This window comes from Mesobacillus subterraneus, assembly GCF_003937825.1.
Classification (GTDB): domain Bacteria; phylum Bacillota; class Bacilli; order Bacillales; family Cytobacillaceae; genus Mesobacillus; species Mesobacillus subterraneus.
In genome coordinates this window covers 57,672-115,342 of record NZ_RSFW01000009.1, presented here as the reverse complement: position 1 = coordinate 115,342, position 57,671 = coordinate 57,672, and the positions used below count along the sequence as shown (strand labels likewise).

57 protein-coding genes (2 of these 57 cut by a window edge) are annotated in these 57,671 nt (G+C 44.2%); all 57 read left to right on the top strand.

Features of this window, described 5'->3' with window-relative positions:
• Positions 1-702 carry the 3' end of a hypothetical protein gene (locus EJA10_RS06135; RefSeq protein ID WP_125479134.1) on the top strand. 1,140 nt of this gene lie to the left of the window's left edge, so the window shows 702 of its 1,842 coding nt (coding positions 1,141-1,842); its start codon lies beyond the left edge, outside the window; its stop codon occupies positions 700-702.
• Positions 699-983: an EscU/YscU/HrcU family type III secretion system export apparatus switch protein gene (locus tag EJA10_RS06130; protein ID WP_125479133.1), complete on the top strand. Its 285-nt coding sequence runs from the start codon at positions 699-701 to the stop codon at positions 981-983. Before EJA10_RS06135 ends, EJA10_RS06130 begins: the two co-directional genes overlap by 4 nt.
• Positions 984-1,290: 307 nt before the next feature.
• A complete protein-coding gene (gene sucC / locus EJA10_RS06125) occupies positions 1,291-2,451 on the top strand; it encodes an ADP-forming succinate--CoA ligase subunit beta (protein ID WP_125479132.1) in 1,161 nt (386 codons plus the stop codon).
• A 22-nt stretch (positions 2,452-2,473) separates the two neighbouring features.
• Complete coding sequence (gene sucD, locus EJA10_RS06120; protein WP_125479131.1) at positions 2,474-3,376, top strand: succinate--CoA ligase subunit alpha; 903 nt, start codon at positions 2,474-2,476, stop codon at positions 3,374-3,376.
• 77 nt (positions 3,377-3,453) lie between these two features.
• Positions 3,454-4,287, top strand: a complete 834-nt coding sequence (dprA, locus tag EJA10_RS06115) for a DNA-processing protein DprA (RefSeq protein WP_125479130.1) — start codon at positions 3,454-3,456, stop codon at positions 4,285-4,287.
• Positions 4,288-4,526: 239 nt separating this feature from the next.
• Positions 4,527-6,602 carry a type I DNA topoisomerase gene (topA, locus tag EJA10_RS06110; RefSeq protein ID WP_125479129.1) on the top strand — a complete coding sequence of 692 codons (2,076 nt, stop codon included), beginning with the start codon at positions 4,527-4,529 and terminating at the stop codon, positions 6,600-6,602.
• 636 nt (positions 6,603-7,238) lie between these two features.
• The gene (trmFO, locus tag EJA10_RS06105) at positions 7,239-8,546 is read left to right on the top strand and encodes an FADH(2)-oxidizing methylenetetrahydrofolate--tRNA-(uracil(54)-C(5))-methyltransferase TrmFO (protein ID WP_125479128.1); all 1,308 of its coding nucleotides are present in this window, start codon (positions 7,239-7,241) and stop codon (positions 8,544-8,546) included.
• Between the two features lie 60 nt (positions 8,547-8,606).
• Entirely contained in the window at positions 8,607-9,509 is a 903-nt protein-coding gene (gene xerC / locus EJA10_RS06100) for a tyrosine recombinase XerC (RefSeq protein WP_125479127.1), read from the top strand.
• 20 nt (positions 9,510-9,529) lie between these two features.
• Positions 9,530-10,072, top strand: a complete 543-nt coding sequence (hslV, locus tag EJA10_RS06095; protein WP_125479126.1) for an ATP-dependent protease subunit HslV — start codon at positions 9,530-9,532, stop codon at positions 10,070-10,072.
• Positions 10,073-10,091: 19 nt separating this feature from the next.
• Positions 10,092-11,495: an ATP-dependent protease ATPase subunit HslU gene (gene hslU, locus EJA10_RS06090; RefSeq protein WP_125479125.1), complete on the top strand. Its 1,404-nt coding sequence runs from the start codon at positions 10,092-10,094 to the stop codon at positions 11,493-11,495.
• Positions 11,496-11,626: 131 nt separating this feature from the next.
• Complete coding sequence (gene codY / locus EJA10_RS06085; protein WP_125479124.1) at positions 11,627-12,406, top strand: GTP-sensing pleiotropic transcriptional regulator CodY; 780 nt, start codon at positions 11,627-11,629, stop codon at positions 12,404-12,406.
• A 544-nt stretch (positions 12,407-12,950) separates the two neighbouring features.
• The gene (gene flgB, locus EJA10_RS06080; protein WP_125479123.1) at positions 12,951-13,346 is read left to right on the top strand and encodes a flagellar basal body rod protein FlgB; all 396 of its coding nucleotides are present in this window, start codon (positions 12,951-12,953) and stop codon (positions 13,344-13,346) included.
• 2 nt (positions 13,347-13,348) lie between these two features.
• The gene (gene flgC, locus EJA10_RS06075) at positions 13,349-13,798 is read left to right on the top strand and encodes a flagellar basal body rod protein FlgC (RefSeq protein ID WP_125479122.1); all 450 of its coding nucleotides are present in this window, start codon (positions 13,349-13,351) and stop codon (positions 13,796-13,798) included.
• 47 nt (positions 13,799-13,845) lie between these two features.
• Positions 13,846-14,124 (top strand): flagellar hook-basal body complex protein FliE, encoded by a 279-nt coding sequence (gene fliE / locus EJA10_RS06070; RefSeq protein ID WP_484177330.1) that lies wholly within the window; start codon positions 13,846-13,848, stop codon positions 14,122-14,124.
• Between the two features lie 78 nt (positions 14,125-14,202).
• Positions 14,203-15,795 carry a flagellar basal-body MS-ring/collar protein FliF gene (gene fliF, locus EJA10_RS06065; RefSeq protein ID WP_125479121.1) on the top strand — a complete coding sequence of 531 codons (1,593 nt, stop codon included), beginning with the start codon at positions 14,203-14,205 and terminating at the stop codon, positions 15,793-15,795.
• A gap of 11 nt (positions 15,796-15,806) precedes the next feature.
• Positions 15,807-16,823, top strand: a complete 1,017-nt coding sequence (gene fliG / locus EJA10_RS06060; RefSeq protein WP_125479120.1) for a flagellar motor switch protein FliG — start codon at positions 15,807-15,809, stop codon at positions 16,821-16,823.
• Positions 16,807-17,574: a flagellar assembly protein FliH gene (gene fliH / locus EJA10_RS06055; RefSeq protein ID WP_125479119.1), complete on the top strand. Its 768-nt coding sequence runs from the start codon at positions 16,807-16,809 to the stop codon at positions 17,572-17,574. The genes fliG and fliH overlap by 17 nt, the downstream gene beginning before the upstream one ends.
• A gap of 2 nt (positions 17,575-17,576) precedes the next feature.
• Positions 17,577-18,890 (top strand): flagellar protein export ATPase FliI, encoded by a 1,314-nt coding sequence (gene fliI / locus EJA10_RS06050; RefSeq protein ID WP_125479118.1) that lies wholly within the window; start codon positions 17,577-17,579, stop codon positions 18,888-18,890.
• Positions 18,891-18,898: 8 nt separating this feature from the next.
• Entirely contained in the window at positions 18,899-19,345 is a 447-nt protein-coding gene (fliJ, locus tag EJA10_RS06045; RefSeq protein ID WP_125479117.1) for a flagellar export protein FliJ, read from the top strand.
• Between the two features lie 4 nt (positions 19,346-19,349).
• The gene (locus tag EJA10_RS06040) at positions 19,350-19,949 is read left to right on the top strand and encodes a MotE family protein (RefSeq protein ID WP_125479116.1); all 600 of its coding nucleotides are present in this window, start codon (positions 19,350-19,352) and stop codon (positions 19,947-19,949) included.
• A 31-nt stretch (positions 19,950-19,980) separates the two neighbouring features.
• Positions 19,981-21,207 (top strand): flagellar hook-length control protein FliK, encoded by a 1,227-nt coding sequence (locus EJA10_RS06035; RefSeq protein ID WP_125479115.1) that lies wholly within the window; start codon positions 19,981-19,983, stop codon positions 21,205-21,207.
• A 12-nt stretch (positions 21,208-21,219) separates the two neighbouring features.
• On the top strand, positions 21,220-21,849 hold the full coding sequence (gene flgD, locus EJA10_RS06030) for a flagellar hook assembly protein FlgD (protein ID WP_125479114.1): 630 nt from the start codon (positions 21,220-21,222) through the stop codon (positions 21,847-21,849).
• Positions 21,850-21,867: 18 nt separating this feature from the next.
• On the top strand, positions 21,868-22,257 hold the full coding sequence (locus EJA10_RS06025; protein ID WP_125479113.1) for a TIGR02530 family flagellar biosynthesis protein: 390 nt from the start codon (positions 21,868-21,870) through the stop codon (positions 22,255-22,257).
• Between the two features lie 82 nt (positions 22,258-22,339).
• Positions 22,340-23,527 carry a flagellar hook protein FlgE gene (locus tag EJA10_RS06020; protein WP_125479112.1) on the top strand — a complete coding sequence of 396 codons (1,188 nt, stop codon included), beginning with the start codon at positions 22,340-22,342 and terminating at the stop codon, positions 23,525-23,527.
• A gap of 54 nt (positions 23,528-23,581) precedes the next feature.
• Positions 23,582-23,806: a flagellar FlbD family protein gene (locus tag EJA10_RS06015; RefSeq protein WP_125479111.1), complete on the top strand. Its 225-nt coding sequence runs from the start codon at positions 23,582-23,584 to the stop codon at positions 23,804-23,806.
• Entirely contained in the window at positions 23,793-24,221 is a 429-nt protein-coding gene (gene fliL / locus EJA10_RS06010) for a flagellar basal body-associated protein FliL (protein ID WP_125479110.1), read from the top strand. The genes EJA10_RS06015 and fliL overlap by 14 nt, the downstream gene beginning before the upstream one ends.
• Positions 24,222-24,262: 41 nt before the next feature.
• Positions 24,263-25,264, top strand: coding sequence for a flagellar motor switch protein FliM (fliM, locus tag EJA10_RS06005; RefSeq protein WP_125479109.1), 1,002 nt, complete (start codon positions 24,263-24,265; stop codon positions 25,262-25,264).
• Positions 25,251-26,513 (top strand): flagellar motor switch phosphatase FliY, encoded by a 1,263-nt coding sequence (fliY, locus tag EJA10_RS06000; RefSeq protein WP_125479108.1) that lies wholly within the window; start codon positions 25,251-25,253, stop codon positions 26,511-26,513. Before fliM ends, fliY begins: the two co-directional genes overlap by 14 nt.
• An 18-nt stretch (positions 26,514-26,531) precedes the next feature.
• A complete protein-coding gene (locus tag EJA10_RS05995) occupies positions 26,532-26,894 on the top strand; it encodes a response regulator (RefSeq protein ID WP_125479107.1) in 363 nt (120 codons plus the stop codon).
• A 21-nt stretch (positions 26,895-26,915) separates the two neighbouring features.
• Complete coding sequence (locus EJA10_RS05990) at positions 26,916-27,581, top strand: flagellar biosynthetic protein FliO (RefSeq protein WP_425462072.1); 666 nt, start codon at positions 26,916-26,918, stop codon at positions 27,579-27,581.
• A complete protein-coding gene (gene fliP, locus EJA10_RS05985) occupies positions 27,574-28,239 on the top strand; it encodes a flagellar type III secretion system pore protein FliP (RefSeq protein ID WP_125479106.1) in 666 nt (221 codons plus the stop codon). Before EJA10_RS05990 ends, fliP begins: the two co-directional genes overlap by 8 nt.
• Positions 28,240-28,254: 15 nt before the next feature.
• Positions 28,255-28,524 carry a flagellar biosynthesis protein FliQ gene (gene fliQ / locus EJA10_RS05980; RefSeq protein ID WP_125479105.1) on the top strand — a complete coding sequence of 90 codons (270 nt, stop codon included), beginning with the start codon at positions 28,255-28,257 and terminating at the stop codon, positions 28,522-28,524.
• Positions 28,525-28,528: 4 nt separating this feature from the next.
• Positions 28,529-29,305: a flagellar biosynthetic protein FliR gene (gene fliR, locus EJA10_RS05975; protein WP_125479104.1), complete on the top strand. Its 777-nt coding sequence runs from the start codon at positions 28,529-28,531 to the stop codon at positions 29,303-29,305.
• Position 29,306: 1 nt separating this feature from the next.
• Positions 29,307-30,392 (top strand): flagellar biosynthesis protein FlhB, encoded by a 1,086-nt coding sequence (flhB, locus tag EJA10_RS05970; protein ID WP_125479103.1) that lies wholly within the window; start codon positions 29,307-29,309, stop codon positions 30,390-30,392.
• 35 nt (positions 30,393-30,427) lie between these two features.
• Complete coding sequence (gene flhA / locus EJA10_RS05965) at positions 30,428-32,464, top strand: flagellar biosynthesis protein FlhA (protein ID WP_125479102.1); 2,037 nt, start codon at positions 30,428-30,430, stop codon at positions 32,462-32,464.
• The gene (gene flhF / locus EJA10_RS05960) at positions 32,461-33,639 is read left to right on the top strand and encodes a flagellar biosynthesis GTPase FlhF (RefSeq protein ID WP_125479101.1); all 1,179 of its coding nucleotides are present in this window, start codon (positions 32,461-32,463) and stop codon (positions 33,637-33,639) included. The genes flhA and flhF overlap by 4 nt, the downstream gene beginning before the upstream one ends.
• Positions 33,632-34,498, top strand: coding sequence for a MinD/ParA family protein (locus EJA10_RS05955; protein WP_125479100.1), 867 nt, complete (start codon positions 33,632-33,634; stop codon positions 34,496-34,498). Before flhF ends, EJA10_RS05955 begins: the two co-directional genes overlap by 8 nt.
• A gap of 7 nt (positions 34,499-34,505) precedes the next feature.
• On the top strand, positions 34,506-35,600 hold the full coding sequence (locus EJA10_RS05950) for a protein-glutamate methylesterase/protein-glutamine glutaminase (protein WP_125479099.1): 1,095 nt from the start codon (positions 34,506-34,508) through the stop codon (positions 35,598-35,600).
• Between the two features lie 19 nt (positions 35,601-35,619).
• The gene (locus EJA10_RS05945) at positions 35,620-37,671 is read left to right on the top strand and encodes a chemotaxis protein CheA (RefSeq protein ID WP_125479098.1); all 2,052 of its coding nucleotides are present in this window, start codon (positions 35,620-35,622) and stop codon (positions 37,669-37,671) included.
• Positions 37,672-37,714: 43 nt separating this feature from the next.
• A complete protein-coding gene (locus EJA10_RS05940) occupies positions 37,715-38,170 on the top strand; it encodes a chemotaxis protein CheW (RefSeq protein WP_125479097.1) in 456 nt (151 codons plus the stop codon).
• 17 nt (positions 38,171-38,187) lie between these two features.
• Entirely contained in the window at positions 38,188-38,829 is a 642-nt protein-coding gene (locus tag EJA10_RS05935) for a chemotaxis protein CheC (RefSeq protein ID WP_125479096.1), read from the top strand.
• Positions 38,822-39,319, top strand: coding sequence for a chemotaxis protein CheD (locus EJA10_RS05930; RefSeq protein ID WP_125479095.1), 498 nt, complete (start codon positions 38,822-38,824; stop codon positions 39,317-39,319). The genes EJA10_RS05935 and EJA10_RS05930 overlap by 8 nt, the downstream gene beginning before the upstream one ends.
• A 99-nt stretch (positions 39,320-39,418) precedes the next feature.
• A complete protein-coding gene (locus tag EJA10_RS05925; RefSeq protein ID WP_425462077.1) occupies positions 39,419-40,177 on the top strand; it encodes a FliA/WhiG family RNA polymerase sigma factor in 759 nt (252 codons plus the stop codon).
• Positions 40,178-40,196: 19 nt separating this feature from the next.
• Positions 40,197-41,573, top strand: a complete 1,377-nt coding sequence (locus EJA10_RS05920) for a FapA family protein (protein ID WP_170169083.1) — start codon at positions 40,197-40,199, stop codon at positions 41,571-41,573.
• A gap of 9 nt (positions 41,574-41,582) precedes the next feature.
• Complete coding sequence (locus tag EJA10_RS05915) at positions 41,583-41,897, top strand: hypothetical protein (protein ID WP_246017699.1); 315 nt, start codon at positions 41,583-41,585, stop codon at positions 41,895-41,897.
• Between the two features lie 9 nt (positions 41,898-41,906).
• Entirely contained in the window at positions 41,907-42,488 is a 582-nt protein-coding gene (locus EJA10_RS05910) for a hypothetical protein (RefSeq protein ID WP_125479092.1), read from the top strand.
• Positions 42,489-42,633: 145 nt separating this feature from the next.
• Positions 42,634-43,344, top strand: coding sequence for a 30S ribosomal protein S2 (gene rpsB, locus EJA10_RS05905; RefSeq protein WP_125479091.1), 711 nt, complete (start codon positions 42,634-42,636; stop codon positions 43,342-43,344).
• Positions 43,345-43,517: 173 nt separating this feature from the next.
• On the top strand, positions 43,518-44,402 hold the full coding sequence (gene tsf / locus EJA10_RS05900; RefSeq protein ID WP_125479090.1) for a translation elongation factor Ts: 885 nt from the start codon (positions 43,518-43,520) through the stop codon (positions 44,400-44,402).
• A 142-nt stretch (positions 44,403-44,544) separates the two neighbouring features.
• Positions 44,545-45,270: a UMP kinase gene (gene pyrH / locus EJA10_RS05895; RefSeq protein WP_125479089.1), complete on the top strand. Its 726-nt coding sequence runs from the start codon at positions 44,545-44,547 to the stop codon at positions 45,268-45,270.
• Positions 45,270-45,827 carry a ribosome recycling factor gene (gene frr, locus EJA10_RS05890; protein ID WP_125479088.1) on the top strand — a complete coding sequence of 186 codons (558 nt, stop codon included), beginning with the start codon at positions 45,270-45,272 and terminating at the stop codon, positions 45,825-45,827. Before pyrH ends, frr begins: the two co-directional genes overlap by 1 nt.
• A 474-nt stretch (positions 45,828-46,301) precedes the next feature.
• On the top strand, positions 46,302-47,078 hold the full coding sequence (locus EJA10_RS05885; RefSeq protein ID WP_125479087.1) for an undecaprenyl pyrophosphate synthase: 777 nt from the start codon (positions 46,302-46,304) through the stop codon (positions 47,076-47,078).
• Positions 47,079-47,097: 19 nt separating this feature from the next.
• Positions 47,098-47,886 carry a phosphatidate cytidylyltransferase gene (locus EJA10_RS05880; protein ID WP_125479086.1) on the top strand — a complete coding sequence of 263 codons (789 nt, stop codon included), beginning with the start codon at positions 47,098-47,100 and terminating at the stop codon, positions 47,884-47,886.
• Between the two features lie 84 nt (positions 47,887-47,970).
• A complete protein-coding gene (dxr, locus tag EJA10_RS05875) occupies positions 47,971-49,113 on the top strand; it encodes a 1-deoxy-D-xylulose-5-phosphate reductoisomerase (protein ID WP_125479085.1) in 1,143 nt (380 codons plus the stop codon).
• A 131-nt stretch (positions 49,114-49,244) separates the two neighbouring features.
• The gene (gene rseP, locus EJA10_RS05870) at positions 49,245-50,507 is read left to right on the top strand and encodes an RIP metalloprotease RseP (RefSeq protein WP_125479084.1); all 1,263 of its coding nucleotides are present in this window, start codon (positions 49,245-49,247) and stop codon (positions 50,505-50,507) included.
• 104 nt (positions 50,508-50,611) lie between these two features.
• The gene (locus EJA10_RS05865) at positions 50,612-52,315 is read left to right on the top strand and encodes a proline--tRNA ligase (protein ID WP_125479083.1); all 1,704 of its coding nucleotides are present in this window, start codon (positions 50,612-50,614) and stop codon (positions 52,313-52,315) included.
• Between the two features lie 288 nt (positions 52,316-52,603).
• Positions 52,604-56,929: a PolC-type DNA polymerase III gene (locus EJA10_RS05860; RefSeq protein ID WP_125479082.1), complete on the top strand. Its 4,326-nt coding sequence runs from the start codon at positions 52,604-52,606 to the stop codon at positions 56,927-56,929.
• A gap of 701 nt (positions 56,930-57,630) precedes the next feature.
• A protein-coding gene (gene rimP / locus EJA10_RS05855) for a ribosome maturation factor RimP (protein ID WP_125479081.1) crosses the window boundary here: on the top strand, positions 57,631-57,671 show its beginning. The gene runs 430 nt beyond the window's last position; the window shows 41 of its 471 coding nt (coding positions 1-41); its start codon is at positions 57,631-57,633; its stop codon lies off the right edge, out of view.

The following is a 57,671-nucleotide window of genomic DNA, read 5'->3' as shown; positions in this document are numbered from 1 at the left end:
ACAGAACTCCTGGCAAAGGCGGTACAGCAAGCTGAATTGACCCTGACTCAACCATCAGGAACTGAGATGCTCTCTTCTGCCCGGGTTAAAGGGTTCCTTGCCGCTCTTGGGCTTTCCTACGAATCACAGCTCACGGAAGCATTCAAGGATACAGCTGAAGGAAAGCTGCAGATCCAGGATGCATTGAAACCGCAGGTGCTGAGGTTATTGAATGACAATCCTCCACCTGCAGTCAGAGAGGCTGCTGAACAGCTGCTAAACAAGCTCACCGGCTTTCAGCTTCTTTCACAGGAGGCAGGCCCTATCCAGCAGCTTGTAGTACAAGTCCCTTTTATGATGGGCGGTAAATTGAGTGAGATGACCATGCAATGGAGCGGCAAGAAGACCGAGGACGGGAAGATTGATGCGGACTTTTGCCGGGTACTCTTTTATTTAAAGCTGCAACACCTGGATGATACAGTTGTGGATATGCAGGTGCAGAACAGGATCATGAGCATTCAAATATACAATGAAAACCCTCTCCTGAAGAAGTTTTCAGAACAGTTGATGCCTCTATTCAAAACAAAGCTCTCCGAAATCGATTATCATTTGTCGTCTGTGAACTTCCATCTCCCAGGACAGGCGCAGGAGGGGAAGGAAAAGTCGAGATTGGCAGACATATACGGGCAAAGAGAATACAGTGGAGTGGATATTAAAATATGAAGCCTCCAAAACCTGTACGCAGGACGGCCGTTGCCCTTGGTTATCAGCCTGGAAGCATGGATGCTCCAAAGGTTATGGCCAAAGGGAAAGGCCTGGTTGCAGAAGAAATCATTGAAAAAGCAAGGGAACATGATATCCCCGTCCAGGAGGATCCATCGCTTGTAGAAGTCCTGAGCCAGCTGGAATTGAATGAGCGGATTCCAGAAGAACTGTATCAGGCTGTTGCAGAGGTATTTTCCTTTATCTATCAACTTGATAAACAGGCGGGAAAACGAAATTAATATTTTCACAATGCTAACAAAAAGGAAAGATATAGTTTTTTTTAGACTGAATATCACCATCGAAAAGCCGGGAATGCCTTTATCCCGGCTTTTAAAAATGTGAATGGGATCGTGCAAAACTTTTTTGCAATATTTAAAATGGGGAAATATTTAAATCATAATGGTAGACAATCAATATTTCATTATATAAAATGAAAGCGCAGTCTATTTTTTAAAAATTTAAATGAATTATATTTTCTACTTAGGAAGGCGATATTTTCAGGAATCTGGAGGTATATAGTTTTTCTAATAGATAGGAGGATGGGAAATGAATGTCCATGAGTATCAAGGAAAAGAAATCCTCAGAAAATATGGGGTAAAAGTACCGAGTGGAAAGGTTGCTTTTACAGTTGATGAAGCTGTTGAAGCAGCTCAAGAGCTTGGCTCGTCGGTAGTTGTCGTAAAAGCTCAAATCCATGCTGGCGGAAGGGGTAAAGCTGGCGGTGTCAAGGTAGCGAAAAACCTTGAAGAAGTACGTACATATGCAACTGAGATCCTCGGCAAGACTCTGATCACTCATCAGACTGGCCCTGAAGGCAAGGAAGTAAAACGCCTGCTGATCGAGGAAGGCTGCGACATCAAGAAGGAGTATTACATCGGCCTTGTGCTTGATCGTGCAACTTCACGCGTTGTCTTAATGGCTTCTGAAGAAGGCGGAACAGAAATCGAAGAGGTTGCGGAAGCAACTCCGGAGAAAATCTTCAAAGAAGAAATCGACCCTGTATTAGGCCTTATGCCATACCAGGCTCGCCGCATTGCTTTCAACATCAATATCCCGAAGGAACTGGTCAACCAGGCTGTCAAGTTCATGATGGGCTTGTACACTGCCTATATCGAAAAGGATTGCTCAATCGCTGAAATCAACCCGCTAGTTGTTACTGGTGACGGCCAGGTTATGGCGCTTGATGCTAAATTGAATTTCGATGCAAATGCTCTATATCGCCAAAAGGATATCCTTGAGTACCGTGACCTGGAGGAAGAAGATCCAAAGGAAATCGAAGCATCGAAGTATGACTTGAGCTATATTTCCCTTGATGGAAACATCGGCTGCATGGTTAACGGTGCTGGTCTTGCGATGGCTACGATGGACATCGTTAAGCACTATGGCGGAGACCCTGCGAACTTCCTTGATGTTGGGGGCGGCGCAACTGCTGAGAAAGTTACGGAAGCATTCAAAATCATCCTTTCAGATCCAAATGTTAAGGGTATCTTTGTTAATATCTTCGGAGGCATCATGAAGTGTGACGTCATCGCTACGGGTGTTGTAGAAGCTGCTAAGCAGGTCGGACTTGAAGTTCCGCTTGTAGTACGCCTGGAAGGTACTAACGTTGATCTTGGAAAACAGATTCTTAACGAGTCTGGCTTGAACATCATCGCTGCTGAATCAATGGCAGACGGCGCTGAAAAAATCGTTTCATTAGTTAAGTAGGATCGAAAGGAGAGAATTTGACGTGAGCGTATTCATTAATAAAGATACAAAGGTCATTGTTCAAGGGATTACGGGTTCTACAGCCCTTTTCCATACAAAACAAATGCTTGAATATGGTACAAAAATTGTTGGAGGAACATCTCCAGGCAAGGGCGGTACAGAAGTTGAAGGCGTTCCTGTATTCAACACAGTGAAAGAAGCCGTGGATGCTACAGGTGCAAACGCGTCTGTTATTTATGTTCCAGCTCCATTCGCTGCTGATGCGATTGTCGAAGCTGTCGATGCTGAGCTTGATTTGGCAATCTGTATCACTGAGCATATCCCGGTATTGGATATGGTTAAGGTTAAGCGCTACATGGAAGGCAAGAAAACTCGCCTTGTCGGTCCTAACTGCCCTGGTGTCATCACTCCTGAAGAGTGCAAGATCGGCATCATGCCCGGCTACATTCACACGAAAGGCCATGTAGGCGTAGTTTCCCGCTCAGGTACTCTGACTTACGAGGCTGTTCATCAATTGACACAAGCTGGAATCGGCCAGTCCACCGCAGTGGGAATCGGCGGAGACCCAGTCAATGGCACAAACTTCATCGATGTACTAAAAGCATTCAATGAAGATCCAGAAACATACGCAGTCATCATGATCGGTGAAATCGGCGGAACAGCTGAAGAAGAAGCAGCTGAGTGGGTGAAGGCGAACATGACAAAACCTGTCGTCGGTTTCATCGGCGGCAGAACGGCACCTCCAGGAAAGCGCATGGGCCACGCTGGTGCAATCATTTCTGGCGGAAAGGGTACAGCAGACGAAAAGATCCGCGTCATGAACGAGTGCGGCATCCAGGTTGCTGAGACTCCATCCGTAATGGGCGAAACACTGATCAAAGTCTTGAAAGAACAAGATCTATACGATAAGTGCAAAACTCATTAATATCCTTAAGAAAACAGTCCCTCTCTTTGGAGGGGCTGTTTATTAATCTTATAAATATTACCCTTGGGGGGATTTGGATGGACCATATAAGAAAAAAACTGATCCAGCTAGTCCACAGCAAGCAATCCAGCTGGAAAACAATCTATCATTCGCTTAAAGCAGAAACACTTCCGAACCATTCCTCTTATAACAATCAAGACCACACTACAAGCAGCCAGCCTTTCATATCCGCTGAAAAACTCCTTGCTGAATATGCCTCACAAAAAATTAGCCTGATTACTATATTTGATAATGAATATCCAGATTTGCTTAAGACAATTTACCAGCCACCATGGCTCCTTTTCGCAAAAGGCGATACATCTCTATTGAAATGGCAGCGCAGCTTGGCCGTTGTCGGTTCAAGGGAGGCGACAGAATACGGAAGGAATACCATTGACTACCTATTTCCTGAGCTGATCAAAAACCAGACGCTGATTGTCAGCGGACTGGCAAAGGGGATCGATGCTCATGCCCATAAAACTGCGATTAAGCTTGGCGGCAAAACAATTGGCGTAATTGCAGGTGGATTTGACCGTTTTTATCCGAAGGAAAATGCCTTGCTGGCTGAATACATGATGGAACACCATCTTGTTCTATCAGAGTATCCACCTGCATCTCCCCCGGAGAAATGGCAGTTCCCGATGAGAAACAGGATTATCAGCGGCCTATCCAGGGGTACACTTGTAATTGAAGCAAAGAAAAAAAGCGGATCATTGATCACAGCAGATTTTGCATTGAATGAGGGTCGTGAAGTATTGGCTGTGCCTGGCAGCATCTTGACGCCGTATGCAGATGGAGTCCATCATCTGATCCAGCAGGGAGCAAAGCTGATAAAAAGTCCTGAGGATATTTTGGAGGAACTCCGCTCGTAATGTGGAATTATAATGAGACAACTGTATATAATTCATAAAAAAACACCCTTTTTATCACATGATTTTTATATTTATACGAAAATTTGCTACAAAAAGGTTGAAATAATTTTCATTCTGTTATACATTTTGCATCAGGTATTTTAAATTGCCGAAAACGTTTACTTGAGGAACAATTTGACAATATAAATATTTGTAGATAATAATAATGATAATTTTTCACCTCTAAGGAGGACATTTGGATGTCGGATTTTTTAGTCATCGTTGAGTCGCCTGCAAAGGCTAAGACGATTGAGCGTTACCTGGGAAAAAAATATAAGGTTAAAGCCTCGATGGGCCATTTGCGGGACCTGCCAAAGAGCCAGATGGGCATAGATATAGAAAACAATTTTGACCCCAAGTACATCACAATCAGGGGTAAAGGTCCTGTGCTGAAGGAATTAAAGACAGCAGCCAAGAAAGCAAAAAAAATCTATCTCGCGGCTGACCCCGACAGAGAAGGGGAAGCAATTGCCTGGCATCTCGCCCATAGCCTTGATGTCGATGTTAATTCTGATTGCAGGGTAGTGTTTAATGAAATTACCAAGGATGCCATTAAGGAATCCTTTAAGCATCCTCGTGCAATCAATATGGATCTCGTGGATGCCCAGCAGGCACGCCGGGTTTTAGACAGGCTTGTTGGTTACAATATCAGTCCGCTGCTTTGGAAGAAGGTCAAAAAAGGATTAAGCGCCGGACGGGTTCAGTCTGTTGCTTTAAGGATGATCATTGACAGGGAAAAGGAAATTAATGCGTTTGAGCCAGAGGAATATTGGACAATTGGTGCCGAATTCCTTAAAGGAAAAAGTGCATTTGAAGCTTCTTTTTATGGAATTGGCAGTGAAAAAGGAGAATTGAAGTCTGAAGAGGATGTCAACAGCGTCCTTAAAAAGCTGAAGGGGAATAAATTCACCGTTGCATCCGTGACAAAAAAGGAACGGAAACGCAACCCCGCACCGCCATTCATTACCTCTTCACTCCAACAGGAAGCTGCTCGCAAGCTGAACTTCAGGGCAAAGAAAACGATGATGCTCGCACAGCAGCTCTATGAAGGAATCGACCTTGGCAAAGAAGGTACTGTCGGTTTGATCACATATATGAGAACAGACTCGACAAGGATTTCAGAAACTGCCCAGGGTGAAGCAAAACAGTTCATCACGAGTGAATATGGTGAACAATTCATTCCTTCAGAAGCTAGGAAGGACAAGAAACAGTCAAATGCCCAGGATGCTCACGAAGCGATCAGGCCAACGAGTACCATGAAAGTTCCTGAAAAATTGAAGGAATTTCTTTCAAGGGACCAATATAGGCTCTATAAGCTGATATGGGAACGTTTCATTGCCAGCCAGATGGCACCGGCGATTATGGATACGATGAGCGTTGACCTGAAAAATGGGGACGTTACTTTCCGTGCGACTGGGTCAAAGGTCAAATTCCCTGGGTTCATGAAAGTGTACGTTGAAGGCACTGATGACCAGGTTGATGAGAAAGACAAATTCCTTCCTGATTTGAAGGAAGGCGACGAGGTCACTAAAAAAGAAATCGAACCTAAGCAGCACTTTACACAGCCTCCTCCGAGATATACTGAAGCAAGACTTGTCAGGACGCTTGAGGAGCTGGGTATAGGCCGTCCATCGACATATGCTCCGACTCTGGACACCATCCAGAAGAGGGGGTATGTATCATTAGATAACAAACGTTTTGTACCAACGGAACTCGGAGAAGTCATCCATGAGTTAATGGTAGAATTCTTCCCTGATATCCTCGACCTTGATTTTACCGCCAAGATGGAACATGATCTTGATAGTGTCGAAGAAGGCAAAGTAAACTGGGTAAAAGTTATTGATGATTTTTATCGGAATTTCGAAAAACATCTTACAATTGCGGAAAAGGAAATGCAGGAAATTGAAATCAAGGATGAACCTGCAGGTGAAGATTGTGAACAGTGTGGTGCCCCGATGGTATTCAAGATGGGCAGATATGGCAAGTTCATGGCCTGCAGCAATTTCCCGGATTGCCGCAACACAAAAGCGATTGTCAAGGACATTGGTGTCAAATGCCCTAAATGTGAGGAAGGCAACATTATCGAACGGAAGAGCAAGAAACGCCGCATTTTTTACGGCTGTGACCGCTTCCCTGAGTGCGACTTCCTGTCATGGGACAAACCGCTTGCCCGCAAATGCCCTAAATGCGACAAGATGCTGGTTGAAAAGAAACTCAAAAAAGGCGTTCAGGTCCAATGTACAGAATGCGACTACAAAGAAGAACCGCAAAGCTAGAGTGAGCCATTGGCTCACTCTTTCTGTTTGCTTCATTAGTAATCACAATAAGGCAGCTGCTTAATAGTCATTCTAAAAATGATGATCTTTTGCCGCACTTCTCATCTTTTTTGAAACTTTTTTCTTTCTTTTTCGTAAAGGAAAGTGCAAAATGATACAAGTATCAGGGTAAAGTAAGGTAGAATAGATCTTTGTCCAGAAATGGCTTTAATTACATATATGTAGGCTCTGTTAAAGACAATTTTTGATATTCACCTGTTGATTGTAGTGGAAGGCGCTTAGACTCCTCCGAAAATGCTGACGCCTTTCCATCGTGCGTGGGCAGGTTCGAGGAAGCAAATTTCCTGCGGGATCAGCTGGACAGGTGAGACCCCGCAGACGCCAACGGCGGCGAGGAGGCTCACCGCCAGCCCGCGGAAAGCGAAGCGCCTGGAACGGAAATCAACAGCCAAATTAACAGAGCTTAATTGTTAAAAAGCAATGAAGTTGACCAGAATGGCTTATATAATAGAAGATTTATGTAAATGCAAATGGTATAATAGAGCTTTTGGAATAGGCTGTGGCTTTATATTGAATACTTGAGCGAACACACCTGATCACAATAGACAATCATATTAGTTACTGGAGGAAATAAAAATGACAGAAGCAATTGTAAATGTCGTTGGTGCCGGATTGGCGGGAAGTGAAGCTGCATGGCAGCTTGCTGAGCGAGGCATTAAGGTCAGACTTTATGAAATGAGGCCGGTCAAGCAAACACCTGCTCACCATACAGATAAATTTGCGGAGCTTGTATGCAGCAACTCATTGCGTGCAAACACGTTAACGAATGCGGTAGGAGTATTGAAGGAAGAGATGCGCAAGCTGAACTCTGTCATCATCGGCGCTGCTGATGCTTGCGCAGTGCCGGCAGGCGGTGCGCTGGCAGTAGACCGCCATGAATTCGCTGCACATGTCACTAAATCTGTAAAAGAACATCCCAACGTCACCGTAATTAATGAAGAAATCACTGAAATACCAGAAGGACCTACCATTATTGCGACCGGACCATTGACCAGTCCAGCCTTGTCTCAGCAATTAAAAGAGCTTACGGGCGAGGAATATTTATATTTCTATGACGCTGCAGCACCAATCATCGAAAAAGACAGCATCGACATGAATAAGGTTTACCTTAAGTCCAGATATGATAAAGGGGAAGCGGCATACCTTAACTGTCCGATGACAGAGGAAGAATTCGACCGTTTTTATGAAGCGCTGATTGCAGCTGAAACTGTCCCGCTTAAGGAATTCGAAAAAGAAATTTTCTTTGAAGGATGCATGCCTATTGAAGTCATGGCACAAAGAGGAAGAAAGACGATGCTGTTCGGCCCTATGAAGCCGGTTGGCCTTGAAGATCCGAAGACAGGGAAGCGACCATTTGCAGTCGTGCAGCTGCGCCAGGATGATGCTGCAGGAACTCTTTACAATATTGTTGGCTTCCAGACGCATCTAAAATGGGGACCGCAGAAAGAAGTGCTCCGACTGATCCCCGGTCTGGAAAACGCTGAGATTGTCCGCTATGGTGTCATGCACCGCAATACGTTCATCAATTCTCCGAAAGTATTGAAGGCGACGTATCAGTTCAGGAACAGGGAAGACCTTTTCTTTGCAGGACAGATGACAGGTGTTGAAGGGTATGTGGAATCTGCAGCAAGCGGATTGGTTGCCGGTATCAATGCGGCACGTCTGGTTGCTGGAGAAGAGCCGGTTGACTTCCCTCATGAAACGGCAATGGGAAGCATGGCACGATATATCACGACGACAAGCGCGAAAAACTTCCAGCCGATGAACGCGAACTTTGGACTTTTCCCAGAGCTGCCTGAAAAGATCAAGGGCAAGCAAGAACGCAACGAGAAGCATGCTTCCAGAGCATTGGGAACAATTCAGAAATTTGTGAAAAATTTGTAATTTCTATTGCGAGGGCTATATAAATATGATACTATTTAGTAGCCCTTGTGAGGTGATAAGATGGAACAAAATGTGAACAATTCTTTAAAGTTATTTATAGAATATTTACAAATTGAGAAAAATTACTCACAATATACAATTGAACATTATCAACATGATATTAGGGAATTTTTTTTGTTCATGTCTGAACAAGGATTGGATCATTTAGATGATGTTGAATACTCTGATACAAGGATTTACCTTACAAATTTGTTCGAGCAGCAGTTATCACGGAAATCGGTAGCCCGTAAGATTTCTTGCATGCGCAGTTTCTACAAGTTCCTGCTTCGAGAAAGAATCGTAGAGGATAATCCTTTTTCCCTTGTGTCGATTCCAAAACTGGAAAAGCGGTTGCCTGATTTTTTTTATGAAGAAGAACTCGCACAGCTATTCCAGGCCTGCGAAACGGAAACTGCCTTAGGAAAAAGGAATAAAGCACTTTTGGAGCTGCTTTATGCTACAGGGATTCGTGTTGGTGAATGCTGCAAAATTCACATGAGGGACATAGATTTTTCTTTGTCCACTGTTTTAGTTCATGGTAAAAGGAAAAAAGAAAGGTATGTGCCTTTCGGCAGTTTTGCCCATGACGCACTTGAGGACTACATAAAGAATGGAAGACCTGAATTGCTGAAAGATAAGGACGACCACGGCCAACTGTTCATCAATTTCAGGGGCGGACCGCTGACCGACAGGGGAATCAGGGACGTGCTGAATAAATTGATCGATCAATCTGCGTTGACCGGGAAAATCCATCCCCATAAATTGCGCCACTCATTTGCCACCCATATGATGAGCAATGGAGCAGATATGAGGACGGTCCAGGAGCTGCTCGGCCATGCGTTTTTGTCTTCGACGCAAGTGTACACTCATGTAACGAAAGAGCATTTACGCAATATCTATATGTCACATCACCCGAGGGCATAAGCCAGAAGGAGGACGAAAATATGTCAGAATTCCACGCTACAACGATATTTGCTGTTCAGCATAAAGGCCAATGCGCTATGTCAGGAGATGGTCAGGTAACCTTTGGGAATGCTGTAGTGATGAAACATACAGCCAAAAAGGTCCGCAAGTTGTTTAATGGTAAAGTGATAGCAGGATTCGCAGGTTCCGTAGCGGATGCGTTCACCTTATTCGAAATGTTTGAAGGGAAACTCGAGGAGTTCAACGGTAATCTTCAGAGGGCGGCTGTCGAACTGGCGAAACAGTGGCGAAGTGACAAAGTCCTTAGAAGGCTTGAAGCCATGCTGATTGTCATGAATGACCAGGATATGCTGCTGATTTCTGGTACCGGAGAAGTCATCGAGCCTGATGACGGTATTTTGGCGATCGGTTCAGGCGGGAATTATGCTCTGTCTGCCGGCCGGGCGTTAAAGCAATATGCTGGTGAACATCTAACCGCAAAGGAAATCGCAAAATCATCTTTGGAAATTGCTGCTGACATTTGTGTCTACACAAACCACAATATCATTGTGGAAGAACTGTAACGGAAAAGGAGTGGTGGGTGTGAAACAAACGACAAGTTTAACTCCAAGGCAAATCGTGGAACGGCTGGATCAATATATTGTCGGCCAGAAAGATGCTAAAAAAGCTGTTGCAGTAGCTCTAAGAAACAGATACCGCAGGGGCTTGCTCGCTGAAAACATCAGAGATGAAGTCATTCCAAAAAATATTTTGATGATTGGTCCAACAGGGGTAGGTAAAACTGAAATTGCAAGAAGGATGGCAAAGCTTGTTGGTGCTCCGTTTGTAAAGGTCGAAGCAACCAAGTTCACTGAAGTCGGATATGTAGGCAGGGATGTAGAGTCAATGGTCAGGGATCTGGTTGAAACATCAATCAGACTCGTCAAAGAAGAGAAAATGCAGCGTGTTAAAGAACCTGCAGAAGAAAACGCGAATCGTCGTCTTGTCGAGTTGCTTGTTCCTTCGGCAAAGAAATCGGTGAATTATAAAAATCCATTGGAAATGCTTTTTGGCGGAGGACAGCAGCCTGAACAAGAGAATACACAGGCTGAAGATCTGGGTTTATATGAAAAACGCAAGATTATTAAGCAAAAGCTGGATCTTGGCGAACTTGAAGATGAAATGGTAACGGTAGAAGTCGAAGAGCAGGTTCCGTCCATGTTTGACATGCTCCAGGGCTCAGGGATGGAACAAATGGGTATGAATATGCAGGACGCTTTAGGCGGCCTTATGCCAAAAAAACGGAAGAAACGCAAGCTGCCTGTCCGTGAGGCAAGAAAAGTGCTGATCAATGAAGAGGCTCAAAAGCTGATTGATATGGATGAAGTAACACAGGAGGCTACTGCACGTGCTGAACAGGCAGGCATTATCTTCATCGATGAAATCGATAAGATTGCCAGCAAGAATACCGGCAGTTCCAGTGCGGATGTCTCGCGCGAGGGCGTGCAAAGGGATATCCTTCCCGTAGTTGAAGGTTCAACCGTCAATACAAAATATGGCCCAGTGAAAACCGACCATATTCTATTTATCGCTGCAGGAGCTTTCCATATGGCAAAGCCGTCTGATTTGATACCTGAATTGCAAGGGCGTTTCCCAATCCGCGTAGAGCTGACGAAACTGACTGTCGAAGACTTTTACAGAATCCTTGTTGAGCCTGATAACGCACTTACGAAGCAATATCAAGCTTTATTGGAAACAGAAGGTATACAAATTGAATTTTCTGACGATGCTATTCGTAAGATAGCTGAAGTTGCTTATGAAGTGAACCAGAATACCGACAATATCGGAGCCAGAAGGCTGCAGACAATCCTGGAGAAGCTTCTTGAGGATCTCAGCTACGAAGCGCCGGATATTAACTTGGAGAAGGTTGCGATCACTCCGCAATATGTAGAGGAAAAGCTGGGTGCGATATCAAGAAATAAGGACCTGAGCCAGTTCATATTATAAGGTTTATCGTTTTAACACATACGCAATAGGGTAGACAAATAAAGGCTGCCTATTGTGCTTGAGTAAAGAAACAAGGCCAATTGATTGAAATAAAATGTATGTTTTGTTGAAGCAAATAGGAGGAAGAAATAATGGACTTACTATCAAAAACTAGAAAAATTAATGCCCTGCTCCAAAAAGCTGCCGGCAAACCGGTAAACTTTAAAGAAATGTCAGAAACCCTAAGCGAAGTAATCGAAGCCAACATTTTTGTTGTCAGCCGTCGTGGTAAACTGCTGGGCTTCGCTATCAACCAGCAAATCGAGAATGAGCGCATGGTAAAAATGCTGGAGGACCGCCAGTTCCCTGAAGAGTATACAAAGAATCTCTTCAACATCCAGGAGACGTCTTCAAACCTTGATGTTAACAGTGAGTATACAGCATTCCCTGTAGAAAACAGAGACTTGTTCAAGAATGGCCTCACAACAATCGTGCCGATCATCGGTGGCGGTGAGCGGCTTGGAACATTGATCCTGGCTCGCCTCGAAGAGCAATTCCATGATGATGACCTGATTCTTGCTGAATACGGTGCAACAGTTGTAGGGATGGAAATCCTTCGTGAAAAGGCTGAAGAAATTGAAGACGAAGCACGCAGCAAAGCGGTTGTCCAAATGGCAATCAGTTCTCTGTCATACAGTGAACTGGAAGCAATTGAACATATTTTTGAAGAACTAAACGGCAAGGAAGGCCTGCTTGTAGCGTCAAAAATCGCTGACAGAGTCGGCATCACACGTTCTGTGATCGTAAACGCGCTTCGCAAGCTCGAGAGTGCAGGCGTAATCGAATCCCGTTCCCTTGGTATGAAAGGAACATATATCAAAGTATTGAATGACAAGTTCTTGTTTGAACTTGAAAAGCTGAAAAGCAACTAAATAAATGAAAAACCGCTGGATTTGATTCCAGCGGTTTTTTTATTGTTAAGAATCTTAATGATCTCAACTCCACAAAAATAAGATTGTAAGCATAGAAAAAAGTTATGAAGAAATAACAAAACCCAGTGATTTAACAATTTAGTAATGTTACAAATTCATTTCTCTAATTTTACATGGGTGCTTTGAGATGGACGCTTGAGGAGAAATGAATAATGACAAGACTGGAAATTATTAACTTTAATAATAGGCCATATAACCTTGTTGGAAGTTATTACTACGATAAAAACCATGACCTTTTAACTAGTTTTCTATAAATGGTTTACATTAATATGGCTTTTTTTAATAAAAATATAAAATTTAGTAAAGTTATAGGTCTTTTGAACTGTTTTAAAAAATAGGCACTATGCACGACAAAAATTAACCGAAAGTACATAGACAGATTATTTCAGATTCTTTACAATTAGGACTATAATGACGAAATTCAGCAAGGAATTACAAAATTCAGCAAAATAATCCAGTGTGGCAATTGAGAGAGGTGCAAAGATTGAAGTTGTTTTCTAATACAGTATCAACTCTCGAACATGCGTTGAACTATTCTTCTGCCAAACAAAAGGTCATATCGCAGAATATCGCAAATGTTGATACCCCCAATTACAAAGCAAAGGATGTTTCATTTAAAGCAGTATTCGAGCAGGCGATGGGGCAGTCCTTTCAAGCAAATAGATCCGATGCCCGGCACTATGATTTCAGCAGCAGGATGGGCCGTTCATCTGGAACGATCACAAAGCAAAATGTGAATTACAACGAAAATGGAAACAGTGTCGATTTGGATAAAGAAATGGCCGACCTCGCAGCCAATCAAATTTATTACAATGCACTGACCGAGAGAATTAATGGCAAGTTCAATTCGCTTCAATCAGTCATACGAGGAGGAAAGTAATCGTGACAATCTTTCATAGCATGAATACAACTGCATCTGCTCTGACCGCACAGCGGCTGAGAATGGATGTGATTTCCTCCAATATGGCGAATGTTGATTCTACCCGCGGAGTGAATGGAGAGCCATACCGAAGGAAAATGGTTGTCCTCGAACCAAAGGAAGGAAGCTTTTCTTCATTTTTGAATAAGGCAATGGGGAGAACAGAGAATGCAGGTGCAGGAAACGGAGTAAAAGTCAGCAGAATCATTGAGGATAGGGAAAATCCCCTGAAAATGGTTTATGATCCTGAACATCCGGATGCAAATGCTGAAGGGTATGTGGCTTATCCTAATGTTGATCCATTGAGGGAAATGGTTGATCTAATAAGTGCCACTCGATCCTATGAAGCGAATGTGACGGTATTCAACGCTTCCAAGAGCATGATGATGAAAGCACTTGAAATCGGAAAGTAAGGAGAGCGAACTAAATGAACCCGACTGGGATTAATTCTGTCAGTCAAATGGTCAAGCCATTTGATGCAAAAGTGTCTACTCCCACACCTACACCATACGAAGCGCAAAAGAGTTTTTCGTCCGTACTTAAGAAATCAATTGAAAATTTAAATGAAGCCCAGCTTCAGTCGGATGTTATGACCAATAAATTGGCGCGCGGCGAGAATGTGGATCTCCATCAGGTAATGATCACGAGCCAAAAGGCCAGCATTACACTACAGGCCACGCTCGAGGTTAGGAACAAAGTGATAGAGGCATACCAGGAAATGATGAGGATGCAAGTTTAATAGAAATTGGCTAAAAACTATGATTTTATCGGTTATTAGCTGTATAAAAAGAAGAGACTTAATAACCGGGGGATTGAAATGAAAGAAACCGTTCAAAAGTATATACATACAATGAAGGATTTCTGGCAAGGGCGCACCAGAAAGCAGAAAATTGGTCTTGGTGCGTCTCTTTTCTTTGTATTGGCGGTTGCTGTCCTTACAGCCTTCTTCGCTACCAGGACCTCCCTGGTTCCTCTCTACAGCAATCTTTCTCCAGCTGAGACAGGAAATATTAAAGAAAGCCTTGATGCCAGAGGTGTTAAATCAGAGATTGCAGATGGGGGCAAGGCCATTCTTGTTCCTGAGGAGTCGGTAGACCGCTTGAAAGTGGAACTGGCAGCGGAAGGAATCCCGAAATCAGGAAGCATTGACTATTCGTTTTTCAGCCAGAACGCTGGGATGGGCATGACGGACAATGAATTCAATGTTCTGAAGCTTGAAGCAATGCAATCAGAGCTGGCGGACTTGATGAAAGGGATTGACGGTGTAAATGACGCCAAGGTCATGATCAACCTTCCTGAAAAGGGTATCTTCGTGAATGATAGTTCTGAACAGGCATCAGCATCTATCGTGCTTAACACGAGTCCAGGGTACCAGTTCAAGGAAGAGCAGATCACTGCACTTTACCATCTCGTTGCAAAAAGTGTTCCAAATCTTCCTACAGACAATATCGTCATGATGAATCAGTTCTTTGAGTATTTTGATTTAAAAAATGAAAAAAATTCCAGCGGCGCTACTTTTGCATCGCAGCACCAGATCAAACAGCAGATTGAGAGAGATGTACAGCGCCAGGTTCAAAATATGCTTGGGACTCTAATGGGTCATGATAAGGTCGTAGTTTCAGTTACTGCCGATGTAGACTTTACCCAGGAAAACAGAGAAGAAAACCTCGTTGAACCAGTTGATAAAGAAAATATGGAAGGAATAGCGATCAGCGCTCAGAGAATTACAGAAACCTTCACAGGTAATGCTGATCAAGCTGGCGGTGTGCCTGAAGGGGGAAACCCGGGAGAAACGACTGGGGCCCAATACCTTGAAGGCACAACCGGCAACGGAGATTACGAAAAAGTAGAAGAAACGATCAATAATGAGGTCAGCCGGATCCGCAAGGAAATCACGGAAAGCCCCTATAAGGTCAGGGATTTAGGAATCCAGGTAATGGTTGAACCGCCAACTCCTGATGATCCAAATTCTTTGCCGCAGGAAAGGGTTGAGGACATTACACGTATCCTCGGAACGATTGTCCGCACAACAATTGACAAACAGGCACTTGGAACAGAACTTACGGATGAAGTGATCGAGGATAAAGTCGTCGTTTCCGTTCAGCCGTTCAATGGAAAAGTTACTTTTGAAAATACTGTAGTCGAAAAACTTCCATGGTGGGTATATCTGATTGGCGGCCTTCTGCTGGCAGGAATTGTGATTCTCTTGTTCCTGTTTATGCGTTCGAGAAAAGACCAGGCAGAAGAAGAGTATGTTATGGAAGAAAAGTATGAACCGATTCGTGTTCCGGATGTAAATAAAGAATTTGAAACAGAAGGCACAATGAAAAAGAAACAACTGGAAAAAATGGCTAAGGAAAAGCCAGAGGATTTTGCAAAATTATTGCGGACATGGATTTCCGAGGAGTAGGAGGAGGATTTATGGCAAGAAAAGACCAGAAAGAACTTACTGGAAAGCAAAAGGCAGCAATCCTCCTGATCTCACTTGGGCCCGATGTCTCAGCTTCGGTCTACAAGCACTTAAGTGAAGAGGAAATAGAGAAATTGACGCTCGAAATATCCGGAGTGAAGAAAGTGGATTCTATGGCAAAGGAAGAAATCCTTGAAGAATTCCACAATATCGCGCTGGCCCAGGATTATATTACGCAAGGCGGGATTGGCTATGCAAAGACAGTCCTTGAAAAAGCCCTGGGATCAGATCAGGCAGCTGTCATCATTAACAGGCTGACATCTTCACTTCAGGTAAGGCCATTTGATTTTGCACGAAAAGCGGATGCTGGGCAAATTCTTAATTTCATCCAAAATGAGCATCCACAAACGATTGCACTTATTCTTTCGTACTTAGATTCTGCGCAAGCAGGACAAATTCTATCTGAGTTGCCCCAGGAGGTCCAGGCAGATATAGCAAGAAGGATTGCAGTAATGGACAGCACGTCTCCTGAGATCATCAATGAGGTTGAGCAAATTCTTGAAAGGAAACTATCAGCCACCGTAACTCAGGATTATACACAAACAGGCGGTATCGAGGCAGTTGTTGATGTCTTGAATGGGGTGGATCGGGCGACCGAAAGAACCATACTGGATGCCCTCGAGATCCAGGATCCTGAACTTGCGGAAGAGATTAAAAAGAGGATGTTTGTCTTTGAAGACATCGTCACACTCGATAACCGTGCGATTCAGCGCGTCATCCGTGACTGCGAAAACGAAGACCTCATGCTTGCTCTTAAAGTATCAAGTGATGAAGTTAAAGAAATTGTCTTTAAGAACATGTCTAAACGTATGGTAGAGACCTTCCAGGATGAAATGGAGTTCATGGGACCAGTAAGGCTTCGTGATGTAGAAGAAGCGCAATCAAGGATTGTAGCTATCATAAGACGCCTGGAAGAAGCCGGTGAGATTGTCATCGCCCGTGGCGGAGGAGATGATATTATTGTCTAGGCTGATTAAGTCACAGCACAGCAATACAGTCGCTGCTGATAAGAAGGTCATTTCCATTAGGCTCCTGGAATCTTCGGTACAAAATGAAGGACAACCTGTTTTTACACAAACGGAAGAGGAAAGAACCAGAATTTTGAGCCAGGCAGCAAAAGAAGCAGAGGGGATATTATCAAAAGCTTCAGAAGAAGCTGAATACGCACGGCGGCTCATTTTCCAGGAAAAGGAAGAATGGGAGCGGCAGAAAGCCTTATTAGCAGAAGAGGCGAAACAGATTGGGTTTGATCAGGGATACCAGGAGGGCAAAAGCAGGGGGTACGAGGAATATCGGGAATTACTACGCTTTGCTCAGGAAACGGTAGATGTTTCGAAACGGGATTATCAAAACCATATCGAAGCCTCCGAGAAAGTCATCCTGGATCTGGGAGTGAAAATCGCTGAAAAAATCCTTGGTGACAAGGTAACGGCAGACGAAGGGTTCTTTTCACTTGTGAAAAGAGCGTTGAAGAACGCGAGGGACTATAAGGACATTCAATTGCATGTCCATCCAGGGCATTATCAATTCTTGTTATCCCAAAAAGAGGAATTGATTGCGATTTTTCCAAAAGAAATCGATTTTTATATCTATCCGGATGATGATTTGCCCGAAACGGCATGTCTCATCGAATCTGAAAATGGCAGGATTGACGCGACTGTGGACAGCCAATTGGAAGAAATCAAACAAAAGCTGTTTGAAATGTTGGAGAGTGAATAAGAATGAAGGCCGAGGAATTGTTAGGGCATGTTGACTATATAGACAGCTTCAAGCGTTATGGACGCGTAAAGAGAGTGGTAGGCTTGATGATCGAGTCACAGGGGCCTGAAAGTTCAATTGGCGATGTGTGCTTCATTCATGTTGGTACTAAGAAAAAACGAAAAATACAAGCAGAGGTAGTGGGTTTCAAAGATGAGAACGTCATTTTGATGCCATACACCTCCCTACACGATATCTCACCTGGGAGTCTCGTAGAAACTACAATGAAGCCTCTTGAAATCAAGGCTGGTCCCGGACTGATCGGAAAAGTGGTAGATTCGCTGGGAGTTCCTTTGGACAAGTCCAGCCTTCCGAAAGGGTTAGCTTCGGTACCAACCGAGCAGGATCCTCCAAATCCATTGAGCCGTCCGCCGATCTCTGAACCTATTGAAGTCGGCGTCAGGATGATTGACAGTCTTTTGACTGTTGGCAATGGCCAGCGTGTCGGGATTTTTGCGGGCAGTGGTGTTGGAAAAAGCACCTTGCTTGGAATGATAGCAAGGAACACTACCGCGGACTTGAATGTCATTGGCTTGATCGGCGAACGAGGACGAGAGGTAAGGGAATTTATTGAGAGAGATTTGGGACCTGAAGGATTGAAACGATCGATTGTTGTTGTTGCAACTTCTGACCAGCCTGCACTCATGAGAATAAAAGGTGCGTACACTGCAACGGCTATCGCTGAGTATTTTCGAGATAAAGGCCTGAATGTGATGCTGATGATGGATTCGGTAACACGTGTAGCAATGGCACAACGTGAGGTTGGCCTTGCGGTGGGTGAACCGCCTACGACAAAAGGCTACACACCTTCTGTCTTTGCGATTCTATCAAGGCTTCTTGAAAGAACAGGCACGAATGAGTTTGGCTCCATTACTGGGTTCTATACAGTGCTTGTCGATGGAGACGATATGAATGAACCGATTGCTGACACTGTCAGAGGGATACTGGATGGGCATTTCGTTTTGGACAGGGCGCTGGCAAACAAAGGCCAGTATCCTGCAGTCAATGTATTGAAAAGCATAAGCCGTATCATGAACAATATCGTCAGTGAGGATCAGGTAAAGGCAGCCGAAAGATTGAGGGAATTATTAAGTACATATATGAATTCCGAGGATTTGATCAATATCGGAGCATATAAAAAAGGCTCTTCAGCTGAAATCGATGAAGCAATCATGAGATACCCGCAAATCCTGAACTTTCTGAAACAAGGTACCAGTGAGAAAGTATCCATGAATCAAAGTGTTCAAGAACTTCTGCAATTAGTTAGGAAAGGCTGATGGTTCACATGCGTTATCAATTTAAATTTGATAAAATCCTGTCTCTTAAAGAAAGAGAGAAGGATGAAGTTCAGGTTATCTACCAAGATTCAGTCAAGAAGTTTGAAGATGCAGCTGACAGGCTTTATCACCTTCTGAAGAAAAAAGAAGATATTGAAACCTTTCAATTGGACCGCTTGCTCAATGGGTTGCCGGTTCAGGAAATAAGACACCATCAACAATTTATCGGCAATCTGGAAAAATCGATTGCACACTACCAAAAGGTAGTGATGAATGCCAGGAATATCATGAACTATCAACAATTGCAACTCACGGAAAAGAATATGGAAGTTAAAAAATATGAAAAAATCAAAGAGAAAGACCATCTTCAATTTCTTGCTGATGAAAAGTATGAAGAAAGCAGGATGATGGATGAAATCTCGATTCAGCAATACATGAACCGGGAAATTAGGTGATTCAATGGGACAGAATTTAGAAGAAAAGGAAAGTAAGCAAGCAAGCAGGTTCCAATGGTTTTTAGGCGTAGTGGTCATCCCAGTTCTATTTGCAGTTGTCATGGCATTAATTGTGCTTTCGTTTGCAGGAATCAATATCTTTGAAAGTGCCAAAAGCATTGGCGCGAAAATGCCTTTTCTATCTTCAATTGTTAAAGAAGAGAACAAGCCTTCCATAGTAGAGATAGAAAATGAGGTGATCAGCCTCAAAGCAGAAATAAAAGACAGGGAAGCAAAAATGGACCAACTCCAGTCGAAGATTGAGAGCAAGGATACCCAGCTTAAACGAATGGAACTTGAAAAAGCACAGCTCCAAGCCCAAATAGAGGAACTGACAGCGATACAGGAAGAAAACAAACGAGCCTTCAGGGAGATAGTCAAAACATATGAAACAATGTCTGCCAAAAGCGCGGCTCCTATCATTACAAAAATGGAAACAGCTGAAGCAATCAAGATTCTGACCAATATCAAACCTGAAACACTAGCAGCTATTATGGAAAAGATGCCAGCAGAAGAAGCGGCGAAGTATACAGAATTACTGACGAATGAATCGAGCAGCAACTAATAGCACTTAAAATTTGAAAGGGGGTGAAAACATGGAAATAGGAAGTCTTGGCTTTTTCAATGCAGCAGCCATGGGAAAACAGGCAGCTCCAACGAAAGAGGGGAATTCATTCGGATTTGCAGGCATGATGGCCGCGCTCATGAGCGGCAATAAAGAAACCAGCTCTGTTGGCATTGGCAATAATGGTGCATTACCCGAAAACATTAGTGAACTAATGGAATTCTTAAATTTAGCAGACCTTTTAGAAATGGAAGATGGTCTGAAGCTGATTGACGCTGCTGTATCAAACCCTGAAGAGGTCCTTTCAAGTGCTTTGGAAGCTTTAGGCGGAAGAAAGGAAGACCTGCTCCTTTTTTTGCAAAAATGGGCTGGCAGCAACGAGACTGGAAAGCCGAACACTGATGATGAGTTAATCGCATCGCTGGCTGCTTCTCTTCATGAGATCGCACGACTGCAACAGAATGATCCTTTCTTAAAACTTGGTAAAGATGATATTCAGTCAGTAAAAGTATTGAAACTATATGAAATGCTGACAAGATATGCTGATGGCCAGGAGGCGAAGAATCTTGTTTCCTTGAAGGAATCGCTTAGTCATCTGACCGAAGCCTTAAGGACCCAGATGAAAAACAATATCCAAACGGAAGCTCTCCAAAATCGTTTTACCCAGGTGGCGAAAGAATTAAACATATTTTCTGCAAAAAAAGTAATATTATCTGAAACTGCTAGTTCAGTAGACTCAGGTTCAAGCTTGAAGGCTGAAGGTCCTGCAGGGACAGTTTCCTTCCTGCCTCATATGACAAAGGGTGAGCAGCTGACCTTAATGATGAATAACCCGGAAAAACCTGTATCAGTTGAGCAATTAATGAAGCAATTCGAATCAATCCTTGCGAAATCGCAATTCATGAACAGCGGTGGAACACAAAAATTGTTCATAAAATTATTCCCTGAGCACCTGGGGAGTATAAGGGTCGAACTTTTCCAGAAAGACCAAACGATGATGGCAAGGATCATAACATCTACAGGGACAGCGAAGGATACGCTGGAATCACAGATCAATGGACTCAAACAGGCATTTGCAGCTCAAAATATCTCCGTTGACAGAATTGAAGTCACACAGCAGGGGACTCAGCAGGAAAGGTTCTTGAACAGGGATTCTCAACAGCAGCAAAGGCAACCGGAGCAGGAACAGGAAAGAAAAGAAGAAAAAGGAGACTTTACCGTTACCTTTGAGGAAGCCCTGCTGAATACTGAAGCATAGGAGCAGTAATACATGGTAAATACAATAAATTCTTCATACTTGCTATCGAACCTTCAAAAAGACCGGAAAACAGGTTCAGATATACTGGGAAAAGATGATTTCCTGAAAATCCTCATGACTCAGCTTCAGAACCAGGATCCGTTGAATCCAATGCAGGACAAAGATTTCATTGCTCAAATGGCGACATTTTCCACGCTGGAGCAAATCACGAATATGGGGAAATCGATTGACCGTTTTGTACAGGCTGAGCAGCAAAACAAAATGATTTCATACAGTCAGTTTGTAGGCAAGGAAATAACCTGGCACAAAATCGAATCTTCAAACGGTACTGAAACGGTAAAGGAAGGCACTGGAAAAGTAGCCTCGCTCCAATTTAAACAGGATACCGTTGCGTTTGTTCTTGAGGATGGAACTATTCTGCAACCAGGCAATATATCGCAAATTAACGAGGAATCAAGTGAGAACAATATGCTTCAGGCCAGCATGCTGATTGGCAAAACAATCACTTACCTGGATGGAAACAAACAGGAGAAAACAGCGGTTGTTCAGTCGGTTTCTTTTAAGAATGGAAAAACATCTTTTTCACTGGATGATGAGAATATTACAAGCATCGTATCTTCACAGATTACCAAAATTCAATGAATGTAAGGAAGTGGTGTAATGGATAAGACGCATTTCAGTCCGATTCATTCACTGCCTGTAAGCAGGAACCATAAAAAGCCTGTGAAAACGAATCAACTAGCGCAAACACCTTTTTCCTTGCAGCTTCAGTCAGCGATCGAAGCAAAGAGTAAACTGACGATCAGCAAGCATGCTAGTGACCGTCTTGAACAGCGGGGCATTGATATATCGCAGGACCGCTGGAACAGGATTGAGGAAAAAGTGAAACAGGCTAAAGCTAAGGGCGTGAGTGATTCACTCGTGCTGTTGAGAGATGCAGCCCTTATAATAAGTGCAAAAAATAATACCGTCATTACTGCCATGGGCAGGCAAGAAGCAGCAGAACAAATCTTTACAAATATCAATGGAACCATTGTCATGGAAAACTAAAAAACTCAAGGGCTGGACCTTTACGGAGGCCTGGGCTGTGGACCGATTGAAGCAGCCCAACAATAGGAAGGAGTAAAAAAATATGCTTCGTTCAATGTATTCAGGAATCAGTGGGATGAAAAACTTCCAAACCAAACTTGATGTAATCGGCAATAACATTGCCAACGTAAATACATACGGTTTTAAGAAAGGCCGTGTCACGTTTAAAGATACGATGAACCAAACGATTTCAGGTGCAAGCGCGGCCACTCAAAATAAAGGTGGAAAAAACCCTATGCAGGTTGGGTTGGGCTCCACGATCGCCAGCATCGATACAATCGATACCCAATCAAGCTTGCAAACAACAGGACGTGCACTTGACCTTGCCATTTCAGGCGATGGCTATTTCGTTGTAAAACAAGGACAATCCCAAATGTATACACGTGCCGGAAACTTTTATCTAGATGATAATGGCACACTTGTTACGGGTGAAGGGTTGAAGGTGCAGTCCTATAATCAAAACGGTCAGTTAGAAGACATTACTGTTAACGTTAATGCGCTATTGCCTGCAAGGGAGACTACACAATTAGTTATGAAGGGTAACCTTCCTGTAGATGCGAAAGGTAACTCAGAACTCCTACAGCAAATAAAAGTGGTTGATGGAGATGGCATGGAGCATGTCATTGATTTAACAATCAAACCAGTCAACGCGCAAAACGGGGAATGGAATTTAGCATTTGAAGATAAATCCACTACAGTGGCGCCGCAAAGTAGGACTATTACAGTTGGTAGAGACACGGTAATATCAGGTTTCGATTTAACAGTAAGTGATGGCCTGGGTGGAACAAAAACCATTACTGTAAATATTCCACTTGACCAGCTCACTAAGAACGGCGGCAGCATGGACGCCAACGCATACCCAGACGGAAACACACAAGGAGCACTGGAAAGCTTCAATATCGGTTCTACTGGAGAAATCAATGGAGTTTTCTCAAATGGTCTGGTTTTGACATTAGGTCAATTGGCGCTTGCTAAGTTCAGCAATCCATCTGGTCTTTCCAAGGTGGGGAACAATACTTTCCAGGAGTCAGTTAACTCTGGTACGGCTAATATCAATGTTCCTGGTGAAGGTCGCGGTTCTATTGCGTCGGGGGCACTTGAAATGTCAAACGTGGATCTTTCTGAAGAATTCACGGAAATGATCACTGCTCAGCGTGGGTTCCAGGCGAACACAAGAATCATTACAACTTCTGATGAAATCCTCCAAGAGCTCGTAAACCTAAAACGATAGACTAAGAGAGGAGCAGGGCTGAAAGTATAATGCTTTTAGCCCCTGTGATTTATTGTGATAAGTGTGACGAAATTAAATGGGAAATCATTCAGTATCAATTCTATTTTTATTGAAACAGTGGAAGCCTTTCCAGATACGACCATTACACTTACGAATGGCCGTAAGTATGTGGTGAAGGAGAGCGAAGCTGAAGTGAACAATATGATTAAAGAATTTTATCAGAGTGTCGGCCTTCTTGGAGGGCGAGTGTTGGAGGAACGAGATCATGAAGAACAATAAGCTGGTAATGATTATGACGGTCATGCTAGTTGCTATTTTGCTCGTGGGGACAGTATCAGTTGTTGCTGTCATGAAGCTCACTGATGCGGATGGTGAAAAAGAACCAAGCATTGAAAAGGTGTTGGAAGCTTCAGTGGATATTCCTGAAGTAACGACGAACCTTGCATCGAATGATTTTATCAAAATATCATTTAAAATCGAAACAGATAGCAAAAAAGCCAAGGAAGAGTTGGAAAAAAGAGATTTTCAGGTCAAAAACCTGATTATTTATGAACTCTCCGAGAAAAAAGCGGAAGAACTGCAAGGCAAGGAAGGCAAGATGAACCTCGAAGATACTCTCAAGTCGAAGATCAATGACCTGATGCAAGATGGAAAAGTCAAAAAGGTCTATATCACAGGTTCTATCCTCCAGTAACCGCATAACTAAATAATCGTAATCGTATGGAGGTGAAGAGAATGTCGGGAGAGGTTTTATCGCAAAGTGAGATTGATGCCCTGTTATCCGCCCTTTCTACAGGAGAGATGGATGCAGATGAATTAAAGAAGGAACAGGTAGAAAAGAGAGTCAAAGTTTATGATTTTAGAAGGGCGCTTCGTTTTTCAAAAGACCAGATCCGCAGCCTGACCCGTATTCATGAGAACTTTGCCAGGCTCTTGACCACCTTTTTCTCTGCCCAGTTAAGAACATATGTGAATATCACTGTTGCTTCAGCAGACCAGATTCCATATGAGGAGTTCATTCGCTCCATCCCGAAGATGACAATATTGAATGTCTTTGATGTTGAACCTCTTGAAGGAAGAATCCTGATGGAGGTAAATCCGAACATTGCGTATGCGATGATGGACAGGCTTCTCGGAGGAAAAGGCACAAGCCATAATAAAGTGGAGAGTCTGACAGAAATCGAGACCAGGATCATGTCGAATATGTTTGAAAAGGCATTTGAGAACTTCAGGGAGGCCTGGAGTTCCATATCCGATATTGATCCGCAGCTGTCGGAGTTTGAAATCAATCCGCAATTTTTACAAATGGTGTCGCCAAATGAAACGGTCGTGGTCATTTCATTGAATACCACTATCGGTGAGGCGAGCGGCATGATTAATATGTGCATCCCGCATGTTGTACTAGAGCCGATCATTCCGAAACTTTCAGTGAAGTATTGGATGCAATCGGATAAAAAGCAAAGCTTGCCACTCGAAAATTCAGTGCTGCAGAGTGAAATCCAAAAGGCTGATGTTTCCATAACTGCTGAAATTGGTTCATCTGAAATATCGATCCAGGACTTTTTGATGCTCGATATAGGCGATGTGATTGAATTGAACCAGCAGATTGATCAGCCTCTGCTGCTGAAAGTCGGTAATATCCCTAAATTTGTTGGCCAGCCAGGGAAACTTAACAAAAAATTAGCCATCCAAGTGTTAGATACATTCAAGGGGGGAGACGAAGATGGTGAGCGATGATATGTTATCTCAAGATGAAATTGATGCGCTTCTAAAAGGAACTTCTGATGAAGCGGAAGAAACAGAAAGCACTATTAATGTCGATGATTATTTTTCATTTATGGAAAGGGACGCTCTTGGTGAAATAGGAAATATTTCATTCGGAAGCTCAGCAACAGCATTATCCACTTTGTTGAACCAAAAGGTAGAAATCAATACTCCAACGGTTACCGTTGTGCACAAATCAAAGCTAGAAGATGAGTTCCCGGATCCTTATGTTGCTGTCCAGGTACATTACACAGAAGGTTTCATTGGCAGCAACATGCTGGTCATTCAACAACGGGATGCAGCAATCATTGCGGATTTGATGCTTGGAGGCGATGGCCTCAACCCGAGGGATTTGCTGGATGAAATCCAATTGAGTGCCGTACAGGAAGCGATGAACCAGATGATGGGGTCAGCGGCTACTTCCATGTCGACTGTTTTCAGTAAAAGGGTGGATATTTCACCGCCTAATATTAATCTATTAAATGTTGCCGAGGGTGAAGGAACAGAAACAATCCCTGAAGATGACTTCCTGGTGAAAGTTTCATTCTCGCTTAAAATCGGTAATCTGATAGATTCGAATATTATGCAGCTATTGCCAGTAACATTCGCGAAAAGCCTTGTTGATGAGTTGTTGAACCCTGGAGCATCGCAGTCAGCACAAGCTGAGGTGGAAGTACCACAAATGCCTCAGGTTGAACAACAGCACCAAAGCCTGCAACAAGAACAGCAAAATTTGGCCCAGCAGGAGCCAATCCAGCAGCAGATGCCATACCCGCAGCACCAGGAAGCTTATTACTACCAGCAGCCTGCTCAGCAGTCCTTCATGAATGGTCAAGGGTATAACCAGCAGCCTATGCAAACCGGACCACAGCATTTTGGCAATGTGATGACCGGAGCGCAGCCTACTGTACAGCCGGCTGTATTCTCGAGTTTCGATTCTTTCCAGCCGCAGCAGGCAGAAACTAAGAACCTTGATATGCTGCTTGATATTCCACTGCAGGTCACTGTTGAGTTAGGAAGGACGAAACGATCGGTAAAAGATATTTTGGAACTTGGTTCAGGTTCAATCATCGAGCTCGATAAATTGGCAGGTGAACCTGTAGATATCCTGGTGAACAATCGATTGATTGCCCAGGGTGAAGTAGTGGTCATCGATGAGAATTTTGGAGTACGTGTAACAGATATCATCAGCCAAAGCGATCGCATAAAAAAATTGAAATAATCTACAGGAGGAAATCCAATGGCGAACAAAATTTTAGTCGTAGATGATGCGGCTTTCATGAGAATGATGATAAAGGATATTTTAACGAAAAACGGTTTTGAAGTCGTGGCAGAAGCGGCGGATGGCCAGCAGGCACTAGAAAAATATAAAGAATTCCAGCCTGACCTGGTGACTATGGATATCACGATGCCCGAAATGGACGGCATCACGGCGTTGAAGGAAATCAAAAAAATCAACCCAAATGCGAAGGTCATCATGTGTTCAGCAATGGGACAGCAGGCTATGGTCATCGATGCGATCCAGGCAGGTGCAAAGGACTTCATCGTGAAACCATTCCAGGCAGACCGAGTGATAGAAGCGATCTCAAAAACACTTAGCTAATGAATTATTCATATATAGAGGGTGCGGCAATTGTTAAGATTAATCCGAACTGCCTCGACAATCCTTTTCTTACTAGCTGCTCTGCTCAGCCCAACTGGGTTGGTAGCTGCAGAGCAGCTGAATGATAGTGTTAAGGATTGGTTGGAAAATCCTGATTCGAATGAAGATGGCAAGGCAGGAAATACAACAAACCAGACAAGCGATGCAGACAGCAAAGTAGGAGTAACCTTTTTTGATTTTGTAAGGATGATTTTCGCTACAGCCTTTGTAGCGGGATTATTGTACTTTCTGCTTAAGTTCATCAACAAGAAAAGCATGTCCTATAAAAGCTCTCAGTTAGTAGAGAATCTGGGAGGAACGAGCCTGGGCGCCAACAGGTCTGTCCAGATCGTAAAAGCCGGCAACAGGCTACTGATTGTAGGTGTGGGTGAGAACATACAGCTGTTAAAAGAGATTGACGATCCAGAAGAGTACAGCCAGGTCATCCAGGATTACAACAACAAGATGGAACAGTTTGTACAGCCAAGCGATATTGTGACAAGGTTGCTGCAAAGAACGAAAAAAGATCATGGCAATGAAGGTACTCAGTTTTCCAGCTTGTTAAAAAATCAGCTGAATGATATGGCAAGCGGAAGAAAGAAAATGCTCGAGGAGCTTCAAAGGAAAGGGTCAGACAAAGATGAATGAGTTTATGGAGTTTTTCAACAACAGTGCTCCTGAGAATGTTTCAACCTCGGTAAAATTAATGCTCCTGCTGACCGTGCTTTCCGTTGCGCCAAGCATCTTGATATTAATGACGAGCTTCACAAGGATCATCATCGTTCTTTCCTTTGTCAGAACGGCGCTTGCTACACAGCAAATGCCGCCGAACCAGGTCCTGATCGGTCTGGCGATGTTTTTGTCATTTTTCATCATGGCACCTACATTCCAGGAAGTAAACGAACAAGCACTGACACCATTATTCAATGAAGAAATCAATCTTGAAGAGGCATATGACAGGGCATCGATTCCATTCAAGGAATTCATGAGTGCACATACAAGGCAGAAAGATCTTGCCTTATTCCTGGAATACTCACAGGCTGACCCTCCTGAATCAGTAGAGGACATCCCGCTTACCGCCCTTGTTCCAGCGTTCGCGATCAGTGAAATCAAAACAGCTTTCCAGATTGGCTTCATGATTTTCATCCCGTTCCTCGTGATTGATATGGTTGTAGCGAGTGTCCTCATGTCTATGGGGATGATGATGCTGCCGCCGGTCATGATTTCCCTGCCATTCAAAATTTTGCTGTTCGTCATGGTCGATGGGTGGTACTTAGTGGTGAAATCATTATTACAAAGTTTTTAAGCAGGTGATTGAATTATGACATCAGAAGCAGTTATTTCAATAGCTGAACGAGGTATTTATACAGTCCTTATGATTTCCGGTCCGCTCCTGATTCTGGCGTTGGTCGTTGGTTTGATTGTCAGCATCTTTCAGGCAACTACACAGATCCAGGAACAAACGTTGGCGTTCGTCCCAAAAATTGTCGCAGTCCTGGTTGGGATCGTTTTCTTTGGTCCGTGGATGCTGAGTTATATGCTTTCTTATGCAAGTAATATATTTTCGAATTTAACGAGGTTTGTAGGATGAGGACATGCTAGATTTCATTCCCGCTTTTCCGGCATTCCTGCTGATCTTTGTCAGGGTTACATCGTTTTTCTTGATGATGCCGCTGTTTTCGTATCGGACGATCCCTGCCTCTCACAAAATAGGCTTGGGTTTCTCGTTAGCAATCATAATGTTTACTGCCATAGGTGCCCCAGAAGTCGTGATCGATGGCACGTATTTCCTGTTAATCATAAAGGAAGCGATGGTAGGATTGTTCATCGGATTCATTGCAGCACTGATGATGGCTGCCATACAGATCGCCGGGGGGTTCATCGATTTCCAGATGGGCTTTGCGATTGCAAACGTCATCGATCCCCAGACAGGCGCACAAAGCCCGTTAATGGGCCAGTACTTATATATCATTTCATTATTGTTCCTGTTGACGGTCAATGGACATCACTTGCTGTTGGACGGAATTTTTTACAGTTATAATTTCATTCCAATCGATCAGGTAATGATTCCGTTTGGCAATCAGAATATAGCAGAATTCATCATCCTTTCTTTCAATAAAATGTTCATTATCGCGTTTCAGATGTCCCTGCCAGTAGTCGGTACGCTATTCCTCGTCGATGTAGCACTTGGAATCGTCGCCAGGACCGTGCCGCAATTGAACATTTTCGTTGTAGGACTGCCGGTTAAAATCGGGGTCAGTTTCCTGGTTCTTTTCGCAGTAATGGCTGTCCTGATGATGGTCGTATCAGATCTTTTCTCCCTTACTCTCGAAACAATGAGAGGCCTGATGGAGCTGGTTGGAGGAGCGTAACATGGAATGGTTGTCATTAGACCTGCAGTTTTTCGCAGGCGAGAAAACAGAAAAAGCGACTCCAAAAAAGAGACAGGACTCTCGTAAAAAGGGACAGGTTGCCAAAAGCCAGGATGTTAACACAGCCATCGTTCTTCTTGCCGTTTTCCTGTTTCTGATGTTTTTTGGGAGAGTAATGGCAGAACGGCTTTTAGGCGTTCTTCGGCACTCGCTGCAGAACTATATGTTCATGGAACTGACTGCCGGCAACATTGAAACCATCGTCATCGAAATTCTGGGTGAACTTGTCTTTTTCCTGGGACCGGTGATGTTGATTGCCCTGATCGCAGGGGTGGCTGCAAACTATATGCAAGTAGGGTTCATGATTTCTACCGAAGCGATTCAGATGAAACTTGAAAAGATAAATCCGATCAGCGGCTTTAAACGGATTTTTTCAATGAGAGCTATAGTGGAGTTGATAAAATCCATCCTCAAAATCAGTTTCATTGGATTGATCGCTTTTTCGGTCCTATGGATGAGAATGGACGAGGTGCTGCTGCTGGCAAACAAGAGTGTCGGTGCCGCGATCGCTACGATTGCCGGACTTACACTTCAAATGGGGCTTTTTGCTTCCGGAGCATTGCTATTTTTATCGTTACTGGATTATTTGTACCAGAAGTATGACTTTGAGAAAAGTATCCGGATGTCCAAGCAAGACATCAAGGATGAGTACAAAAATATTGAAGGTGACCCGCTCATCAAGTCGAAAATCAAGCAGAAGCAAAGAGAGATGGCAATGCGGCGGATGATGCAAGAAGTGCCGAAAGCGGATGTAGTCATCACGAATCCGACTCACTTCGCAATCGCGTTAAAGTATGACGATCAGAAGTCTGATGCACCGGTGGTTGTAGCCAAAGGCGTTGACTTTGTCGCCCAGAAAATAAAATTGATCGCCAAGGAAAATGATGTTGCCACGGTCGAGAACCGTCCCCTGGCCAGAGCGTTATACAGCCAGGCAGAAATAGGGGACGCCATCCCTGAAGAGTTTTTCAAAGCAGTGGCGGAAATCCTGGCGTTCGTGTATCAAACCAAAAATAAAGTACTGTAAAGTTCAAGGTATGCAGTGTTTAGGAGAGAAGTAGTATGTCAGCTAGAGACCTGTCCGTCCTGCTAAGTGTCATTCTAATCGTAGCCATGTTAATCATTCCATTCCCGCCATGGCTTTTAAGTGTGCTAATCATGGTAAACATCTCAATTGCACTTCTTGTGCTTTTGAACACAATGAATATGACCGAGCCGCTGCAGTTCTCAGTATTTCCATCCCTGCTGCTGTTGCTGACACTATTCCGCCTGGGGCTGAATGTATCGACAACGCGTTCGATCCTTTCCAAAGGAGAAGCGGGCGGGGTGGTTGAGACATTCGGCACCTTCGTAGTTGGCGGAAATGTCGTCGTCGGGATGGTCGTGTTCCTTATTTTGGTCATTATCCAGTTTATCGTTATCACAAAAGGTTCGGAGCGTGTATCCGAAGTTGCAGCAAGATTCACTCTTGATGCAATGCCTGGTAAGCAAATGAGTATTGACGCTGACCTGAACGCGGGTATGATTTCAGAACAGCAGGCCCGTGAAAGGCGGGAAAAAGTAAGCAGGGAAGCAGATTTTTACGGAGCGATGGACGGTGCGAGCAAATTCGTAAAAGGGGACGCAATTGCAGGGATCATCATTGTTCTCATCAACTTGATCTTTGGGATTGTCATTGGTATGACCCAACTTGGATTGAGCATAGGGGACTCAGCTGTTAAATTCTCACTGTTGACTGTTGGAGATGGGATTGTCAGTCAAATTCCAGCCTTGCTGATTTCAACCGCCACAGGTATCGTTGTCACCCGTGCTGCCTCAGATGGCAATCTTGGTGTCGATGTTACAGCGCAGTTATTGGCGTACCCAAAGATGCTTTACGTGGCTGGAGCTACCATCTTCCTGCTCGGGTTATTCACGCCGATTCATGACTTGCTGACGATACCAATCGCAGCACTTATGGTCTTCGGAGCCTACTCCTTCTCCCGCAAGCCCGAACCTGATAAGCAGCAGCTGCAGGAGATGGAAGAGGATATTCAGATGGATGAAATGAAGAGTCCAGAAAGTGTGGTCAACCTGCTGAATGTCGATCCAATCGAATTCGAATTCGGCTATGGATTGATTCCGCTTGCTGATGCGAACCAGGGCGGTGACCTTCTTGACAGGATTGTCATGATCAGGAGGCAGCTGGCGATCGAGTTAGGTCTGGTCATCCCGGTAGTCAGGATTCGTGATAATATCCAGCTTCAGCCGAATGAATACCGTTTGAAAATAAAAGGGAACGAAATGGCAAGGGGCGAATTGCTGCTCGACCATTATCTGGCGATGAGCCCTGGTATTGAAGACGAATCCATCGAGGGAATCGATACAATTGAACCAAGCTTCGGATTGCCTGCAAAATGGATCACGGAGGAAATGAAGGAGCAGGCTGAGATCTTTGGATACACAGTGGTTGATCCGCCGTCCGTCGTTTCAACTCATATAACAGAAGTGATCAAGGCCAATGCCCACGAACTTCTGGGCAGACAGGAAACAAAGCAGCTGATCGATCACCTCCGGGAAAGTTACCCAATCCTTGTGGAGGAAGCAACGCCAAACCCGCTCTCAGTTGGGGAAATCCAAAAAGTGCTGGGCAAGCTGCTTAAAGAAAATGTTTCCATCCGGAATCTTCCGATTATTTTTGAAACACTTGCTGATTACGGCAAAGTGACGACTGATACTGATATCCTTGCTGAATACGTACGTCAGGCCCTGGCAAGGCAAATCACGAATCAATATTCCAGAATGGGTGAAACCCTGAAGGTCATCACATTATCGGGAAGAGTAGAAAAGCAGATTGCGGAAGGCGTCCAGCAAACGGAACATGGAAACTATCTCTCTCTCGATCCAGCAGTATCACAGGGCATTCTGGAGTCGGTTGCCAGTCAGGTCGAGCAGTTAAGCATTATGGAGCAAACTCCCATCATCTTATGTTCACCTGCAGTCCGGATGTATGTGCGCCAGCTGACAGAAAGATATTTTGCCCAGATTCCAGTATTGTCTTATAACGAGCTAGAAGCGAATGTTGAAGTTCAAAGTGTCGGAGTGGTGAATGTAGAATGAAAGTGAAAAAATATACAGCTTCATCAATGCCGGAAGCAATGAAACAAGTAAGGGCAGAGCTTGGAAGTGATGCGGTCATCCTGAATTCCCGCGTCGTCCAGAGTGGCGGGTTCATGGGTTTTTTTCGAAAAAACAGTATAGAAGTCATCGCTGCAATCGACCCGGACTTAGAAAGCTCCACAAAGCCAGTCAAGGCTGAAAAAGAAAAGTTTGTTGTTAAGCCATCTATTAAAAATGATCAAACCCAGCCATTCATGCAGCCAGAACGACCAATGCAGCCGGAGAAACCATTGGGTAAAGCTGATCGGGACATCCTGAAAGAAATTTCTGAGCTGAAGGAACTCCTGAAATCAACAAAGAACGATGCACCTATTGGGCTTCCAGAGTCAATCAGCAAACTGATTAATCAATTAAGAGACCAGGAAATAAGTGCTGAATTCATTGACGAAATTGCGGCTGTATTGCTGGAAAAGTGGTACTTAAGCGGAGCATCTGCCAGTGATGAAGAAATCTTATTATGGAGTAAGGAAGCAATCAAGCAGAAGCTTGTGGACCTTAGCTTCGGGGGCCTGTCCTTTAAGAAGAAATTCGTCAATGTCATTGGGCCGACTGGGGTAGGGAAAACGACGACTCTTGCAAAAATTGCGGCAGAATGCGTGCTGAAGCACCATAAGAAAGTGGCTTTCATCACAACGGATACTTACAGGATCGCGGCAATTGAACAGCTCAAAACCTATGCAAAAATACTGGAAGTGCCAATTGAAGTCTGCTATAACATGGACGACTTCAAGACTGCCACAGAAAAGTTTTCAGAGCATGATTTTGTGTTCATTGATACGGCAGGCAGGAATTTCGGGAATCAGAAATACGTAAATGATTTAAATGATGCAATTGACTTCAACAAGGATATGGAGACCTTCCTTGTACTTGCATTAACCTCAAAACAAAAAGATATGGAAGAGATCAAAAAGCAATTCTCGCTAATCCATATCGATCAATTCATCTTTACCAAATTAGATGAAACAGCTGTTTACGGTTCAATGTTCAATATGGCCCGGAAATTTTCAACAGGTATTGCTTATTTGACGAATGGCCAGGATGTACCGGATGACCTATTGGAGGCAGACGCTGAAATCGTTGCTAATACTATTCTTGGAGTCAACATCTATGAATGACCAGGCGGAGAAATTACGTAATCGGTTAAAAACGAACTTGCCTTCCAGGGAGGCAAAAACACTTGCTGTCGTAAGCGGAAAAGGCGGGGTCGGGAAGTCTAACTTCTCGCTTAACTTCTCGATTTCCCTTGCAAAAAAAGGCCATAAAGTACTGCTTTTCGATCTTGATATTGGAATGGGGAATATCGAAATCCTAATGGGAAAACACTCGTCCCTCTCCATCGCGGATTTCCTTTCCGGGAAAGCATCCATGGAAGAAGTGATTTTTCAGGGGCCCCATGGGGTGGAATATATTGCAGGCGGATCAGGTTTAAGCCAGTTAATCAGGATGGATCAGGACAGTGTAGATTATTTTACATCAAGCTTAAGGGATGTATTAACAAAATATGATTATCTTATTTTTGACATGGGAGCAGGGTTGAATGAAGAAACGCTCGCCATCCTCCTGTCAGTCAACGAGATTTTCGTCATTACGACTACAGAACCTACATCCATGATGGATGCTTACGCGACAATGAAATATATTCATCTCGCAGATTCTGAATTACCATTCTATTTGGTGGTTAATAGGGCTTCTTCACAAAAAGAAGGGAATGACACCCTAATGCGGATTGAAGAAGTGCTCCGGAAGTTTCTCGGCCGTACTCCAATCAAGCTTGGCTTCCTGCCTGATGATAAAGCCGTCCAGGAAGCCGTGAAGAGACAGGTTCCCTTCATTATGTTCAATGAACGGTCACAAGTTTCGAAGGCACTGTCGGAAATACTAGAAAAATATATCAATAAAATGAGCTACAATGCCGAAAAGAGAAATAACAGAAGTTTCACAGCAAGATTAAAGCAACTCCTTTTCGAAAGGTAGTGATTGTATGGCTAAAATCAGGGTACTCATCGTAGATGATTCAGCTTTCATGCGAAAGCTTATAACCGACTTCTTATCAGAACAACCCGAAATTGAGGTCCTTGGCACTGCCCGCAATGGGGAGGATGCCATCAAAAAATGGAGAGAGTTGCGCCCTGATGTCATTACCATGGATGTAGAAATGCCAGTCATGAACGGGCTTGAGGTTCTGAAGGTGATCATGGAAGAGGAGCCGGTCCCGGTCGTAATGCTATCCAGTACGACAAAAGAAGGCGCGGATACAACGTTCCAGGCCATACAGGCCGGAGCGGTGGATTTCGTTGCCAAACCATCTGGGTCGATTTCCATAGACTTGCACAAGATCAAAGCAGAACTGATAGAAAAGGTCTTGTCGGCAAGCAGGGCAAATCTTTCTAAAATCAATATCCAACATCAGCCAGGAACGGCAGGGCGCGCGCCTGAAAGAACCTTAGTTTCACAGAAAAGGCCAAGCGAGCATGTTGTCAAGCATTGGGCGCCAAAAGATCCTGCTGCGAAAAAACTTGTCTGTATTGGGACATCGACTGGTGGCCCGAGGGCATTGCAGCAAGTGTTAACTTCACTGCCGAAGGATATCGGCGCACCAATCCTGGTGGTCCAGCACATGCCCCCGGGTTTTACAAAGTCCCTTGCGAATCGTCTTGATTCCTTAAGTGAAATTCATGTCAAAGAAGCAGAAGATGGTGAACTGCTGCAAAAGGGCACAGCATACATAGCTCCAGGCGGGTGGCACCTGGAGGTCAAGAGTATCGGGACTAGCCTGGCGGTCAGCCTGAGCCAAACCCCGCCACGGAATGGCCACCGGCCTTCTGTGGATGTGATGTTCGAATCCATTAGCACCTTGAGAAGTCATGCGAAAATTGCTGTTATCATGACTGGGATGGGGTCAGATGGAGCCAAAGGACTTTCGGAGATGAAAAAAAATGGCTCTGTAAAAGCGATTGCCGAGTCCCAGGAAACATCGATTGTTTTTGGGATGCCAAAAGCGGCAATTGCAACCAATTTAGTCGATGATGTGGCGAATGTCGAAAATATAGCACAAACAATCATGAACTATATATAAGGCCGGAGGTGCGCAGCACATGGAGTTAAATCAATATCTTGAAGTCTTTATTGAAGAAAGCAAAGAACATTTACAGGCCTGTAATGAACAATTGCTGGAGCTGGAAAAGAATCCACAGGATTTATCCATTATCAATGAAATTTTCAGATCTGCCCATACACTGAAAGGAATGTCCGCAACCATGGGATATGAGGATCTGGCGGGACTTACCCACCAAATGGAAAATGTCCTTGATGCCATACGCAATAATCGTCTGGTAACGACACCGGAAATTTTGGATGTCATATTCATGGCTGTTGATCACCTTGAGGAAATGGTCCATTCGATTGCTTCAGGAGGCGATGGTAAAAAGGATGTCACCGAGACAGTCGAAAAGTTAAAGGCGATTGAAAAAGGCGAACCATTATCAAGCACTGCTGAATCGGAAGTGGCTGCGACCGCAGTCATGGAAACAGCCAAGCAATCAACCTACGATGAGTTTGAGCTTACTGTGTTGAAGCAATCCATGGAGCAAGGATTTGGGGTATATGAAATTGAAATCGGCTTGCGTCAAGACTGCCTGCTGAAGGCGGCCCGTGTCTACATGGTGTTTGAAGTGCTGGAGAAAATCGGTGAAGTAATAAAAGCTACTCCACCGGTGGAACAGCTTGAGGAAGAACAGTTTGATGAGGATTTCTCGGTAACAATCGTTTCCAAAGAAAGTCCAGAAGACATCAAAGGCAAAATCATGAAGGTATCAGAAGTAGTCAAAACGATAGTGAGACCACTGGAGTTTGACGAGCAGAATGCAGAAGCTGTCTTGGATACCGCTCATAATGAAAACGAAATAGAAAGTGAACCTAAACCTGAGGTTCCTGCGCAATCGACAGGAACGGATGTACCAGCAGCCACTGAAAAGAAATCCACTGGCAAGCAGCAGGGGAGCAATAAAACCATCCGTGTTAACATCGAACGATTGGATATATTAATGAATTTATTCGAGGAGCTTGTCATTGACCGAGGACGCCTGGAGCAAATCTCGAAAGACATGGAAAATAGCGAACTCACCGAAACAGTCGAACGAATGTCAAGGATATCCGGAGATCTGCAGAACATTATCCTGAACATGAGGATGGTCCAGGTGGAGACGGTGTTCAACCGCTTCCCAAGGATGATCCGTCAGCTGGCAAGGGATTTAAACAAAAAGATCAATCTTGAAATCGTCGGGGCTGAAACCGAGCTTGACCGGACTGTAATTGACGAAATCGGAGACCCGCTTGTGCATTTGCTGCGCAATTCGGTTGACCATGGGATTGAATCTCCTGAAGAGCGGAGAGCGAAAGGCAAGAGCGAGGAAGGGACTGTTGTATTGCGTGCCTTCCACAGCGGCAACCATGTTTTCATTGAAATTGAGGATGATGGCGCTGGAATCAGCCGCGAAAAGGTTTTAAAGAAGGCCATCAGCAAAGGGATTGTTACGGAACAAGCAGCAGCTGGCTTTACAGATAAACAGGCATATGAATTGATCTTATCTTCCGGATTCTCTACTGCTGAGAAAATTTCTGATATTTCAGGACGCGGAGTCGGTCTGGATGTAGTGAAAAATACCATCGAGTCTTTAGGCGGCACGATTTCAATTGATTCCAAAGAGAATGAAGGAACGATTTTCTCGATCCAGCTGCCTCTTACATTATCGATTATCTCGGTCATGCTGGTAGAAATCCAAAAAGAGAAATTTGCTATTCCTCTGTCTTCTATTATTGAGACTGCGATTATAAAAGACTCTGAAATTATGAATGCACATAATCAAAAGGTCATTGACTTCAGGGGCAAGGTTGTACCGCTATTGTTCCTTAAGGATCTATTCGAAGTTCCTTCTGTTCCTTCAGAGGATGACTTCCATTCTGTCATTATTGTCAGAAAGGGAGATAAAATGGCTGGCCTGATTGTTGACTCGTTCATTGGGCAGCAGGAGGTTGTCCTTAAATCGCTGGGGAATTACTTAACCAATGTGTTCGCGATTTCTGGAGCGACAATCCTCGGAGATGGGCAGGTAGCCTTGATTGTCGATTGCAATGCTTTGATTAAATAGATTCTGAGTTCAATAGGTCCAGATATTTTTAGGAGTGATGTAAATGACTGAAGTGCTGATTCCAGACTTGAAGGTAATTGTGTTCCAATTGAACGGCAAAGAATATGCAGTTCCTGTAAGCCAGGTAAAATCAATTGAAAAGATCATGCATATAACAAGGGTGCCCCACACTAATCCTTTTGTAAAAGGTGTCATGAATCTTAGGGGAGTAGTGACTCCTCTGATTGATTTGCGTGTCCGGTTTGGCCTCGAAGAACAAGGATATACAGAAAGTACACGGGTAATTATTGTTTCTGTTGAAGATAAGGAAGTGGGCTTGATTGTGGATGGTGCAAATGATGTCATTGACATTCCATCGAGCATGGTAGAACCGCCTCCTGAAATCGTTGGTCTGTCTGCCGAAGGATTTATTAACGGTGTAGCGAATCTGGACAAGAGGCTGCTGATATTGATTGACCTGGCAAAAATCCTTGATAATGCTGATGAAAACGCTCTGTAATCGGAAGGAAGTAGACGATGACTTTTCTTAAAAGCATTTCGGACGTCCACCTTGATATATTAAAAGAGGTCGGCAATATCGGCGCGGGCCATGCAGCAACCTCTTTATCCACGCTGCTGCAAAAAAAGATCGACATGAATGTGCCCAGTGTCCGGGTTGTCTCCTTTGATGAGGTCATGGAGCTGGCAGGAGGAGCAGACAATGTCGTAGCCAGTGTCTTCCTGAGAATAGAAGGAGATGCACCTGGAAGCATGTTTTTTATCCTTCCGCTGCAGCAAGCTGAAAAATATATCGGACAATTAATCAAAAAACAATCATTCTCTTTTTCTGCAGAGCCGGATAATGAATTGGCATTTTCCGCTCTGCAGGAATTGGGAAATATTTTATCAGGTTCCTATCTATCTTCATTATCAGACTTTACCAGCCTGACATTATACCCATCTGTACCTGCCTTAAGCATTGATATGGTTGGTGCTGTGATCAGTTATGGGTTGCTGGAAATATCGCAGGTAAGCGATTATGCCATTGTCATCGATACCGCTTTGGATGAAGAGGATGCCAACATGCCAGACAGTGTCAGAGGGCATTTCTTCCTTCTGCCGGACCCGGAATCTTTCCATACCATTTTTACATCTCTGGGAGTCAAGGTTGATGTTTAAAACAGCAGAAATCATTAAAGTCGGTATCGCTGATATGAATATAGTCAAAGCTCCAGACCTGATCAGAACGACAGGGCTGGGTTCCTGTGTAGGAGTGGTCCTGTATGACCAGGCAAGAGAGATTGCAGGGATGGCCCATGTCATGCTGCCAGATTCATCCCTGTCACGGACAGAGCCCCTGAATAAAGCGAAATTCGCCAATACAGCCGTCAAGGAGCTCTTTGATGCCTTGCAGAAAAAAGGGGCTAGACATTCAGGGATGAAAGCGAAACTTGCTGGGGGAGCCCAAATGTTTCAATTTTCCGGGAGCAGTGACATGATGAGAATTGGTCCTCGCAATGTTGAGGCTGTATTGACTGAACTGAAAGAATTGCATATCCCGGTCGCAGCCCAGGATATTGGCGGGAACAGCGGCAGGACGATAGAGTTCGATCCAAAAACGGGTTTGATGCACATCAGGACAGTAAATAAAGGGAATAGTGAAATTTAATTTATCTGATTTGTTAACAAAATCGATCACTTGTTTGATCAGTGCTGAATAGAAGGCTTCTAAGAAAAATGCGTGATGCGCGTGAGGAGGATGACAATGGTGCGAGGATCTACTTCGGAAGAACAGGTAACATGGGATAAATGGGTACAGTACCGTGATCCGGATGCAGGTAATTTGCTGATAAAAAAATATATGCCACTTGTTTCCTACCATGTGCAAAGAATTTCCGTGAGTCTTCCGAAGAGTGTTTCAAGAGATGATTTAAAAAGCCTGGGAATGATTGGATTGTATGATGCATTGGAAAAATTCGATCCCAACAGGGATTTGAAGTTTGATACATACTCTTCATTTCGTATTCGCGGGGCGATTCTTGATGGATTGAGGAAGGAAGACTGGCTTCCAAGAAGTACCCGTGAAAAAGCAAAAAAAATCGACGCGGCGATCGAACGGCTTGAACAGCGCTTAATGAGAAATGCAACTATAGAAGAGATTGCCAGTGAGCTGAATATGGATGAGCAGGAAATCTATGCCACCATTAATGAACACTTTTTCGCTAACGTCCTTTCAATCGACGAACATCCAAATGACAGTGATGATCGTGATCATCAATCCTTTGTCATTAAGGATGAGAAAGCAGAAATCCCTGAGGAAAGTATCATTAAATCTGAACTGTTGGAAGAAGTAGCAGACAAGATATCTCAACTTAATGACAAAGAACAGTTAGTTTTAAGTTTATTTTACAAAGAAGAATTGACGTTGACTGAAATTGGTCAGGTCATGAATTTATCCACCTCACGAATATCACAAATACATTCTAAAGCGATCTTTAAACTAAGGAAATGGTTACAGACAGCGTAATGGAAAGTGGGAGATGGATATGGGGACAGAGTATAAAGTAGTGATTTCCAAGGATCGGCTTTCGGCTGAATTGGTTTTGGATTTGCAGCAAGAGGGTTTGTCCATGACGAAAAGCGAACTAGTGGCTGTGCTGAAAGAGGAAAAAGTCATCTGCGGATTAAAAATGGATGTTTTAAATCAAATTGCGGAAAACCCCCATTCTATCCAGTATCCCGTCGTTGTTGCTGCTGGCGAACCTGGGAAGAGTGGGGAGAATGCTTATCTGCGTAATGAATTGGATAATAAAAATTTCCCAGACCAGAAAGTGTTCAGTTTTCGGTCAGTCGTCCAAATTCCTTCTGTCAGGCAAGGCCAGCTGTTAGCCACTTTAATACCGGCCCAAAACGGAATTCCTGGCACTGACGTTCTGGGGAATAGCATTCCGGTGAAACCTGGTCGACCTCTCAAAGTGAGGGCAGGGAATAATGTTGTTTTTGAAGCAGGAAAGTACTATGCGGCCTGTGATGGTCAGGTCAGCATCACAAAGAGCATGATTGCAGTCAACCCGGTTTTCGAGGTGAGGGGCGATCTTGATTTAAGGACTGGCAATATCGACTTTGTAGGCAATATTGTGATAAAAGGGAATATCCCCAGCGGATATGAAGTGAAGGCAGGCGGGGATATCTGGGTAGACGGTCTCGTTGAAGCTGCATCGCTCCATGCGGAAGGCAATATAGTCATCAAAGGCGGAGTTGCCGGAGCGCTGAAGGGGAGTCTGACAGCAGGAGGCAGTGTACAGGCTAACTATCTCAACCAGGCGAATGTAAAAGCAAGCCAGGATATTATCGTGAAAACATCGATTCTGCACAGCAAACTGACTGCAGGAGGTAATGTCGACTGCAAATCAGGCACGATCATTGGCGGTATGGTATCCGCAGGCCGCGATATTCAGGTGAAGGATCTGGGAAATGAACTTTTTACGAAAACAGAACTCGCTGTAGGCTGGGACCCTGCTCTGGAAAAAGCAGAAATTGAAATGATCAAAGAGATTGAAACAGCCAAGGCGAATATTAAAAAGCTGACTGAAATAGAAATGAAACTCGCAGAAATTGGCAGGCTTGCAGGGAAGCTCACACCAGAGCAACAACAATTGCTTGGAAAGCAGCAGACTACCAGACGGAAGATTGAAAGCGGGTTGCTGGAACAAATGGATGAACTCCGGCTGCTCCATTTAGAAAAGCAGGACAGGATGAATTCTTGCCTATTCGTTTATGAACGTGTATTCCCTAACACCAAGGTTTATTTCGGAAAATATGCTTTATTGACAAATCAGTTATACAAGAATGTTAAATTCCTCCTCGATCAAAGCGAGATTTCCATCCTCCCATTTGTTAATAGTGAAAAAGTCCATTATTAAGGAAGTGACATGATGAGTCTTAAGGCAATCGAAATGCAGATTGCACTTCCGAGGACACAAGATGCAGGCAAAATTCAGGAGCAAATACAACAAAGAGGACAGCATCTTCAGGACCATGCCGCACAAAGTGTGACAAAGGAAGATGAATTAAAACGAAAAACCGTCATCAAGAACAGCCAAAAGCAAGAAGCGCGCCTGAACAAGGAAGGCAATCCTTCCGGCAAGCAGCAGGAAAAAGGCAGGCAAAATCATGCCAATAAAGAGGAGAAACCTGCCTCACCACACCATCCCTATAAAGGGAAGGTAATCGATTACAGCGGATAGAGGGATGTTATGACCACTTTTCTACTACTTTTAAGCCTCATTTTAAACGCGGCAGCGATCTTCGCAATTATCCTTTTATACTTACGCCAGAACAGGCTGGTTGAAGCAGAAAAGAAGCAGGAAAGAATTATCAAAGAAATTGAAGAGGTCTTTTCGGCATACCTCTATGAATTGAAAGAGGAAAACGATCAATTCCTTCAACTTATCAGCAACAGCAGCATTGAGAAAAAGCAGGTAAAGAATCTGGAAATACAAGATGAACAAATTGATGATGTAAACCTTGAACTGAGCCACGAAACGAATCAAGGTCCCCACGCCCCTCGGTACGGTAAAGGTGTTGCCTATTATGCTGCACGAAAGGCCTATCAGCAAAATAGCACACCGGTTCCCAATAAAGAAGAAGCAGGTGAAAAGCTGGAAGAGAACCAGGCGGATGAACCAAAGACGGAATCCGAACCAATCCGTTTCATAGACCAGGTTTTTCAGATGAAAGAAAGCGGTATGACAGTCGAAGAAATTGCCAGGAATCTCGACAGGGGAAAAACTGAAATTGAACTTTTGCTCAAATTCCGGCAAAATGCACGAGAATAAGCTTGATTGTCCGTTTGATATATGCTATATTATCTCTTGGTGTTAATACACACGTTCATCGATTTGGCCAGATGGTGCTGTTTCGGCAGTTCCTGGCTGAAAATGACATGAACGGAGGAAATCAAAACCATTAGGAGGAAACATCATGTCAGTAATTTCTATGAAGCAACTGCTTGAAGCTGGTGTACACTTCGGTCACCAGACTCGCCGTTGGAACCCTAAGATGAAGAAATACATCTTCACTGAGCGTAACGGCATCTACATCATCGACCTTCAAAAAACAGTTAAGAAGGTTGAAGAAGCTTACAACTACGTGAAAGAGCTAGCTGGTAACGGCGGAACTGTTCTTTTCGTAGGTACTAAGAAACAAGCTCAAGATTCTGTTAAAGAAGAAGCAGCTCGTTCTGGTATGTACTTTGTGAACCAACGCTGGTTGGGCGGAACATTAACAAACTTCGAAACAATCCAAAAGCGTATCGCTCGTCTTAAAGACATCGAAAGAATGTCTGAAGATGGAACGTTTGAAGTACTTCCTAAGAAAGAAGTAGTTCAATTGAAGAAAGAGCAAGAGCGTTTAGAAAAGTTCTTGGGCGGAATCAAGGACATGAAGAGCCTTCCAGATGCTCTTTTCATCATTGACCCACGCAAAGAGCGCATCGCTGTTGCAGAAGCTCGCAAATTGAACATTCCTATCGTGGGAATTGTTGATACAAACTGTGATCCAGACGAAATCGACGTAGTAATCCCTGCGAACGATGACGCGATCCGCGCTGTTAAATTGCTTACTGCGAAAATGGCTGACGCTATTATCGAAGCTAAGCAAGGCGAAGAAACTACAGAAACTGTAGAAGCTTAATTTGAAATAAGGTGATATAGGGAAGCCCCTTTATCACCTTTTTTTAAGACATGGCTGACAGATCCTACCTTTAAAGCCGATGTAATGTAAAACATGTCAAGGTTTATATTGGCGAAATCAAGTTAAAATAAAGTATAGTTACATATAACCAAGATCTTAGGAGGAATTTCATTATGGCAATTACTGCACAAATGGTTAAAGAATTGCGTGAAAAAACTGGCGCAGGTATGATGGATTGCAAAAAAGCACTTCAGGAAACAAATGGTGATATGGACCAGGCGATCGATTTCCTTCGTGAAAAAGGAATTGCGAAAGCAGCTAAAAAAGCTGACCGCATCGCTGCTGAAGGTACAACTTACATCCTTGCTGAAGGCAATGAGGCTGTACTTCTTGAAGTAAACTCTGAAACAGATTTCGTTGCAAAGAACGAAGGCTTCCAGGTACTTGTTAAGGAAATCGCTGAGCACCTTCTAAAGAACAAGCCAGCAACTGTTGAAGAAGCTAACGCTCAAACAATGGAAAATGGCGATACAGTGGAAACACGCATCAATAATGCAATTGCTAAAATCGGTGAGAAGCTTTCACTTCGCCGCTTTGAAGTGAAAACTAAGACTGATAACGATGCATTCGGTGCATACCTTCACATGGGTGGTCGCATCGGCGTGCTTTCTGTTCTTGAAGGAACAACTGATGAAGCAGCAGCTAAAGACGTTTCCATGCACATCGCTGCATTGAACCCTAAATATGTTTCTCGTGATGAAGTTTCTCAAGAAGAAGTTGAGCACGAGCGCCAAATCCTTACTCAGCAAGCTCTTAACGAAGGCAAGCCTGAAAACATCGTTGCGAAAATGGTTGAAGGCCGCCTAAGCAAATATTTCGAAGATGTTTGTGTACTTGACCAGGCATTCGTTAAGAACCCTGACCAGAAAGTACGCCAATTCGTTGAATCAAAAGGCGGAACTCTTCGCGGTTTCACTCGTTACGAAGTAGGCGAAGGCATCGAAAAGCGTGAAGATAACTTTGCTGAGGAAGTAATGAACCAAGTAAACAAGAAGTAATCATCATCAGCATAGGTAATTGCAGGGAACACTTTGTGTTCCCTGTTTTTGGACATAGCTTTTTGCAGGCTCTTTCGCTTCGGTTCCAGGACCTGGATCTGAAGCGATAAGCAAGCCTTAATATACATATGGAGGTACCCTTATGACGAGCCCAAAATACAAAAGAGTTGTTTTAAAGTTAAGTGGAGAAGCTTTAGCCGGGGAACAAGGTTTTGGCATCAATCCGTCGGTCATCAAGAATGTTGCAGACCAGGTAAAAGAGATTGCAGAGCTTGATGTTGAAGTCGCGGTTGTAGTTGGCGGCGGAAATATCTGGCGAGGCAAAATCGGCGAAGAGATGGGAATGGACAGAGCGACTGCAGACTATATGGGCATGCTCGCGACCGTCATGAACTCCCTGTCATTGCAGGACAGCCTGGAACAAGCGGGAATCGAGACAAGGGTTCAAACTTCCATAGAAATGCGCCAGGTTGCAGAACCTTACATAAGAAGAAGGGCAATCAGGCACCTCGAAAAAAAACGCGTGGTTATATTTGCCGCAGGTACTGGCAATCCATACTTCTCGACTGACACTACTGCTGCATTGCGTGCGGCAGAAATCGAAGCGGACGTCATTCTGATGGCGAAGAACAATGTCGATGGAGTTTACTCGGCAGATCCGCGGGTTGACAAGAATGCGACAAAGTACGAAGAACTTTCATACCTTGATGTGCTGAAGGAAGGCCTTGCGGTAATGGATTCCACAGCTTCATCCCTGTGTATGGACAATGATATCCCGTTAATTGTATTCTCTATTATGGAAAAAGGTAATATTAAACGAGCAGTATTGGGCGAAACAATCGGAACAATTGTGAGGGGGAAAAACTAATGCCAAAACAAGCTATTGCTAATGCGAAGGAAAGAATGACGAAAGCGATCCAGGCTTATACTCGTGAACTTGCAAGCATCCGTGCAGGAAGGGCAAGTGCATCTCTTTTAGACAGAGTGCAGGTGGATTATTATGGTGCGCCTACTCCTGTCAACCAATTAGCTGGTATTTCAGTGCCGGAAGCACGTCTTTTGGTAATCCAGCCTTACGACAAGACCATTCTTGGCGAAATTGAAAAAGCAATCCTTAAGTCTGATCTGGGATTGAACCCTTCAAACGATGGGTCTGTAATTCGTATTGCGATTCCTCAACTGACTGAGGAACGACGCAAGGAACTTGCAAAACTTGTGAAAAAAGAAGCCGAAGAAGCGAAAGTCGCAATCCGCAATATTCGCCGCGATGGCAATGAAGATTTGAAAAAGCTTGAGAAAAACGGTGAAATCACAGAAGACGATCTGCGTGGATATTCTGATGATATTCAAAAGCTTACAGACGAGCATATCGCAAAAATCGATCAGATTACGAAAGACAAAGAAAAAGAAATCATGGAAGTGTAATTCTGTATAGAATTCCTTCTAGAAGTGGTGAACATCGAAAGCCCTCTGTTTTCCAGGGGGTTTTTTCTCTATACATAACAAGGAAATGCGCTTTTGCCTCAAATAGCAAGTTTACGATAAGGGCGGGAATGATAGAATATATTAATGGTGGTTCTTATATTCTGTTTTCCTTATAATGAACATAGTCTTTATATAAAGATCATCCGTATGGAACAGGACGGAGAAGGCTGGCAGAAGACCCTTTCATCTTAAAACCATCCATTTATAGAGATATCTTTTTTCTTTTTTGGTATGATAGTGGCAAGCGGGAAGCACAGAAGAAAGCAGGGTTTATGCTTATGGAGCTCTTCTAGCAAACCAGCCACAGAGCCAGGCTGTTACTGCCTATCAAGCGGCCTGCCGCAAGGGACCTTCAGTACAGGCTTTTGCGTTTCTAATCGGAGCTAAAGATTATCTTTTGGGGGAGCTGTCCTAATGTTAAATAAAATGAATCCGTGGAAGAAGGATCAAAATCCTTCCGGCCTCCGGGAGCGGGTGCTTCAAATCAAAGAGCATGAAGTGCCTTCTCATATAGCCATCATCATGGATGGGAACGGACGCTGGGCAAAAAAGCGCGCTTTGCCAAGGGTTGCCGGCCATCACGAAGGCATGAAGGTTGTCCGGAAAATAACCAGGCTGGCTAATGAACTAGGGGTCAATACTCTTACTGTTTATGCATTTTCAACTGAAAATTGGAAACGTCCTAAAATGGAAGTGGATTTTCTCATGAAGCTGCCGGAAGAGTTTCTGGGAACATTCCTTCCAGAGTTAATTGAAGAGAATGTCCGTGTTGAAATGATTGGATACATGGATAAACTGCCGGAGCATACACAAAAGGCTGTGGGTAAAGCGATGGAAGAGACAAAGGATAATACCGGTCTCACTTTGAACTTTGCCCTCAATTATGGAAGCAGGGCGGAAATCCTGGATGGCGTCAGACAGGTCTTGAAAGATGTCAAAAGTGGTATAATGAGTGAAAATGACTTAACGGAAGAAGCTTTTTCATCATACTTGATGACGAAGGATTTTAAGGATCCTGACTTGTTGATCAGGACGAGCGGAGAAATCCGATTGAGCAATTTTATGCTTTGGCAATTGGCTTACACGGAGTTCTGGTTCACAGATGTACTTTGGCCAGATTTCAACGAGGAGCATTTTGTCGAAGCGATTGAAGCATTCCAAGGCCGCCAGAGGCGTTTTGGAGGAGTTTAAAAAAGGTGTGAATAATTAGATGAAGCAAAGAATCATTACAGCAGTCGTTGCAGCAGCTGTTTTTCTTCCAATCGTAATTTTCGGAGGCTGGCCATTTACCCTGATGGTATATTTGATCGCTTCCATCGCGTTGTATGAAGCGCTGAAGATGAAAAAAATCCAACTGTTTTCAGTACCGGGAATCATATCATTATTATTATTATGGATTTTTATGATCCCTGACCAATACAGCAGCTGGCTTGAGCAATTGGATTATACAAAACTGGAGCTATTCTTTCTGGGTTTGTTATTATTCTTGACCTATACGGTCATCACGAAGAATCGATTCACGTTTGAGGATGTTGCATTCTCGATCATGTCAACTTTATATGTAGGACTTGGCTTCTATTTCTTCATTGAAACAAGGGAAGCTAACCTTACGTATGTTTTTTATTCTTTATTTATTATTTGGGCAACTGATTCCGGAGCTTATTTTATCGGACGGGCATTTGGCAAACACAAGCTATGGCCCGAAATCAGCCCGAACAAAACAACAGAGGGGTTTTTTGGCGGCGTTTTGTCCGCACTTGTCGTGGCCTCACTGTTCAGTGTTTTTGCGGATATGAATGTTTCTGCATTGGTTCTGCTAACTGCAACTGCATTCCTGTCTGTGTTTGGCCAGATTGGCGACCTTGTCGAATCTGCCTTGAAACGCTATTACAATGTGAAGGATTCAGGGAACATTCTTCCAGGTCATGGGGGCATGCTCGACCGATTTGACAGCCTGCTGTTTGTCTGGCCGTTAATCCATCTTTTCCATTTGCTCTAATCTTGGATAAGATTTCTGACTACGATAGAAGTTGAACTTACCGGGTACTTCCTTTCCCGTTGTAGATATTTAGGAGTGAACTTTGTGAAGAAAATCAGCTTGTTAGGCGCTACAGGATCAATAGGGATCCAAACCCTTGATGTAATCAGGGAGCATCCGGAACAATTCAAACTGGTTTCGATGTCATCCGGTAAAAATGTTGAACTTACCAGAAAGATAATCGGCGAGTTCAAGCCTGAGTTCGTATCTGTCCAGGAAAAGGCGGATGCGGAACGGTTGAAGACTGAGTTTCCAGGTGTGAAGATCTCTCATGGCCTTGAAGGCCTTGAAGAGGCGGCAGTTTTTGCCGAATCGGACATCCTTGTCAACGCTGTGCTGGGGAGCGTGGGTTTGCGTCCCACGCTTGAGGCGATCCGTGCTGGGAAGACCATTGCCATCGCTAATAAAGAAACCCTCGTGACTGCAGGGCATATAGTCATGGAGGCCGCCAGGAATCAAAATGTGCCAGTCCTTCCAGTTGATAGTGAGCATTCTGCGATATTCCAGGCGCTGCAGGGTGAACATGAAAAAAATATAGAACGCCTGATCCTGACAGCTTCAGGAGGCAGCTTCAGGGATCGGACGAGAGATGAGCTCCAGGGGGTTACCAAGGCAGACGCTTTGAACCACCCGAACTGGTCAATGGGAGCTAAGATTACCATCGATTCGGCTACGATGATGAACAAAGGGCTGGAGGTAATTGAGGCGCACTGGCTGTTCGGCCTGCCGTATGACCAGATATCTGTATTGCTGCACCGTGAAAGCATCATCCATTCAATGGTTGAATTCCATGACACAAGCATCATAGCCCAACTGGGTACTCCTGATATGAAAGTGCCAATCCAATATGCTCTTACATACCCAGACAGGCTTCCGCTCGTGTCCGGCAAAAGGCTGAATCTGGCGGAAATCGGAAAACTGCACTTTCAGGAGATGGATTTTGACCGTTTCCGCTGCCTGAAGTTTGCCTATGAAGCCGGCCAGGCTGGAGGCACGCTGCCGGCAGTCATGAATGCTGCGAATGAAGCAGCAGTAGCTGCCTTTTTGGAAGACAGAATCACTTTCCTGCAAATAGAGGACTTAATAGAAAGTGCAATGGACCAACACAGCATCATAGACAATCCTGACCTTGAAACCATTCAAGAAGTGGATAAGGAAACAAGAAGCTTTGTGGATTCTCTGCTATAACGGTGTTTTGGATACTCATTTGAGTTGCACGTAATAGTAAAGCGTCTGCCAAACACAATGTCTTCATAAACCTGATTGTTACTTGGGTTAGTAAAGTCGATTCGTATCCTTAACAAAGGTGGTTAGATAATTTGAATACAGTTATTGCCTTTATCGTCATATTTGGTGCCCTGGTTTTCTTCCATGAACTAGGACATCTGATTTTCGCAAAGAGAGCGGGCATTCTCTGCCGCGAGTTTGCCATTGGCTTCGGGCCCAAGGTCTTCTCTCATAAGCGGAACGAAACAACCTATACGGTTCGCCTGCTGCCAATCGGCGGTTTTGTAAGAATGGCGGGCGAAGACCCGGAAATGATTGAAATTAAACCAGGTCATCGGGTAGGTCTTATTTTTAACGGTGATGACCAGGTTTCTAAAATTATCCTTAACAATAAGGAAAAGTTCCCTAATGCCCGGATCATTGAAGTAGAGAAAGCGGATATTGAACGAGAACTTTTCATCAAAGGCTACGAGGAAGGGGAAGATGACAGCCAGCTCGTTTCCTTCCCTATCAGCAAAACGGCCGTGCTGGTTGAAAATGGTGTTGAAACGCAAATTGCTCCTTATGACAGGCAGTTTGCTTCTAAAACACTGGGTCAAAGAACGATGGCCATTTTTGCCGGCCCGATGATGAACTTCCTGCTTGCGATGGTCATCTTCATCATTTTGGCGCTGTTCCAGGGCATTCCGTCCAATGAACCTGTATTGGGCAAGCTGACGCCAGATGGAAGTGCGCTGAAATCTGGCCTTAAGGAAGGCGATATCGTTAACAGCATCGAAGGGTCTGAAGTGTCAAGCTGGCAGGATGTTGTGGAGATCATTCGCAAAAACCCGGGAAATGAACTTGATTTCTCGATTGTACGTGCTGGTGAAACCATAGAAATTCCGGTGACTCCTGCTGTGCAGGATGTAGAAGGTGAAAAAATCGGCCTGATCGGCGTATACAATCCGGTTGAAAAATCACCCTTGAAATCCATAAGCTATGGGGTAAAGGAAACATATTTCTGGACAACAGAAATCTTTTCGATGCTCGGTAAACTGCTGACAGGCCAATTCTCCATCGATGCCCTGTCCGGTCCTGTCGGGATTTATGTCTCTACAGATACTGTTGCTAAATCCGGTATCTTCTATCTCATGAAATGGGCGGCGATCCTTAGCATCAACCTTGGAATCATGAACCTCCTGCCATTCCCGGCACTCGATGGCGGAAGACTTACCTTCTTTGCAGTCGAAGCTTTGCGAGGCAAGCCGATCGACAAGCAAAAAGAAGGAATGGTCCACTTCATCGGTTTTGCACTATTGATGCTGTTGATGCTTGTGGTCACATGGAACGACATCCAAAGATTCTTTTTATAAATCCTATGACACTTATCAAATCCTCCTGCCCGGTCACTCCGGGCAGGACCATTTTTTTGCAATACCCATGAAACTATTTTTAATTCCTAATGAGGTGTAAATCAATGAAGCAAAGTATGTCGCTTATTCCTACTTTAAGAGAAGTACCATCGGATGCAGAAGTGAAAAGCCATCAGCTGCTGCTGCGGGCAGGATTCATCCGCCAGAATGCGAGCGGGGTTTATACATATATGCCTTTAGGGCGCAAAGTCCTGCAGAAAGTTGAAGCGATTATCAGGGAAGAAATGAATAACGCAGGAGCCTCAGAGCTTTTCATGCCTGCGCTGCAGCAAGCGGAGTTATGGCAGGAGTCAGGCCGCTGGTATTCTTACGGTCCTGAATTGATGAGGCTGAGGGACAGGCATGATCGGGAATTCGCTCTCGGTGCAACCCATGAAGAGGTCATCACAAGCCTGGTAAGGGATGAAGTGAAATCCTACAAACGCCTTCCTTTGACACTTTACCAAATCCAAACGAAATTCCGTGATGAAAAACGTCCAAGGTTCGGACTCTTGCGTGGACGGGAATTCATCATGAAGGATGCTTATTCATTCCATGCGACTAAAGAAAGTCTTGATGAAGTGTACGAGCGTATCTTCCAGGCGTACTCCAATGTTTTCAGACGTTGCGGGCTTAATTTCCGGGCTGTCATTGCAGACTCAGGCGCGATGGGCGGTAAAGACACACATGAATTCATGGTCCTTTCCGACATCGGTGAAGATACGATTGCATACTCAGATACGTCGAACTATGCAGCAAATATAGAAATGGCACCCGTCACTGCTGTGTATGAAAAGAGCAGCGCATCTGCAATGGAACTTGAAAAAGTCCACACGGAAAACAAAAAGACAATCGAAGAAGTTTCTTCTTTCCTTCAGGCAGAAGATAAGGATTGCATCAAATCCCTTTTGTTTGCAGTGGATGACCGCCATGTACTGGTATTGGTCCGCGGTGACCACGAGGTAAACGACATTAAGCTTAAGAACTATTTAGAGGCTTCTTCGGTCGAACTTGCCGATGCCAATACAACTAAAGAAATTCTTGGATGCACTGTAGGTTCACTTGGACCGATCGGAGTGGAGAAGGTTGAAGTAATCGCTGACCATGCTGTGGAAGCAATCGTCAATGGAGTATGCGGAGCAAACGAAGAGGATTATCACTACAAAAATGTGAATCCAGAACGTGACTTCAAGGTAAATGCTTATGCAGATTTACGTTTTATCAAAGAGGGAGACCCATCTCCAGACGGAGAAGGAACCATTGTTTTTGCCAAAGGCATTGAAGTCGGACATGTCTTCAAGCTTGGTACCAGGTACAGTGAAGCTATGAATGCTGTTTTCCTTGATGAGAACGGCAGGACACAGCCAATGATCATGGGCTGTTACGGAATTGGCGTTTCCCGCACAATGGCTGCTGTTGCTGAACAATTCAATGATGAAAATGGCCTGGTATGGCCTACAAATATCTCACCATTCGATCTTCATCTGATTGCGGTGAACATGAAGGACAGCGCTCAGAAAGAACTGGCGGAAGAGCTCTATTCCAGCCTGCAGGCTGCAGGAATGGAAGTGCTGCTGGATGACCGTCAGGAGCGCCCAGGCGTGAAATTCGCCGATTCCGACCTGATCGGATTGCCAGTGAGAGTCACTGTAGGGAAGAAAGCAAGCGAAGGCATCGTCGAAGTCAAAATCCGTAAAAATGGCGAAATGCAGGAAGTGCACAAAGACGATCTTGCGGCTGCTTTGAAGAATATATTGCAAGAACTATAATCAAACGGCGGGTCCTGTGACAGGATCCGCTTTTTTTATGGGGAGTTTTATAATCACAGTTAAAGCACAAGTTTGATTCCCACGGCTAAAGGAACTGAGTTAAATTAGGAAGAAGGCATGTTTAGAGATATGACTGAAATAATTACAACCTGAGATGGAAATATCAAACACCGCTAACGGGACAGGCATTTTATGTTATAATAACCTTTGCTATTAAACACGTAATTTAAACGGGCACAAATGTCCGATAGATAGAATATAAGCTTTTTAGATGGGAGAGAAATAACCATGGGTGATCTTTCTTTGGGTAAAAAAGAGAGGTTCCAGCTCCTGCTGCAACAGCTGCAGTTAACGGATGATGCGATTATCACTCATTTTCAAAACGCTGAAATTGACAGGGTTGTGATTGAAAAACAGGCAAGGAAATGGCATTTCTTTTTCCAGTTTAAAAAAATCATTCCTTGCCAGGTCTATAGCGCATTCGTAGGCAAGCTTGAACATACTTTTTCGCATATTGCGACCATATCACATACAGTAAGGGTGCTTGAGCAGGCTATCAGTGAACAGGAAATCCTCGATTACTGGAAGGCATGCATCAAAGAAATTGATGGTATTGCTCCTCCGCTGCTAAAACTATTGGATGAACAAGTTCCCAAAGTCCAGGGGACAAAACTGGTTTTAACGGCCCGGAACGAAGCCGAAGGGCTTGCTCTTAAAAGGAAGTATGGAGCCGTTATCGCAGAAATCTATCAAAGTTTCGGTTTTCCTATGCTGACCATTGATACGGTTGTCAGTGAGGAAGGCGCTTCTGATGAATATGAAAAATTCATGAAGGCGAAAGAAAAAGAAGACCAGGAACGCGGCCTGATGGCGATGATCGAAATGCAGAAGAAGGAAGCGGAGAAGGCCCAGGGTGACGGGCCGCCGCTGGACGGGCCTCTTACCATTGGCCTGACCATCAAGGATGATGCCGATTTCCGCAAGCTTGAAGACATTGTCGATGAAGAACGCCGAGTCGCTGTCGAGGGCTTTGTTTTCTTCGCAGAAACGAAAGAACTTCGCAGCGGAAGGACATTATTAACCTTCAAGATTACGGACTACACCAGCTCCATTATGGTGAAAATGTTCTCACGTGACAAAGAAGATGCAGCACTTTATCAGCTAGTGAAAAAAGGCATGTGGCTGAAGGTGCGCGGAAGCATCCAGAACGACACATTTGTCCGCGACTTGGTCATGATCGGAAATGATATCAATGAGATAAAACCTAAAGGAAGGATTGACTCTGCTCCTGAAGGAGAAAAGCGGGTCGAGCTTCATCTCCATTCGCCGATGAGCCAGATGGATGCCGTTACGCCTGTCAGCGCACTTGTTGCCCAGGCGGCAAAATGGGGGCACAAAGCGGTAGCAATCACTGACCATGCAGTTGTGCAATCTTATCCCGAAGCATTTGGTGCAGGAAAGAAAAATGATATCAAGATTTTATACGGCGTCGAAATCAACCTGGTAGATGACGGGGTCCCGATCGCCTATAATGTTGCCCACCGTCTGCTGGCAGAGGATACGTATGTGGTATTTGACGTCGAAACAACCGGACTTTCAGCGGTTTACGATACCATTATCGAACTAGCTGCGGTAAAGGTGCGCAACGGGGAAATCATTGATCGTTTCGAATCCTTCGCCAATCCGCACCACCGCCTGTCAGCAACGACGATCAACTTGACGGGAATCACGGATGATATGGTCCGCAATGCTCCTGAGGTAAGTGAAGTCCTGCAGAAGTTCCATGAATGGTCTGGTGACTGTGTTCTGGTAGCCCACAACGCTTCCTTCGACATGGGTTTCCTTAATGTCGGCTATAAGAAGATCGGGCTTGGCAAAGCGGCAAATCCAGTTATTGACACGCTCGAACTGGGGCGATTCCTGTATCCGGACATGAAGAATCACAGGCTGAATACACTTGCCAAGAAGTTCGATATTGAACTGACCCAGCATCACCGTGCGATTTATGATGCCGAGGCAACAGGATACCTGATGGTGAAAATGCTGAAGGATGCTTCTGAAAAGGGGATTGAGTTCCACGACCAGTTAAATGACAATATGGGCCAAGGGAAAGCGTATCAGCGTGCACGTCCTTATCACGCGACATTGCTGGCTCAAAATGAAATAGGCCTGAAGAATATTTTTAAGCTTGTGTCCATCTCCCATATTGATTACTTTTACCGAGTGCCGAGAATTCCGCGCTCTGTGTTGAACAAGCATCGAGAGGGCATTTTGATTGGTTCGGGGTGTGACAAAGGCGAAGTTTTCGAAGGTATGATGCAAAAGGGGCCGGAAGAGGTTGAAGAGACGGCACAATTTTATGATTATCTTGAAGTTCATCCAAAAGCTGTTTACGCTCACTTGCTGGAACTCGAACTGGTCCGTGACGAGAAGGCTATGGAGGACATCATTTCCAATATCGTCCAGCTTGGCGACAAGCTCGATTTACCGGTAGTGGCTACTGGAAACGTACACTACCTGAATGAAAATGATAAAATCTACCGCAAGATCCTGGTCAATTCTCAGGGCGGGGCCAACCCGCTTAACCGTCATGAACTGCCGGATGTCCACTTCAGGACTACGAACGAAATGCTCGATGCTTTTAAGTTTTTAGGAGAAGAGAAGGCGAAGGAAATTGTCGTCGAGAACACGAATAAGATCGCGGATATGATTGATGTGATTAAGCCGATCAAAGATGATCTTTATACTCCAAAAATCGAAGGCGCAGATGAAGAAATGCGCAGCATGAGCTATGGGATGGCCCGCAGAATTTACGGAGATGACCTTCCTGAAATCGTAGAGGCACGCCTCGAAAAAGAACTGAAGAGTATCATAGACAATGGCTTTGCTGTTATTTATTTGATTTCTCACAAGCTCGTAAAAAAATCACTCGATGATGGGTATCTGGTAGGTTCCCGTGGGTCGGTAGGATCGTCTTTCGTTGCGACAATGACGGAGATTACCGAAGTGAATCCGCTGCCGCCGCATTATGTATGCCCGAAGTGCAAGAAATCAGAGTTCTTTAACGATGGTTCGGTTGGCTCAGGATTCGACCTTCCAGATAAGGATTGCCCTGATTGCGGCATAAAATATAAAAAAGATGGACATGACATTCCGTTTGAGACCTTCCTGGGCTTCAAGGGGGACAAGGTTCCGGATATCGACTTGAACTTCTCAGGTGAATATCAGCCAAGGGCCCATAACTATACGAAGGTATTGTTTGGTGAGGATTATGTATATCGTGCCGGTACGATCGGCACCGTTGCAGATAAGACTGCCTACGGTTATGTAAAAGGGTATCAAAGTGACAATAACCTTACTCTTCGTGGTGCCGAAATCGACCGTCTCGCTTCCGGATGTACCGGTGTCAAGAGGACGACAGGACAGCACCCAGGGGGGATAATCGTTGTCCCGGACTATATGGATATCTACGATTTTTCGCCAATCCAGTTTCCGGCGGACAGTAATACTTCAGAATGGAAAACGACGCACTTCGATTTCCATTCCATCCATGATAATCTTTTGAAGCTTGATATCCTAGGCCACGATGATCCAACGGTGATCAGGATGCTGCAGGATCTCAGCGGTATTGACCCTAAAACAATTCCAACTGACGATCCTGAAGTAATGAAAATCTTCAGCGGTACGGAATCATTGGGAGTCACTGAGCAGCAGATCATGTCCAAGACAGGCTCGCTTGGAATCCCGGAATTCGGGACAAGATTCGTTCGACAGATGCTTGAAGATACGAAGCCGACAACGTTTTCTGAGCTTGTCCAGATTTCAGGCTTATCGCATGGCACGGACGTATGGCTCGGTAATGCCCAGGAATTGATCCACAACAATATCTGTAACCTCAGCGAAGTAATCGGCTGCCGTGATGATATCATGGTCTACCTGATTTATCAGGGACTGGAACCGGCATTCGCCTTTAAAATCATGGAATCTGTCCGTAAAGGTAAGGGACTGACAGATGAAATGGAAGAGGAAATGCGCAAGAATAAAGTTCCTGAATGGTATATCGATTCCTGTAAAAAAATCAAGTACATGTTCCCTAAGGCCCACGCAGCTGCCTATGTATTGATGGCCGTCAGGATTGCTTACTTCAAGGTCCATCATCCGCTTATGTATTATGCAGCGTACTTTACTGTTAGAGCGGATGACTTCGATGTCGACGCAATGGTCCGCGGTTCTGAAAGCATCCGTGCGGTAATCGAGGAAATCAACGCCAAGGGACTTGAAGCATCAACGAAGGAAAAGAACTTGATGACTGTAATGGAAATCGCCATGGAAATGTGTGAACGCGGCTTTGGTTTTGCGAAGGTTGACCTTTACAAGTCCAGCGCTTCAGAATTCATCATTGAAGGCGATAAGCTCATCCCGCCATTCAATGCGATTCCAGGCCTTGGCACAAACGCAGCCATCAATATAGTCAAAGCCCGTGAGGAAGGAGAGTTCTTATCTAAGGAAGACCTCCAGCAGCGCGGCAAAATCTCCAAAACGATCCTGGAATACCTCGACAACCACGGCTGTCTTGAAGGCATGCCAGACCAGAACCAGCTTTCGTTGTTCTAGTGATTTTGAAATTGAAATATAGAGGCAGACTCAAAAGGTAGAAAATTACATCGACCTAAGAGTCGCCTCTTTTTCATTTCATCCAGCTTTTTGGGTCAGTAAATCTGTTGTTATTTGCATTGGAAATGAATCTAGACACCTGAGTTGATTGGAGTGGAAGGCACGTAGACTCCTCCGAAAATGCTGCGGCATTTCCATCGTGCGTGGCCAGGTTCGAGGAAGCTCAATCAAAGTCCTGGGGGATCAGCTGGTCACCTGAGACCCCGCAGACGCCAACAGCGGCGAGGAGGCTCAGTGCCAGCCCAGCGGAAAGCGATGTGTCTGGAATGGAAATCAACAGCCCCTCTTTCAAGTTGCTCTAAAAAAAGAGGTGCCCAAAAGTTTTATCTTTTGGGAAGCCCTCTTTTTTGTTAACTTACACCGATCTGACAGGGCTTGGCTAGAATTCGGCAGGTAAACTTAAAATAGTCATAACAACATGAAAACCAAGCTGTTTTTACTGTCTGAACCCCTGCTATATCAGTCATTCATTTGCATTAAATATCTGGTTATGTTATATTTTTATTGGAAATACTAAGGATAACTCTGGCAGATGAGAGTGGGGCAACCCGCTCTTTCTTGTTTGTTACGCACTTTTTCGGGGGATAAAAACCAAAAATCATGGATGAAAATGAACGAGGTTATGTCAAAGGAGGGATTTTATGAGCAAGGTTACTGAAGTAGTGGAAGAACTGGTAACTCC

Coding starts and splice junctions, on each gene's coding strand:
- EJA10_RS06130 (WP_125479133.1), top strand. CDS start 699: ATGAAGCCTCCAAAACCTGTACGCAGGACGGCCGTTGCCCTTGGTTAT.
- sucC (WP_125479132.1), top strand. CDS start 1,291: ATGAATGTCCATGAGTATCAAGGAAAAGAAATCCTCAGAAAATATGGG.
- dprA (WP_125479130.1), top strand. CDS start 3,454: ATGGACCATATAAGAAAAAAACTGATCCAGCTAGTCCACAGCAAGCAA.
- topA (WP_125479129.1), top strand. CDS start 4,527: ATGTCGGATTTTTTAGTCATCGTTGAGTCGCCTGCAAAGGCTAAGACG.
- trmFO (WP_125479128.1), top strand. CDS start 7,239: ATGACAGAAGCAATTGTAAATGTCGTTGGTGCCGGATTGGCGGGAAGT.
- xerC (WP_125479127.1), top strand. CDS start 8,607: ATGGAACAAAATGTGAACAATTCTTTAAAGTTATTTATAGAATATTTA.
- hslV (WP_125479126.1), top strand. CDS start 9,530: ATGTCAGAATTCCACGCTACAACGATATTTGCTGTTCAGCATAAAGGC.
- codY (WP_125479124.1), top strand. CDS start 11,627: ATGGACTTACTATCAAAAACTAGAAAAATTAATGCCCTGCTCCAAAAA.
- fliE (WP_484177330.1), top strand. CDS start 13,846: ATGGTCAAGCCATTTGATGCAAAAGTGTCTACTCCCACACCTACACCA.
- fliF (WP_125479121.1), top strand. CDS start 14,203: ATGAAAGAAACCGTTCAAAAGTATATACATACAATGAAGGATTTCTGG.
- fliG (WP_125479120.1), top strand. CDS start 15,807: ATGGCAAGAAAAGACCAGAAAGAACTTACTGGAAAGCAAAAGGCAGCA.
- fliH (WP_125479119.1), top strand. CDS start 16,807: ATGATATTATTGTCTAGGCTGATTAAGTCACAGCACAGCAATACAGTC.
- fliI (WP_125479118.1), top strand. CDS start 17,577: ATGAAGGCCGAGGAATTGTTAGGGCATGTTGACTATATAGACAGCTTC.
- fliJ (WP_125479117.1), top strand. CDS start 18,899: ATGCGTTATCAATTTAAATTTGATAAAATCCTGTCTCTTAAAGAAAGA.
- EJA10_RS06040 (WP_125479116.1), top strand. CDS start 19,350: ATGGGACAGAATTTAGAAGAAAAGGAAAGTAAGCAAGCAAGCAGGTTC.
- EJA10_RS06035 (WP_125479115.1), top strand. CDS start 19,981: ATGGAAATAGGAAGTCTTGGCTTTTTCAATGCAGCAGCCATGGGAAAA.
- flgD (WP_125479114.1), top strand. CDS start 21,220: ATGGTAAATACAATAAATTCTTCATACTTGCTATCGAACCTTCAAAAA.
- EJA10_RS06025 (WP_125479113.1), top strand. CDS start 21,868: ATGGATAAGACGCATTTCAGTCCGATTCATTCACTGCCTGTAAGCAGG.
- EJA10_RS06020 (WP_125479112.1), top strand. CDS start 22,340: ATGCTTCGTTCAATGTATTCAGGAATCAGTGGGATGAAAAACTTCCAA.
- fliL (WP_125479110.1), top strand. CDS start 23,793: ATGAAGAACAATAAGCTGGTAATGATTATGACGGTCATGCTAGTTGCT.
- fliM (WP_125479109.1), top strand. CDS start 24,263: ATGTCGGGAGAGGTTTTATCGCAAAGTGAGATTGATGCCCTGTTATCC.
- fliY (WP_125479108.1), top strand. CDS start 25,251: ATGGTGAGCGATGATATGTTATCTCAAGATGAAATTGATGCGCTTCTA.
- EJA10_RS05995 (WP_125479107.1), top strand. CDS start 26,532: ATGGCGAACAAAATTTTAGTCGTAGATGATGCGGCTTTCATGAGAATG.
- fliP (WP_125479106.1), top strand. CDS start 27,574: ATGAATGAGTTTATGGAGTTTTTCAACAACAGTGCTCCTGAGAATGTT.
- fliQ (WP_125479105.1), top strand. CDS start 28,255: ATGACATCAGAAGCAGTTATTTCAATAGCTGAACGAGGTATTTATACA.
- fliR (WP_125479104.1), top strand. CDS start 28,529: ATGCTAGATTTCATTCCCGCTTTTCCGGCATTCCTGCTGATCTTTGTC.
- flhB (WP_125479103.1), top strand. CDS start 29,307: ATGGAATGGTTGTCATTAGACCTGCAGTTTTTCGCAGGCGAGAAAACA.
- flhA (WP_125479102.1), top strand. CDS start 30,428: ATGTCAGCTAGAGACCTGTCCGTCCTGCTAAGTGTCATTCTAATCGTA.
- flhF (WP_125479101.1), top strand. CDS start 32,461: ATGAAAGTGAAAAAATATACAGCTTCATCAATGCCGGAAGCAATGAAA.
- EJA10_RS05955 (WP_125479100.1), top strand. CDS start 33,632: ATGAATGACCAGGCGGAGAAATTACGTAATCGGTTAAAAACGAACTTG.
- EJA10_RS05950 (WP_125479099.1), top strand. CDS start 34,506: ATGGCTAAAATCAGGGTACTCATCGTAGATGATTCAGCTTTCATGCGA.
- EJA10_RS05945 (WP_125479098.1), top strand. CDS start 35,620: ATGGAGTTAAATCAATATCTTGAAGTCTTTATTGAAGAAAGCAAAGAA.
- EJA10_RS05940 (WP_125479097.1), top strand. CDS start 37,715: ATGACTGAAGTGCTGATTCCAGACTTGAAGGTAATTGTGTTCCAATTG.
- EJA10_RS05935 (WP_125479096.1), top strand. CDS start 38,188: ATGACTTTTCTTAAAAGCATTTCGGACGTCCACCTTGATATATTAAAA.
- EJA10_RS05930 (WP_125479095.1), top strand. CDS start 38,822: ATGTTTAAAACAGCAGAAATCATTAAAGTCGGTATCGCTGATATGAAT.
- EJA10_RS05920 (WP_170169083.1), top strand. CDS start 40,197: ATGGGGACAGAGTATAAAGTAGTGATTTCCAAGGATCGGCTTTCGGCT.
- EJA10_RS05915 (WP_246017699.1), top strand. CDS start 41,583: ATGATGAGTCTTAAGGCAATCGAAATGCAGATTGCACTTCCGAGGACA.
- EJA10_RS05910 (WP_125479092.1), top strand. CDS start 41,907: ATGACCACTTTTCTACTACTTTTAAGCCTCATTTTAAACGCGGCAGCG.
- rpsB (WP_125479091.1), top strand. CDS start 42,634: ATGTCAGTAATTTCTATGAAGCAACTGCTTGAAGCTGGTGTACACTTC.
- tsf (WP_125479090.1), top strand. CDS start 43,518: ATGGCAATTACTGCACAAATGGTTAAAGAATTGCGTGAAAAAACTGGC.
- pyrH (WP_125479089.1), top strand. CDS start 44,545: ATGACGAGCCCAAAATACAAAAGAGTTGTTTTAAAGTTAAGTGGAGAA.
- frr (WP_125479088.1), top strand. CDS start 45,270: ATGCCAAAACAAGCTATTGCTAATGCGAAGGAAAGAATGACGAAAGCG.
- EJA10_RS05885 (WP_125479087.1), top strand. CDS start 46,302: ATGTTAAATAAAATGAATCCGTGGAAGAAGGATCAAAATCCTTCCGGC.
- EJA10_RS05880 (WP_125479086.1), top strand. CDS start 47,098: ATGAAGCAAAGAATCATTACAGCAGTCGTTGCAGCAGCTGTTTTTCTT.
- EJA10_RS05865 (WP_125479083.1), top strand. CDS start 50,612: ATGAAGCAAAGTATGTCGCTTATTCCTACTTTAAGAGAAGTACCATCG.
- EJA10_RS05860 (WP_125479082.1), top strand. CDS start 52,604: ATGGGTGATCTTTCTTTGGGTAAAAAAGAGAGGTTCCAGCTCCTGCTG.